The organism is Acinetobacter lwoffii (assembly GCF_019343495.1).
Taxonomy (GTDB): Bacteria; Pseudomonadota; Gammaproteobacteria; order Pseudomonadales; family Moraxellaceae; genus Acinetobacter; species Acinetobacter lwoffii_P.
In genome coordinates this window covers 1,672,471-1,730,141 of sequence record NZ_CP072549.1, presented here as the reverse complement: position 1 = coordinate 1,730,141, position 57,671 = coordinate 1,672,471, and the positions used below count along the sequence as shown (strand labels likewise).

The window sequence follows — 57,671 nt, the reverse complement described above, 5'->3', positions numbered from 1 at the left end:
CAGGCCTGAATTTTTTAAATCTTCACGGATCTGCAATTCCGCATTCAACTCATCCAGAACATCTGCTCTCCAGGCAAAAGAACGTTTTTCATCATCTTTCTTGGTACTGATAGTTTTGCTGGAAGGATTGAAATTAATACTCATAGTGTTGTTATGCACCAATACTTTACTACTGCGACTGAAACTGCTTGAGCCGATCTTGCCATTATTAAAAGTAAAGCGGCTGGTTTCGGTTGCAGAGGCAATCCCTCCAGCTTTTGCAGCAAAGACATAAGTCCAGTTATTGCCAGATTTACTTAGAGTCCGTGTTGCAGAACCCATGTTCTTGCCATTATAGCTAAATTGATAACTGGCCTGAAAAGGAGTCATGGCAAAAGCCTGGCTAGAAATACCAGTGAACAGTATCGCGCTGCTCAGACCCGTGGTCATCACTAAAGTTTTGAATACAGTCTTCGCCATCAGTTATTTTCCTATATTGGTTAAACGGGCAAAAAATATCATTTATTGCACCCTTTATTATTTGGGCAAAATATGGAAGTTGAAGGGATATTTCTGCCAAAAATGTATATTTCATGTAGTTTTATGGAACTTTTTTTCAAAAACTACGTTTGACATGATTTAAGAAGGATCTTTCTGTTTGATAGGGGTGACCCGGTTGTCATCCATCTTGTCTTCATCCCAGTTCTCTTCCTGATCTTGGGAAAGTTTTCTAAACAGGGCGGCCAGATTGACATTACCAATCACCACCAGTTCGGCTTCACGAAGTACTGCGTGATTCACATGAACTTTGCCCAAGGTATCAATGACCGATCGGCTTTTACCTAACCAGCGATTTAAATCTAGATAAAGCAAGTCATCGATGACTTTAATTACGCCCAGTTTTTCCAGAATCATTCCCAAAGGATCTTTATTCAAGATACGTTGATAGAAGAACAAGCCGAAACGCACGCCCAGTTTATACAGCATATTTGGATATTTGGCTTCAATCAGCTGAGTATCACTAATTTGCTCGAACACGATCAACTGGGTGGTTTTATTCAATTCCATCTGTACCAGTTTCAAATCAACCGATAAAGTGACAATCAGGCCTTTATAATCCAGTGTTGCATACAAACGCAGCCAGTCTTCGTGTAAATCTGCATGTAAGTCTTTTAATGCATCGACATTGTCTGTGACAAAGCGCTGAAAGGTTGCATTCAGGAAGACTTGCGATAAGGGAAATTCACGTTCATCTTCAATAAATCCTTCCGCCCTCTGATACACTTGGCGGATTCGGTTGGAAATATTGGAAATTAGCGTTTGCATACTGAAGCGTCCTGGCAACTTTATTTTTGACTCGGGATGTATCTTGTCGAATTGTATGAAAAATACAAGCGTTCATGCTTGAAGTTTAGCAAAATAAATAGCACCATTTTTATAGTTTTAGTTATGTAACGTTGAAGATTTGATGGATTTGGCATTTTAAAAAGATAAATGACGAATCCGTTTATTTTTAATCTTTCAAATACTTTTTTGGGGAGCTGAACTCAGTATTGAGTTTGGGCGAATGTGAAAAAACGATGATACTCATGTCTCTGGTCAGAACTTGGTGGAAAGATCCAGTGTTTAGCAGTGCGGTGGTTGCCGCAGGCATTCTGCATTTGATCGTGCTGACACTGGAATTTGGTATGCCACAAGATCTGGATACCAGCACCAAAGAAATTGCGGTCAGCTTGCGCCAGACTGATGAAAAAATTGAGCATGCCGATTTTCTGGCCCAGACAGACCAGCAGGGTTCCGGTCAGTTTAGAGAGGCGCATCGCATGTCGAGTGATATGCCCTCGCCATTAATGGAACAGCAGGCAGGTGAAGAGCTGGAAAAAAGTCTGGATATGCTGCAACAGCAACAACAGCTCAGTTTTGAAGAAAAGGTCCTGATGACCACTTTGAGCTGGCAAAAGCAGGCGGAGGAAAATCAGCGTAAAAAAATGCAGGAGCAATTACAAAGCCAGTTTCAGGCCAAAGCGGCCATGGTCGCCAGTCTGGAAGCGCAATATTTACAGCGTCAACAAAATTTCAGTCGTCAGCAAAAAATTAAAACTGTAGATGGGATTCAGGCCAAGCAGGATGTTTCGGCCGCCTATCTGGAAAAGTTCCGCGAGAAAGTGGAATTCTATGGGAACCGTTATTATCCGGAAGCCGCCAAACAACAGAATCTGGCAGGGGAAGTGCGGCTGATGGTAATCCTGAACCAGAATGGCGGAATTCGTGCCATTCGGCTGATTGACAGTTCGGGACATGCCATGCTGGACGAAGCAGCCAAAGCTTCCGTGCGTAAGGCAGCCCCATTTGGTGCTTTCGACAGTAAAATGAAAGAAATTTCCGAACTGCGAGTGATTCGTACCTGGCGTTTTGACCCGGCAGAAGCGGAGTTTGAGGTACGTTAAAATTGATATTTACCAAGACCTCTCCCTAACCTACTCCTAATAAGGAGAGGGAACTATATCTATAATGTTTAACAATCATAGGATTCTAATGAATGTTCTCCCTCCCTCTGGGAGGGAGTTAGAGGGAGGGCAACTTTCATTAAAAAAAAGCGAGCCTTGGCCCGCTTTTTTTAATATTCAAATTTTAGTTCTGTTCCAGATAAGGGTTTTCAAAACCCAGCTTGGCTAAAATCTCAATTTCAATGCTTTCCATTTCTTCGGCATCTTCATCCGAGGTTTCATGATCATAGCCCATCAGGTGCAAGGTGCCATGAACCAGCATATGGGTAAAGTGAGTCAAAGGCGCTTTGCCTTGTTCACTCGCTTCACGTAATACCACCGGAATACAAATCACCAGATCACCAATGGGAAATGCATCCAGAAACTGTGCCATTTCATCTGGAAGTTCACTTGGGAAAGACAGTACATTGGTCGGTTTGTCCTTGTCTCGATATTCCAGATTAAGCTTATGACTTTCGTCATTGTCGACACAGGCAATTCCGATTTCGCAATTACTCTGAGTGCCGATATGACGTAAAGTGGTTTCTACAACCTTTTTAATATAGGCACGTTTCGGTACCAGTTCAGGCGACTGAAAGTCCTGTTGTAAGGAAAGACTAAGTTTCAACACAAATCCTTAAGTTTAAAGCTTAATGCTGTGCATCTGCCGCAGCATCATTTTCAGCGATCAAGGCTTCCTGACGTGCTTTTCGTTCGGCACGTGCTTCAGCACTTAAACGCTGCTGTTCACTGTCCCAGCCTTCGTAGGCTTCAACAATTTTCTGTACCAGCTGATGACGTACCACATCACGCGAATGGAAACGGGTGATATGAATTTCAGGAATTTTATCAATCACACGCAAGGCATGTGACAGACCGGATTGCTGACCACGCGGTAAATCTACCTGAGTTACGTCGCCGGTAATCACGGCACGTGAACCAAAACCTAGGCGGGTCAGGAACATCTTCATCTGTTCAGGGGTGGTATTCTGCGCTTCATCCAGAATCACGAAAGAATGATTCAAGGTACGGCCACGCATATAAGCAAGCGGAGCCACTTCAATCACCTGACGTTCGATCAGCTTGGCCACTTTTTCAAAGCCAAGCATTTCATACAGCGCGTCATACAAGGGACGTAAATAAGGATCGATTTTCTGGGTTAAATCTCCCGGCAGGAAACCGAGTTTTTCACCGGCTTCAACCGCAGGACGAACCAGCAGAATGCGCTGGATTTCATTGCGCTCCAGCATATCCACTGCAGCTGCAACGGCGAGATAGGTTTTACCTGTACCGGCAGGGCCAATACCAAAAGAAATATCACTTTGCAGAATGCGCTGTACATAGCGTTTCTGGTTGGCACCACGCGGGTTGATCCGGCCTTTACGGGTTTGCAGCCAGACATTGTCCAGCCCCGTATGTTCCTGATCATCCAGATCTTGCTGAAGTTCACGGTCAGTCTGGCTGCCCTGAATCATCAGATGTAAAATATCTGCACTAATCTGCTGACTATGTTCAGATTCTTCATGAAGACGTTGCAAGAGCATTTCGGCTCTCTCAACGGCATCGATTCCACCATCAATAATAAAACTTTCTCCACGATGGGAGATTTTGACGTCTAAACGTTGTTCAATTTGCTTCAAATGGCCGTTATAGGCACCTAACATGGCTTGTATACGGTCCATCGAAATTCCAGGAAAAGCTACTGTACGTCGAATCGCTGCAGTCAAGAGTGTTCCTTATGAAGTGTGCGTTATATGCTCTACATTACGCCACGTCAGGCTCAAGATTCAAGAGCTCACCGTAAACTAAATTCAAAGTTTTAATTTCGGTAATTTCAATCTCGGCAAAGCGGCCTACCCAGGCAGGGTCACCAATAAAGTTAACATAACGGGTATTGTCCGCCGTACCAACCAGAATATTCGGATCTTTATCAGAAACTTTTTCGATCAGTACACGCTGGATAGTCCCGAGCATGGCATCCGTCTTGTCAATGCTTGAACGCTTAATCCATTGCTGAACTTTGGCCAGACGTTCTTTTTTCACATCTTCAGAAATCGTATCTTCCAGTTCTGCCGCAGGCGTACCCGGACGCTTTGAATAGATGAAACTATAAGAATGGTCGAAGTCTAAATCCTGAATAAACTGATAAGTCTCTTCAAAGTTTTCGTCAGTTTCACCAGGGAAACCAATGATAAAGTCTGAAGATAAATGCATATCTGGGCGAACTGCACGTAACTTTTTAATCTTCTCGATATAGACATCGATGGTGTGGTTACGCTTCATCGCTTGCAACACATCATTGGAACCGCTTTGTACCGGCAGATGCAGATGTGAAACCATTTGTGGCAGGTCACGATAGCACTGGATCAGGTCATCATTAAATTCCAGGGGATGCGAGGTGGTATAGCGAATACGGCCAATACCCGGAATGTCTGCAACCAAACGCAGCAAATCGGCAAAAGTACAGATATTGCCTTCGAAGGTTTCACCCCGGTAGCCATTTACGTTCTGACCCAACAGCGAAATTTCACGCACGCCTTTTTCTGCCAGACCTGCAATTTCAGCCAGGACATCATCTAGTGGACGAGAAACTTCTTCACCACGCGTATACGGCACCACGCAGAAAGAACAGTATTTGGAACAGCCTTCCATGATCGAGACAAAAGCTTTATAGCCTTCAACACGCGGTTCTGGCAGAAAGTCGAATTTCTCGATATCGGGGAAGGAAATATCCACCAGTTTGATTTTTTCTTTTTTCGGCTTTTCGATCTGCTCAAAATGCTGATCCAGCATTTGCGGCAAACGGTGCAGGGTTTGTGGACCAAAAATCATATCGACATAATTGGCACGTTTCTGGATGTTGTCGCCTTCCTGAGATGCCACACAGCCACCGACACCAATAATCAGATCAGGATTTTTATCTTTAAGCTTACGCCAGCGGCCTAGCTCGGAGAATACTTTCTCTTGGGCTTTTTCACGGATCGAGCAGGTATTCATCAGTAGAATATCGGCATCTTTAGGATCGGTGGTCAGCACATAGCCATGAGAATCGCCTAACAGGTCTGCCATACGGTGACTGTCGTACTCATTCATCTGACACCCTTGTGTTTCGATGTACAGTTTCTTGACTGAAGCATCGCTAACAGGGGTGTGCGCTGGCTGGGTAACAGTGTTTTCTGAGGCAGCTGGGGCACCATTCGGAATGAAGGTTTGAACCGTCATGTAGGCTCCTACAAGGTAATACGTTGAAAGAGTGAACGAACAGCCTGATTGATGCATCAAACAGGTGAATAAAAATTCAATTCACGGACTGAAATCTTGGAAAGGCGCATATTTTAGCAGGAAAGTTGCTTAAACTTATAGTTCAAATTAACTGTGGAAAAATATTGATTTATGGGCAAAAATTGTCTGTAGATTAATATTGCTTAATCATAAGGTTACATAACTGAACAATAGAGTTGGTTATAATCTTCAAACTAGCTCTTATGATATGCAACATGGGCAAAGCACAAAACCGATGATAGAAGGCAAAGGGATGTTGAAACACACTAAAACTATGTATAAATACTATAAATTAATTACTTTAAGTGTGGCATGTATCTGTTCAGCGAGTACACAGGCAGCAGAAGAACAATTTAATGATGCCTTGCGTGCAGCCAATGCAGGTAATACTGAACTGTTACAGCAATATCGTCTGTCTATGCAGAATGATGCCTTGGGCTATTATCCGGAATACTGGATTTTAAACCAGAATCTTGCCATGCAGCCTGTTAGTCAGATTATCAGTTTTGCCCAGCGTTACCCTCAATCCGCCATGGCTGAAAAGCTGGCAGCAGACTATGTCGAAGAAAAGGTAAAAATGGCAGACTTTAGTACTGCTCAACCGGTATTGCCTTATGTAACTAATGCTGATCCTGCCGAAGCCTGTGCAGTGGCACAAGTGCGCGCCAAAGCTGGCGATGAACTGGTCTATGCCGAGTTTAAAGAAGTCTGGTTAACCACCAATAGCCAACCCGATTCTTGTACTGGTTTAGGCCGGATGATGCTATCCAGTCCACTCATGACCTCAGAAGACCGTCAGCAGCGACTCTGGGGACAACTTCGTGCCGGACAGTCAGGTCAGGCCATTGCGACAGCGCAAGGCATTGGTCTAAATCTGTCTCTGGCACAACTGAATTCGATTCAGGCCAATCCCACTAATTATTTGTGGTCTGCGCCTAAAAGTACTGCGGCAGAGCATGCCTATCTGATTTATGCGCTGGGACGTCTGGCCGATAGCGATTTGGACTCAGCTTTGTCTATCGTCAAGCGGACCGCGGAAGGTACACCAGTACCGGTACAACGCGCCTTATATCGTGCTGTCGGTTATATCGGTGGTACCACAGTCATGAAAAACAACTTCAACCGGGAAGTGTTAAATGCGCTAGATGCCAGCTATGGTCTGCCATTTAGCCCGGAAGAAGCCGAGATTTATGCGCGTCAGGCGATTCGTTTTAGTGCCTGGGAAAGCCTGATTCGTGCGATTGACAGCATGAGCGTCAACCAGAAGCAGGAAGATCGCTGGCAATATTGGCTGGCTCGTGCTAGTGAACAACGTGCTGACCGTGCTTCCAAGCAGGCAGCAGAAAGTATTTATCGTAAGCTGGCGACCGGAGATGACTATCACAATCTTTTGGCACGCGACAAGCTGGGGCAGGTGACCGCGAGTACACCAACCCCGGCACAGCCATCCAATCAGGCTATGCAGCGCTTGAATCAGGATATTCATTTCCGCCGTGCTTTCACTTTACGTAATATCAGCGCCCCAGAGAACTACATTAACCGTGAATGGAACTGGGCAGTACGTCAGGCTTATCTAAAGAAAGATGATGACCTGTTGCTGGCTGCGGCAAAGCGTGCCATGGACATGGGTTGGCATGATCGGGCCATTTATGCCGCTGACCGTACCGCGAACAAACATAATTATAACTATCGTTATCCAATGCCACATCAGAATTACGTGGTCAGCCATAGTCGCAATGCGGGGATTGATCCGGCCTGGGCCTATGGTTTGATGCGTCAAGAAAGTCGTTTCAATACCGTCGCACGTTCACATGTCGGGGCGGGTGGTCTAATGCAGATTATGCCGGATACGGCCAAGTTGGTGGCGCGTCAAATGGGTGAGGCTTATAATCCGGCAGCACTCACCGATATGAATACCAATATTCGCTACGGAACATTCTATTTATCTACCATTCAGCGTCAGCTCAGCAATAGTCCAGTTCTGGCAACAGCAGGCTATAATGCCGGACCAAACCGTGCCCGCCGCTGGCAGCCAGAATTTCAGGGAATGGCCGCAGATCAATATACTGAAAGTATTCCTTTACTTGAAACCCGAGATTATGTGAAACATGTCATGACCAATGCCACGCATTACGGTATTTTATTAGGACAGGGGGCACAGTCAGTGGGTAAACGCATGCAACTGATACCATTACGAAATACACAATAAAATTAAAATTATTGGGGAATGGTAATTTATTCATGAAAATAATGAAGGATCGTCGAGTCTGGGCTGGATCGGTTGCGCTTGTAGTATTGGCCAGCAGTCAGGCAGCATTTGCTGCACCAACAGACTATGTCATGGATGTACAAATGGTCCCGGCCTTATGTAGCTTGTACCCGGAATATGCCAAGAAGCGAAAATGTCTGGAAGGTTATTCGCTGAATATCTCCGGCTTATATCCTCAGACTACATCACAAAATTGTACGACCAATAGCTCCGCGAAACTGTCACCACTGCAGTCCAAGGTAGTGGCCAGGATCATGCCGGATGACAATACCCGGACAATCTTATGGCGCAATATCGGTGGCTGCGTGCCGATGAATGCCAGTCAGTATTTCCGGACGATTATCAATTATGCAGATCGTCTCAAAGTTCCTGCGGAACTGACGGAACAGGAAAATCTTACGATTTCTGTCGATACGCTGCGGGCCAAATTTCTGAAAATTAATCCGCAATTACCGGGTAATGCCTTGCGATTCAACTGCCAGCAGACCCAGTCAGCCAGCGTGCTTACCTCGATCAAGGTCTGTTATCGTCCCAATGGCAATTACAAATCCTGTCCTGCCAACATTATTAATACATGCCCAAAAACTGTCACAATAAAAGGAACATACTGAGCTTTTTTGCCGATTTAATTTATATTTCCTATCAGACTTTAGGTGAAATCCGTCCTCTTTTATATGCATCTGGCAAAGGATTGGAGTACAATCTTTCGCGTTTACGATTATTAGATTAAATACTAACTATTTAATCGCATTGAATATCCTCAATTGGAGATAATTAGATGAAGCAAGCAGTTCGTGTTGCCGTTACTGGCGCTGCAGGTCAAATTGGTTACAGCCTATTATTCCGTATCGCAAGCGGCGAAATGCTAGGTAAAGATCAACCAGTGATTTTGCAATTGCTCGAAGTTCCTTTTGAGAAAGCTCAACAAGCGCTTAAAGGCGTAATGATGGAGCTTCAAGATTGTGCATTCCCATTACTAGAAGACATGATCGGTACTGATGATCCTAAAGTTGCATTTAAAGATGCTGACTATGCGTTATTAGTTGGTTCACGTCCACGTGGTCCAGGTATGGAACGTGCTGACCTGCTTAAAGTGAACGGTGAAATCTTCATCGGTCAAGGTCAAGCATTGAACGAAGCTGCAAGCCGTGACGTTAAAGTTCTAGTTGTTGGTAACCCTGCAAACACGAATGCTTACATCGCAATGAAATCTGCTCCAGATCTTCCAGCGAAAAACTTCACTGCAATGTTACGTCTTGACCACAACCGTGCTGCATCTCAAATTGCTGCTAAAACTGGTAAAGCGGTTAAAGACATCAAAAATCTTACAGTTTGGGGTAACCACTCTCCAACCATGTATGCCGACTACCGTTTTGCAACAATTAACGGCGAAAGCGTTAAAGACATGATCAACGACCAAGAATGGAATGCAAATACATTCCTTCCGACTGTTGGTAAACGTGGTGCTGCGATTATCGAAGCACGTGGTTTGTCTTCTGCTGCTTCTGCTGCTAACGCTGCAATCGACCATATGCGCGATTGGGCTCTTGGTACAAACGGCGAATGGGTAACGATGGGTATTCCTTCTGACGGTTCTTACGGTATTCCTGAAGGCGTAATGTTCGGTTTCCCTGTAACGACTGAAAACGGTGAATACAAAATCGTTCAAGGTCTAGAAATCGACGAATTCAGCCGTGAACGTATCAACGTTACGTTGAACGAACTTGAAGAAGAGCGCGCAGCAATTGCTGACATGCTTAAATAATTTAATCTGAACAGATTAAGTTGAAAAAGCACTCCATTTGGGGTGCTTTTTTTATGCCACTCACTTTAATCAACAAAAAATAACAAGCTGTGAAGGAGAGACAACTGAGTTTTCGCTATGAGCCATCTAAGGTAGAAACAAGATTATAGATAAAAAGATGGAGGTTCAGATGTTAGAGCAACGCGCCACCTTCGAACTTTTCTTTGAACAATTGGGTTTGGATTCGAGTCCGGAAGCGATTGACGAGTTTATTAGCACGCATCAAATTGGTATGGATGTGCCACTGCATAAAGCTCCTTTTTGGAGCAAATCACAGCATGACTTTCTGATCAGTCACTGGAAGAAAGATGATGACTGGGCCATTTTTGTCGATGTATTGAATGAACAATTACATATTGAGGCAGAGGGTTCAGGTACCTGTGACATACCGAGCCATAAATCAACCTAAGAATTCGAATCTCAACACGCTCATAATTTAACACTACGATGGAGTCTATTTATGCTTACGGAACAACAGTTAACTTTAGAATTATTATTTGAACAATTGGGTTTGCCTTCTGATGAAGCCTCAATTAATCAATTTACCCATACCCATCAATTGCCATCTGAAGTCGCATTGCCAGATGCCGAATTCTGGAGTGAGGGACAAAGTGCCTTCCTTCGTGAACATTGGCACCAAGATGATGAATGGATTGTCATTATTGACAAGTTAAATCAGCTTTTACATGTGGAAAGCGACAAACAAAGCGTTTAAATGCATTCGTACAAAATGAAACAACAAACCTAGTCAAATGACTAGGTTTTCTTTGTCTTATCTTATAAGTTAGATCTATAAATAATTGCAATTTATCTGATATAAGGAGGGCGCGATGCTCGCAAAGAACCAACCATGCTTAGAGCTCTTGTTTTCTCAGCTCGGTCTCGCCAATAGTCCTGCGGCTATTGAATTGTATATACGTACCCATCAACTGCCAGCAGGGTTGTCCTTGCACGATGCGCCGTTTTGGAATAAAGCTCAACGTTCATTGTTGATTAGCCATTTGGTACAAGATGATGATTGGGCAATTTGGATCGATGAACTGAATCAGCAATTGCACATGGACGCCTATAGACGCCAACCTGCTTAATCATTTTTCCTGTGCTTTTCTGATATTTAAAATAAGATGATATAGATTGCATTAAAAAACGCCTCATCTGAGGCGTTTTTGTTCTTTGGCTTAATGCATTTTGCTTTTTAATATTTTGTTAAACCATTCGTGCTGACGATAATCATTAAATGCATGATGCTGCTGTAATAATTCAAGCTCAAATTCGGCAGTCGTAGTGTATTTACCTAACCAGTGACGGGTCAGAGCAGGCTCATTTTTACTGGCGCTGGCATAGGCCAGGAAGAAATAAATATCGCCATGTTCATAACTGGCCATTGGTTTTAGAATTTGCTGGGTAATCAGGGCGAAATGGTGCTCTTTGGTCAATTCAAAGAACATCATATAGGCCTTGGCCAGATGCAAAGATAGGTTGATATACATGCGCAGCGGCATTTCTTCAAATTCTACCCGGCCTTGTTCCAGCAACACTACGGCTTCTTGCAGGAAATGTCGCTGTTCCTGACGCAGTTCACTTAAAGTCACCAGCTGTAAACGAAGATCAGCACGTTCAAGCGTTAATTCCGGCGTATTGCCTTTTAAATACAATTGGTCAGTTTCACCCAGACGTTGAATAATCTGTTTGGTCGTTAATCGCATCAACGCAATCCTCATTTCTCAATAATGGCTATATGAGGTTAAAAATTAAAATTTAAAGCGGCAGGTCGTCTTAGAGTAGTGAGGTATCACTTCTTAGCCAGGCGGTAATGGATAGGCGTTGCTGTTTAGAGATTAAAACTTCATGTAATAAATCGCTCTGGAACAGCGCCATTCGGTTTGGTTTTGGCTGGATAATATGCCACTGGCCATGTTTGTCCTGCAGGCGCAGTTCACCGCCCCAGTCCTTCTGCCATTGTTCATGTAAATAATACACAGTGGAAATCATCCGGCCATTTTTATCTTGAGGATTGTCGCGGTGCAGGGCATAGAACTCACCCGCGTGATAGCAAGCGAAATGTGCTTCGACATCTTTGATGCCTAAATAAAACGCGCGGTTTAAAATTTGAGAAAATTGTTGAAGGGTTTGGATGTGTCGGTGGGAAATTTGAAATTCAGGTTGTAACCAAAGAATATGATCACTACGGATGTTGCTGACGACGCCATTTTGAATGGCTGCATTACGAAATTTGTTTAAGTGGTTCAGGCATTCTTGACTCACCGCATGTTGATATTCGCTAGAGTAAGCATCGTCAATAATACTAAAGCCATGTTGATCTAAATCATCTAAGATTTGATCAACATTCCAATCCCCTGGGATGATAACTGCTTCCATTTTTTCAATTCTCGATAGTGTGGTAAAAAAAGGTCCGCTATTTTAGTTCAATAATCGTTTCTGAACGAAATAGTTTTTCATGTTAAAATAGCAATTGATCTTAGGAATAATTGAAACATGAATTACCGTCACTCTTACCACGCAGGCAACTTTGCCGATGTCATGAAGCACGTTTTATTGCTTCAGTTGTTGACTCGACTGAATGCAAAAGACAAACCTTATCGCTATGTAGATACACATGGTGGTGCAGGTAAATATGATTTGTCGACTGCCGAAGCGCAAAAATCAGGTGAGTTTTTAAACGGTATTCATCGTCTTATTAAGCTGGATGATTCGATCAAGCGTAATGCACCTGAAGGCGTACAACAATACTTGAAAATTGTTGAAAACATGCGTGAAAACTTTGGTAAGGGTGCTTATCCGGGTTCGCCGTGGTTTGCGCTAGAAGGCATGCGTGAAATTGATAAAGCGACCATTTTTGAAATGCAGCGTGATGTATTCCAGCAACTTCGTCATAATATTTTTGACAAGCGTGCCGGTTTGCATGAGCGTGATGCATACGAAGGTCTGTTGGCAGTCATTCCGCCAAAAGAAAAACGTGGTCTGGTGATGATCGATCCGCCATATGAACTGGAACGTAAAGATTTTCCGCAGTTGGTTGAGCTGCTGGTTGCCGCGTATAAGAAATGGCCGACAGGTGTATTTGCCGTTTGGTATCCAATTAAAGACCGTGCCATGATCGAACGCTTCGAGAAGAAAATGTTCAAGACTGGTATCCGCCGTCAACTGGTGTGTGAAGTTTGTGTATGGCCGGATGATACCCCTGTCGGCTTGAACGGTTGTGGTTTGCTGGTGATTAACCCGCCTTGGAAATTCTCTGAAGATGCAGATGAAGCGCTACAGTGGTTATTCCCGCATCTTCGCATGAGTGAAAATGGTGGTCACGCTGCAGTTCGCTGGTTAGTGGGCGAATAATTTTTTTCAAAGATCAGGTCATAGCTAGGATCGTCAAGAATGACAAATATAAGCAAACCGGAACGCGACTCTTCAACTGAAGTGCCTTTTGATGGCATCACCTTTGAGGTAGAAGAAGAGGAGCATACTCAGGAAGGGCAAAAAGTTAAGCGTCGAGGCATCTATCTATGGCCGAACCTGATTACAACAGCAGCGTTGTTGTCAGGTTTCTACTCGATTATTGCCAGTATGAATGGTGATTTTCAACAAGCGATTTATGCGATCTTTATTGCGGCATTGCTGGATGGACTAGATGGCCGTGTGGCACGTGCCATTGGTGCACAAAGTCCGTTTGGTGAACAGTTTGACTCGCTTTCTGACATGCTGGCTTTTGGTGTAGCTCCCGCTATTTTGATGTATAGCTGGGGCTTAAGTGATTTGGGCCGTATTGGTCTGGCAGCCTGTTTTGTCTATACCGCATGTGCTGCTTTCCGTCTGGCACGTTTTAATGTACAGATTGGTGTGGTCGATAAACGTTATTTTATTGGTGTCGCAAGTCCTCTGGCTGCCATCATGATTGTGTCACTGGTCTGGGTCGGTCTGGATTTTCCAGAAATCTTTGATATTCGTGAACCTTCTCTTCAGGTCATTAATGCAGTGGTCATCATTGCGGTAGGCTTGTTGATGATTTCCAATATCAAATACTATTCATTTAAAACTGTAGAACGTAAACGGGTTCCATTTTTTGTCCTACCAATTGCCGTATTCGTCTTTGCAGCGATGACTTATAATATTCCTGTCGGCATTCTGGTCATTTCTATTCTCTATGCCTTGTCTGGTTTTGTAACCACCTTTATGGCAAAAAGATCGAGTACATTATAAAAAGATAAGGAGTCTGAGATGCGGTTTCTTCAAGATTTTTTAGATCGTTCGAAACAGCTGAATCAGACTCCTACTGTTTCGCGCCATCCCGCCTATCATGGCCCCACCTCAAAATATAAAATTATTCATCAGGGTTTGATGATCCCCGGGCTTCCGGCACCCCTCTATTATTTAAACTTTCTGAGTATTATCGGGCAACCCAATGCACCCATGCTGGCAAACCCGAGTGCAATCGAAACCACAGCCTTAGACACCGCCACCGTGATTTGCAGTTCGAGCCCACATATGGTGGGACAATTGCATCACTATTCGGTCAAGCAGGACTGTCATTTTAGATCAGGTCTGTTTCAGTTTCTGGATCGTGAGCAATTGAGCGGAAGTTTTCCAAATTTTCGTTTGCAGCGTTCTGACTCGGAACTCAGTTTTGATTTAAATATTCAAACCACTCAACTGATTTCTCATTTTACCCAAATGCGGTTTTCCTTGGCAGATCACTGGTCTTTGCTATGTCATTGTCAGGGAACGGTGAACTATAAAGCGCAGCAATATACGATCGATGGTCTTGGAAGCTTTGAATACGCGCGGAGTTTTAACTTTCCTTATCTACCTTTGGCCTTCCTGACTTATCAAATTATTAATCTCAGTGAAAACAGGCAACTGTTGTTGGCGCAGATTCGGGATGGTTTTAATCGTATTGTTCAGTCGCGGATATATCTCCGTGATTTAAAAAACATGCGGACCCAAATGTTCGATCGAAAAGTTTATTTTAAAGTTCATCGTGTTTATCCGTGTGTCACGACACCTAATGGGCAGAGTATGTATTTGCCGCGCGAATTTGAATGGTGTTATGAAAATGCAGACGGTACTTGTATCTGGGTACAAGGGCAAAGTCGTGGAGATTTTAAATTTGGCCTGGCAGCGGGCTATGTAGGAAGTTTTAGTTATCAAGTGAAAATAAATGAAGAAACCGAAAGTGGGGAAGGGGGCTATTGTGAATACATAGATTGTCGGCCTTTACGCTTTCAGGAACAGAATAAAACAGAAAAAAGATTAAGTCATTTATCCAATTCAGTCCCTTTACTGCTCAAGAAATGAAGAAAAGTGCGATTTTTGTAGAATAAATAAACAGTCGTGATATTTTTGCTGAATTATTTAAAAATAGGTGTTGCAAGCGTTCTGAAATGCTGTAGAATGCACATCCATCGGCGGTGATGAAGATTAAAACTTCTGATAAAACAGTGACTTAGTTAAGTTTGATTGAGTTGGGTTTTAGAAATAAAGTTTAAAAATAGTTTTCATTACTGGTTGACTTTCTAGAGATAGAGAGTAATATAGCCGACCTAGCTTGCTGGTGACGAATCAGCAAGAAGATCATTAAGAGATTATGAAGAACAACTTGTGTGGATTTTTACTGGTTGATTGATCGAAATTATTTTCATTGATTGATGGTAGAAATTACTCGAAGTTTATTTGAGAAATATTTGTCAGAAAATTGATGAGCCAAGATTGGTGCCCTTTAAGGCACTACATAGTATTAAACTGAAGAGTTTGATCATGGCTCAGATTGAACGCTGGCGGCAGGCTTAACACATGCAAGTCGAGCGGGGAAGAGTAGCTTGCTACTTGACCTAGCGGCGGACGGGTGAGTAATGCTTAGGAATCTGCCTATTAGTGGGGGACAACATCTCGAAAGGGATGCTAATACCGCATACGTCCTACGGGAGAAAGCAGGGGACCTTCGGGCCTTGCGCTAATAGATGAGCCTAAGTCGGATTAGCTAGTTGGTGGGGTAAAGGCCTACCAAGGCGACGATCTGTAGCGGGTCTGAGAGGATGATCCGCCACACTGGGACTGAGACACGGCCCAGACTCCTACGGGAGGCAGCAGTGGGGAATATTGGACAATGGGGGGAACCCTGATCCAGCCATGCCGCGTGTGTGAAGAAGGCCTTTTGGTTGTAAAGCACTTTAAGCGAGGAGGAGGCTACCGAGATTAATACTCTTGGATAGTGGACGTTACTCGCAGAATAAGCACCGGCTAACTCTGTGCCAGCAGCCGCGGTAATACAGAGGGTGCAAGCGTTAATCGGATTTACTGGGCGTAAAGCGCGCGTAGGTGGCCAATTAAGTCAAATGTGAAATCCCCGAGCTTAACTTGGGAATTGCATTCGATACTGGTTGGCTAGAGTATGGGAGAGGATGGTAGAATTCCAGGTGTAGCGGTGAAATGCGTAGAGATCTGGAGGAATACCGATGGCGAAGGCAGCCATCTGGCCTAATACTGACACTGAGGTGCGAAAGCATGGGGAGCAAACAGGATTAGATACCCTGGTAGTCCATGCCGTAAACGATGTCTACTAGCCGTTGGGGTCTTTGAGACTTTAGTGGCGCAGCTAACGCGATAAGTAGACCGCCTGGGGAGTACGGTCGCAAGACTAAAACTCAAATGAATTGACGGGGGCCCGCACAAGCGGTGGAGCATGTGGTTTAATTCGATGCAACGCGAAGAACCTTACCTGGTCTTGACATAGTAAGAACTTTCCAGAGATGGATTGGTGCCTTCGGGAACTTACATACAGGTGCTGCATGGCTGTCGTCAGCTCGTGTCGTGAGATGTTGGGTTAAGTCCCGCAACGAGCGCAACCCTTTTCCTTATTTGCCAGCGGGTTAAGCCGGGAACTTTAAGGATACTGCCAGTGACAAACTGGAGGAAGGCGGGGACGACGTCAAGTCATCATGGCCCTTACGACCAGGGCTACACACGTGCTACAATGGTCGGTACAAAGGGTTGCTACCACGCGAGTGGATGCTAATCTCAAAAAGCCGATCGTAGTCCGGATTGGAGTCTGCAACTCGACTCCATGAAGTCGGAATCGCTAGTAATCGCGGATCAGAATGCCGCGGTGAATACGTTCCCGGGCCTTGTACACACCGCCCGTCACACCATGGGAGTTTGTTGCACCAGAAGTAGGTAGTCTAACCTTAGGGGGGACGCTTACCACGGTGTGGCAGATGACTGGGGTGAAGTCGTAACAAGGTAGCCGTAGGGGAACCTGCGGCTGGATCACCTCCTTAACGAAAGATTGACGATTGGTAAGAATCCACAACAAGTTGTTCTTCATACGATGTATCTGAGGGTCTGTAGCTCAGTTGGTTAGAGCACACGCTTGATAAGCGTGGGGTCACAAGTTCAAGTCTTGTCAGACCCACCACTACTGACGAAGTACGGAAAATCAGAAACATTGACTTATTGATAAGCTGGGGACTTAGCTTAGTTGGTAGAGCGCCTGCTTTGCACGCAGGAGGTCAGGAGTTCGACTCTCCTAGTCTCCACCATACATTCCTACGGAATGTATAAAGACAAAAGCTAATAAATAGACAATCAGTTGATTGTTAGTTTAGTCCTTAAGCGATCAAGTGTTTAGATCCTAGAGATTAGCAAGTACAAGCGTTATGATACGCGCACTTGATAATCTCTGTGATTTATCACAGTTTCCTGACCTGACGAAGGCTGGAAAAATCATTAACAGAATATATTTGAGTTGAAATAATTTGTTCAAACTCGTTTCAAGTAGGCAACTACAAGAAATGAGTTCTAGCGAAATTAACTGAATCAAGCGTTTTGGTATATGAATCTAATTGAAGCTGTACAGTAGTTAAATCTACGAAACGCCAACTGTATGAGAGTGTTGAAAGACACGATCTGTTGCTTATCCTACTTGTAAGGATAAACGACTGTTTGGGGTTGTATAGTCAAGTAATTAAGTGCATGTGGTGGATGCCTTGGCAGTCAGAGGCGAAGAAAGACGTGATAGCCTGCGAAAAGCTCCGGGGAGGCGGCAAATATCCTGTGATCCGGAGATGTCTGAATGGGGAAACCCACTTACCATAAGGTAGGTATTGCAACATGAATACATAGTGTTGCAAGGCGAACGAGGGGAAGTGAAACATCTCAGTACCCTTAGGAAAAGAAATCAATTGAGATTCCCTCAGTAGCGGCGAGCGAAAGGGGAAGAGCCCATTAAGTCATATAAGTTCTAGTGGAACGCTCTGGGAAGTGCGACCGTAGACGGTGATAGTCCTGTACACGAAAGGGCTTATATGATGATGTCGAGTAGGGCGAGGCACGTGAAACCTTGTCTGAATATGGGGGGACCATCCTCCAAGGCTAAATACTCCTGACTGACCGATAGTGAACCAGTACCGTGAGGGAAAGGCGAAAAGAACCCCTGTGAGGGGAGTGAAATAGATCCTGAAACCGCATGCATACAAGCAGTGGGAGCCGGCTTAGTCCGGTGACTGCGTACCTTTTGTATAATGGGTCAGCGACTTATATTCAGTAGCGAGGTTAACCGAATAGGGGAGCCGTAGGGAAACCGAGTCTTAATAGGGCGTTTAGTTGCTGGGTATAGACCCGAAACCAGGTGATCTATCCATGAGCAGGTTGAAGGTTGGGTAACACTAACTGGAGGACCGAACCCACTGTCGTTGAAAAGCCAGGGGATGACTTGTGGATAGGGGTGAAAGGCTAATCAAACTTGGTGATAGCTGGTTCTCCCCGAAAGCTATTTAGGTAGCGCCTCGGACGAATACCATTGGGGGTAGAGCACTGTTTCGGCTAGGGGGTCATCCCGACTTACCAAACCGATGCAAACTCCGAATACCAATGAGTACTATCCGGGAGACAGACTGCGGGTGCTAACGTCCGTAGTCAAGAGGAAAACAATCCAGACCGCCAGCTAAGGCCCCAAAATTATAGTTAAGTGGGAAACGATGTGGGAAGGCATAGACAGCTAGGAGGTTGGCTTAGAAGCAGCCACCCTTTAAAGAAAGCGTAATAGCTCACTAGTCGAGTCGGCCTGCGCGGAAGATGTAACGGGGCTAAAACTATATGCCGAAGCTGCGGATGCATAATTTATTATGCGTGGTAGGGGAGCGTTCTGTAAGCCGATGAAGGTGGATTGAGAAGTCTGCTGGAGGTATCAGAAGTGCGAATGCTGACGTGAGTAACGACAATGCGAGTGAAAAACTCGCACGCTGAAAGACCAAGGGTTCCAGTCCAACGTTAATCGGGGCTGGGTGAGTCGACCCCTAAGGCGAGGCCGAGAGGCGTAGTCGATGGGAAATTGGTTAATATTCCAATACTTCTGTGTAATGCGATGAGAGGACGGAGAAGGTTAAGTCAGCCTGGCGTTGGTTGTCCAGGTGGAAGGTTGTAGGCATGTATCTTAGGCAAATCCGGGGTACTCTATGCTGAGAACTGATAGCAAGCTGTACTTGTACAGTGAAGTGGCTGATACCATGCTTCCAGGAAAAGTCTCTAAGCTTCAGTTACACAGGAATCGTACCCGAAACCGACACAGGTGGTCAGGTCGAGTAGACCAAAGCGCTTGAGAGAACTCTGCTGAAGGAACTAGGCAAAATGGTACCGTAACTTCGGGAGAAGGTACGCTGTTGTCGGTGATAGGACTTGCTCCTTGAGCGGGCGACAGCCTCAGAAACCAGGCCCCTGCAACTGTTTATTAAAAACATAGCACTCTGCAAACACGAAAGTGGACGTATAGGGTGTGATGCCTGCCCGGTGCTGGAAGGTTAATTGATGGGGTTAGCGTAAGCGAAGCTCTTGATCGAAGCCCCAGTAAACGGCGGCCGTAACTATAACGGTCCTAAGGTAGCGAAATTCCTTGTCGGGTAAGTTCCGACCTGCACGAATGGCATAATGATGGGGGCGCTGTCTCCAGCAGAGACTCAGTGAAATCGAATTCGCCGTGAAGATGCGGTGTACCCGCGGCTAGACGGAAAGACCCCGTGAACCTTTACTGCAGCTTGACATTGAACTTTGATCTTACTTGTGTAGGATAGGTGGGAGGCTTTGAAGTCGCGACGCTAGTTGCGATGGAGCCGTCCTTGAAATACCACCCTGGTAATATTGAGGTTCTAACTCTGTCCCGTTATCCGGGACGAGGACCATGTCTGGTGGGTAGTTTGACTGGGGCGGTCTCCTCCTAAAGAGTAACGGAGGAGTACGAAGGTGCGCTCAGCGTGGTCGGAAATCACGCGTAGAGTATAAAGGCAAAAGCGCGCTTAACTGCGAGACCCACAAGTCGAGCAGGTACGAAAGTAGGTCTTAGTGATCCGGTGGTTCTGTATGGAAGGGCCATCGCTCAACGGATAAAAGGTACTCTGGGGATAACAGGCTGATACCGCCCAAGAGTTCATATCGACGGCGGTGTTTGGCACCTCGATGTCGGCTCATCTCATCCTGGGGCTGAAGCAGGTCCCAAGGGTATGGCTGTTCGCCATTTAAAGAGGTACGCGAGCTGGGTTTAGAACGTCGTGAGACAGTTCGGTCCCTATCTACCGTGGGCGTTGGAAATTTGAGAGGATCTGCTCCTAGTACGAGAGGACCAGAGTGGACGAACCTCTGGTGTACCGGTTGTCACGCCAGTGGCATCGCCGGGTAGCTATGTTCGGAAGGGATAACCGCTGAAAGCATCTAAGCGGGAAGCCTACCTCAAGATAAGATTTCCCCGAGACTTTATGTCTCCTAAAGAGCCGTTGAAGACTACGACGTTGATAGGTTGGATGTGGAAGCATAGTGATATGTGAAGCTGACCAATACTAATTGCTCGTGAGGCTTGACTATACAACACCCAAACAGTTGTTGTACGAACTTCGAAAGAAGTGAGGATCAATTGATTCGATATTAAGCAAAACAGCTTGATTTAGTGAACGCTAAAGAACAAAATACCCAACTCAGATATATCTGTTAATGAACGATGTTCAAAACACTGTTTTGAACGAGTGCAAGATTTGGAAAAAGCATTGGCATACACTGAAAAGTGACTAAATAAGACCAAAGCAAGTATCCATAAACAGTTGTGCTGGCGACCATAGCAAGAGTGAACCACCTGATCCCTTCCCGAACTCAGAAGTGAAACCTCTTAGCGCTGATGGTAGTGTGGGGTTACCCATGTGAGAGTAAGTCATCGCCAGCTCATTATTCGAAAATCCCCCTCCGCCAAGGCAGAGGGGGATTTTTTTATGTGGAATAATCATCTTGTATTTGAGATATATAAAGTTAATCTAATACAGGGTTCAATATTAAGATAGAGCGGTAGCTAACTTTACTGAGTAATAGTTTGCAACTCTTTAACTTTTTTATGACAAGCTATCAAACTGACGTCGAGCATGTTTAAATGCAGTTCTGAGTCCTTCTTCCAAAGTCGGATGATAAAAAGGTTTCTTTAAGATCTGATAAATATCCTGGTCAGCATCAATCATCCAGGCCAGTAAATGGGCCAGATGTTCTGCTTGGGAGCAGAAGAGTTCTGCACCAAGTAATTTACCTGATTTCTTAGCAATATAAACTTCTATTCCACCTGAGTTTTCTGCCAGAACCAGTGCACGTCCTTGATTTTCATAAGAGACGAATCCCCGAATAAATTCAATTTGTTGATCTTCTAGGTGTTTAAAGCTTTTTCCGACAATCGCCATTTCAGGATGACAAAATACAATCGCCAATGGGATTAAGGCAGAAATAGGTTTTACCTCGGGATAATTCAAGCAGTTATGAACAACCTGTTTACCAGTATGCGCGGCTTCATGTTGAATGGGTGCATCAGGGGCGGCATCACCGACTATAAATATAGGTAGGTCTGCAAGTTGTTTGGTTTCTTTATCGATAGGAAGGTTCTTGATATCCTTAAATGTGGGATCTAGCTGGTCTAGACCTAAACGATCTATATTGCTTTGCCGACCTGTGGCACCTAAGACATATTCAACATCAATACTCTTAGTCTGATCATTTTCTGTAAAGTTAATCTTTACTTTATCAGCTTGGATCTCAACTTCATCTGGTAAGGTTTTAAATTTGATATTGAGTTCTTTACTTAATTGCTCTTGTGCCAGTTTTTGTAAGATCGGGCTAGTTAAAGCACCTACTTTTTGACTACGCGCAAACATTGTGGTTTGTACACCCAGGCGTTGCATGGCTTGAGCTAATTCAATTGCAATGATGCCACTCCCGATCACTGCTAAAGATTTGGGTAATTGGGAAAATTCAAATATTTCATTAGAAGTGATGTATTTTTCTTTTAATTGTTGCTTTAAAGTTTCATCAATATTAGGGCGTGAACCTACAGCGACAATAAAACTTTTGGCCCGATAGGATTGTCCATTGACTTCGATCGTTTGGGGATCAATAAATTTGGCTTTTCCGGAAATTTTATGTGAGCTGTCCCATTGATCGACACCTTTCAAGGTTGCACGAATAAAACGTTCTCTAAGGACATGCACACGTTGCATAACATCTGAAGTATCAATGACAGCGTTATGCTTTAAAGCAAGTTCTTCAGCAGTTTGAATATCATGCATGCGATTTGCAGAAGAGATTAGCAGTTTGCTTGGCATACAACCTACACGTGCACAGGTCGTATCCCACGATCCATCATTGATAATTAAAATATTTTGGGTGTATTTGATGGCTTCGTTATAAGCACTGATCCCTGCAGTGCCTGCACCGATAATGATGAGGTCGTACATTAATTGCTCTTATTGAAATCAATTTATGAATATAAGCTAGCATACAAAACATTTAGCTTACCTTTATTTACATAAATGCTTAACTATGATTACATATCGCATAATGAATAAAGATTGATAACAAACTCTATAATAGAGGGTCTTGGGGATTTAAATGATTAGTAAACAATTAGGTATTAAATTATCTACTCTTACTTTAGCACTAATGTTAGCAGGCTGCGGGGGCGGTGGAAGTGATGGTTACTATAATAATGATGGCTCTAGTTCTGGAAATATTACTACGAACCCTAGCACAGGTGAAGAAGTAAAATCTGTTAATATTAGTACTATACAATTGATTGATCGAAATGGTAACTTTACTCAGGCAATCGCTGCAGAAGGTGTGAGCGCTCAAGTCAAAGTAACTGATCAGTCGGGTAAAGGAATTAGTGGTGCATTAGTTACATTTACAGTGACTGGTGGTGTTGTTTTAGGTAGTTCCAATGGTGCTGTTTTAACAAATACAAATGGTGAAGCGAGTATCTCAGTTAAACCTGAAAACTTAAATACCAATGGTGCCTATCAAATTTCTGCAGTTGCAGATTTTGATGGTACCGAAGCATCAACACCAGCACTTAATTTCTCACTTCAAGCAACCAATATTATTTTAGTCGATTTAACGGCAGCTAGTACTCAATTAGAATCTGGTGGTTCAACAAATATCACGTTAAAAACGCAAGATGCAAATACAAAAGTCAATCAGAATAATGTCAATGTCGAATTCACTGCACCATGTGGTAAATTTGAACCTGCTACAGTTGTTTCATCAAATCAAGGAAATGTTACGACAACTTATAAAGCGATTGGTACAGATGGAAAGCTTTGTACAGGAACACAAAAAATTTCGGCAACAGGTTTAAATATCCCAGAAGTTGGAATTGATGTCAGAATTAAGGCACTTGAAGCTAATTCACTAGTATATACATCTAATAAAGTTAATTTGGGGATTAGAAAAAGTGGCTCAGCATCATCTGGTCAAATTGAATTTACTTTGTATGCAAATGGTGTACCTATAGCAGATCAAGATGTTTTGATTGAGAAAGTACAAGCACCAGAAGATTTATCGTTCGTATCATTTGGAAATCAAAATAACAAAACTATAAAAAGTGATTCAAATGGTAAAGTGATTGTGAATCTTTATCCAGGAGATAAACCTGGGCCTGTAGAGATAAGAGCAACTTTAGTTTCAGACAAAAATGTTTCGGCTGTATCTAAAAATGTATCTGTATCCATTGGTCGAGTAACTCAAGATGGATTAAGTTTATCAGTATCTAAAAATTCATTACAGAATGTAATTGATGGTGACACTGCAACTATTACAGCGAGAATGGTTGATCGTACACGGAACCCTGTTCCAGATGGTACAGTAATTAGCTTTGTTTCTGAGGGAGGGAAGGTTGAACCTAATTGTTCAACAGTCCAAGGAGTATGTTCTGTAACTCTAACAACACAAGAACCTCGTCCTTTAGATAATCGTGTGACTGTATTGGCTTATGTTGAGGGTGATAAAAGCTTTACAGATTTAGATGGCGATAATCTTTATACTAAAGGCGTAGATCGACTTCTTAGTAATATTGGTAGCTTTTTCCGTGACGATAACGAGGATAATCAATATAACAAAGATTATGGTATTGGTGAATTTCTTTATAATCGTGCGGTATTAGGAAACAAAGCGACCTGTGCTCCATCTACAATTAGACAGCCGAATATCGCAGACACATGTGACGATAATTTAGATACGGTCATCCGTCAGCAATTATTATTTGCATTTGCTGAAAATACACCAACCTTTACTAATGTAAAGGCAAGTGGAAGTTTATTGTCTTTTAATATGTATGGAAATAGCGCTCAAAGTGTGCCTATGCCAACAGGTACCACAATAAGTGTTACGCCTGAGGATAATACAAAAGCTAATAATTTATCTTGTACTGCAGAGTTAGCAACAGGAAGTTCACCTGTCGCAAATGTCTTTGATCTTTTGACACCAAGCACTTTCAAAAATAGTAATCAAAGTTATTATGGCTATCGTCTAAAAGAATGTGCGGTAGGAGATACGTTGAAAGTTTCTGTTTCTTCGCCAGATAGTAAAGTATCAACAATTTATGTAGATTATCAATAGAAATTATATTTGTATAAAAAACAGCGCCGAAGCGCTGTTTTTTTTTATGGGAACTAAAATTTAAAAAACTAAATTGATGTTCCCACACTCACACCCACAGTCGGCTTTAGATTCATCGAGCTACAGCCTGTAAAAGCCAAACTACAACATAAAATAATCAATAACTTACTCATGAATCAATCCTTGAGATTTAGCCTGATTAAACAAGGCCGCTGAACGAGCACCACTACGACAGACCATCAAAATTGGTTTTGGCAGCTCATTATAATAGCGTGCAAATTCCTCAATATTGGCTTGAGAGATCTGACCACTATTCACAGGCTGATAAATCACACTCACTTGAGACTTTTCAGCAATTGAACGCAGCTGTCCAACCTTGACCTGATTCCCTTGTTCTTGGTCGGGTCGATTCACGATTACAGACTTAAAGCCTTGTTGAATCAATTGCTGGAACTTGTTGGTGGTCATTTGCCCTGAAACACTGACTGTAGAGGTCAGTGCATGGCTTAGATTATTTGCAGCAACAACCAGTGAGGCACAGCTTAAACAGCTGGCCAGTACCACACCTTTCCAGAACAAATTAGTCATCCAGCAGATCCATCTGTTTTGCCAGTTGATATAAGTTATTGGAGCGGTTTCCAGTACGACAGAACATCAAGATCGGTTTTGGTAACTCATTATAATGATTGGCAAAAGTGCGTACATCAAGCTCAGTAATCTGACCGGCTACTACTGGCTGGAATACATAATCCAGACCGGCATTGCGTGCAGCTTCCTCGATTTGTGCACTGGTCGGCTGCTCGGAACCCCCTTCCATGTCCGGACGGTTGTTGATAATCGATTTAAAACCTTTCTCAACCACTTGAGTTACGTGTTCCGGACCAATTTGACCAGCAAAACCTACATTTTCGCTCATGACGCCACTCCATCATTTCATTTATATCGATATGCTTTATGATAGCATTAAGCTGAAAACATGCTGAACCTGTTCTGAAATTTTTATAAATGATGATAACCATAAGATAACGCAATGGAGCGCGTATGCAGGCTTATACAGTTGAACCACTGTATGTCAAAAGCGGTCAGGAAGTGATTGCTGCAGATTTTTATCGGCCTAAAAATATAGAAAAACCGGCCGTAATCCTGATGGCTCATGGTCTGGCTGCCTTACGTCAATTTAAACTGGTGCAATATGCCCAGCGTTTTGCCAGTGCCGGCTATGCGGTGGTTTTATTTGACTATCGCTATTGGGGCGGCAGCACTGGGCGTCCACGTGAACTGGTGTCGATCAATGCCCAGCTCGATGACTGGCGAACCATGATCAGACATATTCAGGAACGCAAATCGATTGACAGTAAACGGATCGTGCTCTGGGGTACGGCCTTAAGTGGTGGGCATGTATTGACACTTGCAGCAGAGCTGAAAAATATTCAGGCGGCGATGGTACAGGTGCCTTTTGTCGATGGGGCTGAAAGTGCCCAACTATATCCTTTACAGCAACTCCCCAAGGCGCTTAAAGTTTCCAGTCAGGATTATATGGGGGCCAAGGTTGGTATGGCACCAAAAACCTTACCTGTAGTTGATCCGCATGAGCTATGTTTTATGCCGACACAGGACAGTTATGAAGGTTATCTGTCGATTGTCAATCCGGATTATTACTGGAGTGGTCATATTCCTGCACGGGCATTCTTTAAACTGATGCGCTATCGACCGATTCAGGAAGTCAGAAAGATTAACATTCCAGTCCTGTTTATTGCGGCAAAACTGGATAGTCTGATTCCAATTGAATCCAGTCGGGAAACTGCGACCAATATTGCACCATTTGTGCAATATCATGAGTGGAATATCCGGCATTTTGATATTTATCATGGGAAATGGTTTGAAAAAGCAGTTTCGACCCAATTAGAATTCTTACATCAACATATTGGAGTGCGCTAGATGATTATTGTATGTCCGGAATGTCTGGCCAAAAACCGTGTCCCTGAAGATAAACTCACTGCCAACCCTGCTTGTGGTCAATGTCATCAAGCCCTGATTCCACTGGTACCAATTGAGCTGAATGAGCAGAATTTCAGTCAGTTTGTCACGCATAGTGACTTGCCAATCCTGATTGATCTCTGGGCAGACTGGTGTGGTCCCTGTAAAATGATGGCACCGCATTTTGCAACGGTCGCGAAGCAATATCCAAATGTGGTTTTTGCCAAAATTGATACCGAAGCGAATCCGCGCTTAAGTTCGGCATTTAATGTTCGCAGTATTCCGACGCTGGTGTTGATGAATAAAAGCAACGAAATGGCTAGAATAAGCGGTGCATTACGGTCAAGCGAGCTGCAAAAATGGCTTGATCAGCAGTTAAATACCCAACCCTAATTCAAATGCCTGGAGTGAAAGTGTCAGATTTTCAAGTAAGACCAGAGGGGATTCTTTCCCTACAGACGATCGCAATGCCTGCAGATACCAACTGGAGTGGTGATGTCTTTGGTGGCTGGATCGTTTCACAAATGGACTTGGCAGGCGCGATTCACGCAGAACGATTTTCAAAGGGACGTTGTGCCACGATTTCGATTAACCAGATGACCTTCCTGGTTCCGGTAAAAGTCGGTGATGTGATTAGCTGCTATACCAAAATTTTAAAAGTCGGCAATACCTCCATCCAGATGGAAATTGAAGTATGGGATAGCCATGACGACTCACGTCCGCCTGTACGCGTGACTGAAGGGGTATTTACCTTTGTGGCAGTGGATGTGAAAGGCAATAAACGTCCGATTCCAGAAGAAGCAAAACAGAAGTTTCTAGAATCTCAGCAGAAGTCATAATTCGTCTCATAAAAAATCCCAGATTAATGATCTGGGATTTTTTTTGTCTGTATTGATATCAAGTCTGCTTCAATTGCTTTTTGGCAATCCAGGCCCAGAGCATCTCGCATTGAATCGGTGCTTCACCCGATTCGTCACGTACCACAACTTGAACTAGAGTTTCACCCTTGTCTGAACTTTGCATAAGCTGTTGCTGTTCAGCAGTCAAGGTAGCAACTGCCGTCAGGGCACCTTTGGTCGGACGTTTAAAGTCTACTTTTAGACTCTTAATCAAAACCACTGCGCTATCCGGTACATTCATTGCGGTTACAAACCCGGTTGCTGTTTCTGCCAGCAGGGCCATTGCACATGCATGGATTTGTCCGATATGGTTCTGCATGGCTTTATGATTGGCCATACTTACTACCACTTTGGACGCACTCATTTCCTCATAACGAATCTTGGCAGAGCCGACCATCGGGACCACCCGGCCAAAAGTTTTACTTAACAAAGCAGTACGAATGCCTTGCGGTAATCGTGCAGTGGCTTTGACTAATCTGGCTAATCGGTTGTTCTTTGCCATAATTCCTTCTACAGACGTTGCTGTCTTAATCTTTAAAGTTATTGAACTGTAAAGGCAAACCAAATTGCTGTTCTTTCAAGAATGCCATTACTTGCTGCAATGTATCGCGTTTTTTATCAGTCACACGAATCTTGTCGCCCTGAATAGAAGATTGCGCCTTAATCCCACTTTCTTTAATGGCTTTATTAATTTTTTTTGCGGTATCTGAGTCAAGACCATCTTTAAGCTTGATGACCTGAATCACATTTTTGCCAGAAGCTGTCATTTTTTGTGGGTCAAGCGCCTGAATATCGACTTTGCGTTTAAAGAAATGACTTTCCAGCATGCTATAGACTTGTTCACACTGGAAATCACTTTCAGTCGAGATTTTGATTTCCTTGTTTTTTTCATTCAGTTCAATAGAAACGTCCTGACCACGGAAATCAAAGCGGGTCGCGATTTCTTTTTGGGTGTTTTGAACTGCATGATTTACTTCAAAAATTTCTAATTCAGAAACAATATCGAAAGAAGGCATAGTTTAGACCTTTACAAAGGGAAAGAATATCTGAGATGCTAGGGATGTTTTCTTCATTTGCCAAGTGTTGTTTACATCAAAGGAGTGCGCAATGATCCGTAAACAAGAAATTACAACATTTGAGTTCCCAGAAAATGCAATTATCTGGGATGTACGCGATTCAAGTGCTTTTGCTGAAGCACACGTGAAAGGGGCGGTGAATCAGCCCATTAACGATCTTTCAGCAGAAAGCCTAACTCAGGTGTCAGCGGATCAACCCATTTACATCTTGTGTGGTGGGGGCAGTAAAGCTCCACGTGCTGCGGAAAAACTAGAGGGTTTTGACAGCTCACGTGAATATGTCATTCTGATGGGTGGTACTCGTGCTGCCCGTGATGCAGGCTTACCGCTTGAACAGGGTGTATAAGCATTCTGTCAAAAAAAGCGCCGCAAGGCGCTTTTTTAATGGGTGAGATTTAATGCCTCCCAACCTCCATTTTCTAAAGGGAGGAGCTACATCTATTCTATTTATTCATAAAAGTAGAGAAAAGTCCCCCCTTTTTTAAAGGGGGATTTAGGGGGATTCATTCAAAATAGTAATTAAATTTGTAGTTTAAAATACGGTTTCTTCATTTTCACTTTCTTTTGAAAACGAGTCACACTGAGTTTTTTTACTAAACTGGATGGCACCGGACAGGCTTCACCGAGAATCTGGGCTGCCAGAATTTCACTGCAGAGCGGCGCAAACAGAAAGCCTTTAGAACCGAGACCGGCAAAGCTGTAAATTTCCTCATCCGCTTTCATTTTACCGAGCAAAGGGAAATAATCCTGACTTTGCGCGCGTACCGATGCACGGCCTTGCCAGGTATCGGTAGAAGCTAATGACTGTGCATATTCTGGGAATACACTGTGGATCAATTCGTAGTTGTGTACATGGTCTTCTGCTAACACCTCGATATCATCTCGACCTGGATAGAAAGAAGCGCCCAAGATCAGATGTTCAGCATCCAGTTGCATACAATAACCGCCGTAACTATAGGCAATATTTTGACTTAAAGGCTGGGCTTGATTATTCATCCAGCTGACCTGTCCGCGAATCGGTTTCAGAGCTGGATAATCTGCAAAGAATTGTGCTGTTTCTCGCGCAGTACAGACAATGACATGATCAAATTCACCTAGATCCTGTTCATCTGAAAATAGCTGAGGTTTTGTAGCCGCTTCAATATGGCTAATTTTGGCCTGTTTATATCGGATATTTACATTCTGTAGAATTTCATCACGCAATTGATGAGGAGAAACCGCGCCAGCTTCTAGTAATTTTAAACTTGGAAATGCAGTTTGAAGCTCTTGCGACTCTGTATCTTGTACAGCAAGAATTTCTTCAGGATATTCATCTGCCAATCCTAAAAGCTGTTCAGGATTTTTTAAGGCAAGCTGATTGACCTGAATCGGGCGGAAAGCTTTAAATTTTTGGTAATGATTTAAGGCATGTTGCCAGGCCAATGTCATCAGATGTTCAGCACTTTGCTCAACCGGACAGAGTTTGGGATTGAGCAAAGCCAGTGGATTGCCAGAACCTCCTGAGAGTGGCGCTGACTGGTCGTAAATCGTGACTTGATGACCACGTTGAGCGAATGCCCAGGCTGTACTTAAACCGGCGATTCCAGCGCCAATCACAGCGATTTGGCTAGGTCTGATATTGGTCTCTGTATCTCGCTCAGTTTTTTTTTGAGTGATTTCTTGTATTAATGAACTTTCAGTCTCTTCAGCCGGATTCCAGATCGCTTTCAGCATTTCACGCTTATGCTTAAAACCACGTGGACGGGAAATTGAAATCCCATGATTTTTTAAGCCACGTTTTAAAACGCCAGCAACACTGAAAGAGGCGAAAGTTGTCCCAATCTCGGATAAACGTACAATATTATTTAAAACATTTTCTTCCCACATGTCTGGATTGCAGGAAGGCGCAAAACCATCCAGGAACCAAGCGTTCACCGGCGCAGTTTTTTCAATTACCGGGAAAACATCATGTGCATCACCCAGCCATAGATCCAGACTGAATCGCTCTTCAGGAAAACTGAGACGATGACAGCCGGCAATTGGCATCGGATATTGAGAGATGAGTTGATGAGCTAAAGGCTTGAGTTCTGGCCAGGCATTTAAGGCTCGAATCAGATCGGTTTTAGAAAGAGGGAATTTTTCAACTGAAATCGCATGCAGATGACTGTGATTGTCCGGACGCACCTGTTGCCAGAGCTGCCACAGGGCCAGAATATTTAAACCAGTACCAAAACCCGTTTCACCGACACAGAAATATTCAAAAGGTTTTAAATCTGCCAAACGCGTACTGAGATCATTGCCATTTAAAAAGACATGCCGGGTTTCCAGCAAGCCATTGTCTTTGGAAAAATACACATCACCAAATTGCTTGGACACAGGCACATCAATGCCATCCACCAATTGCCAATCCAGATCGGCAGTTTGAATTGCATGCGACAAAACGGGTACAACCTTAAAGATATCGGGAAGGGCTATAGCTTACCATTGACGACGACGTTTGGTATAAACATAGCTCGCGATCAGAAAGCCCAGCAGCACACCTACTGCCAATGTTGCAGCGCCGTAGAGGAACATCTGCGCACTGCGTTCACTTTGCAGCACCTGTACCTGCACCCCAAGATTATCATTCTTGAGCTGTAATTCTTGATTTTGCGATAGTGCTTCCAGATTGGCTTTTTCCAGTTGCTGCAAACGGGTGGCCTGATCTTTGACCAAGGCTTTGACCTTGGCCTCTTGCTGGGCTTTGAGCTTGGCGATTTCTTCTGCGGTTAACGGTTTATTTTCAGCAGGTGTCACCGATTGGGCAGAAGACGCTACGGCAGGAATAATGGCAGGTTTCGGCGTAGACTGGGTTTGGACAGTCACCGCTGTCCCTTGAGGTTGTGCTGTCTGATTTCCCTGAGTCACAGGAGCAGGCGCAACTTCGACTGCCCATACTGGAGAAATCATAAAACATAGGCCAATGATACTGGCAGTAACAACACGCATGAACCTTATCCTTGAGGGAATGCTTTATTGAATGGTTTGACATCGATGTGTTCGTATACACCTTCTTTTAAGAAAGGTTCATCCTGTAGCCATGTGTCCAGCGCTTCACGACTGTCAAAATTGACAATAATGGTACTGCCATAAAAACCGGCCTGTGGATTGGCCGGATCTTTAGGCATGGCACCTGCAACAATCAGGCGGCCTTCAGCATTTAACTGTTCCAGACGTGCAAGATGTTGTGGACGAATCGCGAGGCGTTTTTCAACTGTACCTTCCCGATCGGTACAGCTAACGACGAATAATGGCATGATGACTCTCAATCGTTTGTAGTTGGACTTATTCAGCGGTCTTAAAGTATTTGCGCAATACAATAAACTGAATAATGATAAAGGAAAACATCACGATCATGTCACCGAATGCGGTAAATTCGCCCCAATATTTTCCATCCATCCACAAATAGGCGAAAAAGGTATGCAGAAATGACATCAGTACGAACATGGCAACCCAAGCATAGTTCAGCTTGAACCAGCCTTTTTCACTTAGATTGAATACTGGACCAAATAACCGCTGGATCAGAGGCTTTTTATCCTTGCTAAACCAAGGGGACAGGAAGAATACACCTGCAAAGACCAGATTCAATAACACGGCTTTCAGACGAATATAGAAATCATCGCTGAGGATCAGAGTGATGCCACCAAAAATCACCGTCATAAACAAGACAATCCATTGCTGCTTGTCCAGACGGAATTTTTGTATGACAAATAACGCACCATAGACGACCAACATGGAAATAATCAGACCTGTGGTTGCAACAAGAATATTATTATTGTCGACACCCCCCGCAGAACCGATCAATTGCAGCAATTGATGGTCAGTGTCTTTTGGATCTACAGTTTTATATAAATAAAAGAAAATAATGAGTGGCACAAAGTCTAAAAGTGCTTTCATGTTAGAGTATCTAAATCTGATCAAATAAATGTCATAGTATAGAGATGCACGGCGTAGATTTACATACACATAGTAATATTTCTGATGGAACTTTCAGTCCTCAGCAATTGGTCGAAGCGGCTGTGGAAAAACTTGTCCATACTTTGGCCCTGACGGATCATGACACCATGGACGGTTTGGTATTGGCGGAAGAAGCTGCCAAAAATCATGAGATTAAGATCATTTCCGGGGTGGAAATATCCAGCCAATGGTCACGTCCTGCCACCAAGAAAAACTATGGCGTGCATATCGTCGCGCTAAATATGCAAAATCCTGAGCCTTTACAAAAAGCCCTCAATCAGCAAAAGAAAATCCGGGCTGAACGTTCTAAACAGATTTGTGATCTGCTGGTTCCTTTAATTGGTGAAGATATTTATGCTGATGTACTGGTCAAAGTCGACCATATCCCTGATCGGGTGACACGGACCCATATTGCCAAAACGCTGGTAGAAAAGGGGATTGTGACGCGTCCGCAACAGGCTTTTGATAAATACATCAAGGAAGGTAAGAAAGCCTATGTCAAATTTGATGGCTTGAGTCTGGAAGATACCATTCAGGTAATTCATGAAAGTGGCGGCTTCGCCGTGCTGGCACATCCGACCAAATATGATTTATCTGCGACCAATATCCGCTACCTGATCGAAATCTTTGCCAAGTTTGGTGGAGATGCCGTCGAGCTGCCACCGGCGATTGAACCAAGTTCCACCCGGCAGATGGTGGATCGAATGATTACTGAATATGATCTTAAAGTTTCGATTGGCAGTGATTTTCATGGCGATCACATGCCCTGGATTAAACTGGGCAATGTCCCGAGTCTTAAACCGGGGCAGGTCGGGATTTGGGAGAGTTTTGTTTAGTCATTCCTTTACCTCGATCTTTTTCATTTGAGAGAAGATTTTCCCTTCGCTACTAATAACAAAGGGCGAGGAGAGAATTATAAATTAAAGCAAATTATGATCTTGAGCCTGAATCGGTGGTGGCGTCGGTTTACCTAAAGTCCCTAACAGTTCAATTTCAATCGTACGTACCATCGAGTCCAGCGGCAAGTCATTACTCTGAGTACCAAAAGGCTCTTCAATTTCCGAACTTAGAGCATCTAATCCTAAAAAGGTATAAGCCAAAATTCCAACCAGTAAAGGCGTAAACAGACCAAGCGTTGAACCTAAACTAAAAGGTAAAATAAAACAGAAAAAATAGACGGTACGATTGAGCAAGACCGAATAGGCAAAAGGCAAAGGCGTCGTCGCAATCCGGTCACAACCAGTCTGGACAATACTTAGTTCCGCCACATGATTATTCATCTGCATATAGATGATATCGGAGATTTCACCTTCTTTAAGCGCCTGCATTAACTCCCATTGAATCAGGCTTAAGGTATATTGCGGCGCATTGGCCTGCTGATAGAGTTGGGTCACCGCCTGCTGGCTCATGCCGCTGGTTTCAACCAGTTCAGTCGGATTGGCTGTTTGATGGCGTAGGCGATCGCGGAGTACATTGGCAAAGACAATCACATGCTGAATCACACGCTCACGGCGACCTTGGGACAGCATCCTGCAATCACGGTCAAAATGACGTGAATTGGCAATTAGAATTCCCCAAAGTTTGCGCGCTTCCCACCAGCGGTCATAACAGGCCGAGTTCTTAAATCCGAGAAAGATCGACAGTACCACTCCAATCAGGGTAAAGCCGACCAGGGGTAATTCTGGAAAATGAAAATAACCAATATGTGACAAGCCACCGATGATGGCTGACATCAGCATCACTACGCCTAAAGGTGGCAAAACTTTAGGTAAAATCGTCCCCCGCCAGGAAAACAGCAGTTTAAAAACAGTCGGCTGGTCACGTACGATCATTTATTGGAATCATCACAATTTTTTTCATGATCTTGTGGAGTTGTGCCTGCTTTGTCAAGTGCTATTCAATACTGCATTTCCGGTTTGATGAGTTGCTGCTCAGCAAAGGAAAAGCTGCCTTCCAAGGCGATGATGCAATGGTCAATCAGATGGATATCTACCAGCTGGCAGGCTTGTTGAATCTGACGGGTCAATGCCAGGTCAGCCTTGGATGGAGAGGGCCGGCCCAGTGGATGATTATGTGCAATCACAATGGAAGTAGCCTGTTGGCTAATGGCATAACGCAACAATTGATTAATGGAAATATCACATGCATTGATGGAGCCATAAAACAGTTTTTTAAAGGCAATTTTTCTTAGACTGGCATCCAGACACAGCACGGCAAACACTTCTTGAGTTTCACCGAGCAGTTCAAAACGTAAGTAATCTCTCAGCCGTTTGGAATTGGTGAGTTCCAGTGCATCCTGTTTCAGGTGCTCGGCAATGTAACGCCGTCCGAGTTCCTTGACGGCCATCAGTTGGGTATATTTACTGATGCCCATGCCATGAAACTGGCTGACTTCCTGTAAAGGTGCATCGAGCAACGTAGTCAAATGACCAAAATGTTGAATCAGCAAGCGCGCCAGATCAACTGCCGAATGCTGCTGTGAACCGGAGCGTAGAAAAATGGCCAGTAGCTCGGCATCGGATAAACTTTCTGCGCCATATTGAATCAGGCGTTCTCGCGGCCGTTCTTGTTCCGGCCAGTTTTTAATAGAAAATTGCATAGTTATTAGACTTATTTATTATGAATTATCAGTTTTCCCGCAAGCCGATCTCTTGGGAATGCGATTATTTAATGCTATTGTGAGCCCCACTGCAACAGCGAGGTAATCTGTTCGTGAGCTTTGATCTAAGTGTAATTCCTCATAAAAATATCATTTTGGCCGTCACTGGCGGTATTGCTGCCTATAAAAGTGCAATTCTGGTCCGCCGTCTAAAAGATGCCGGATTTGATGTGCGGGTCGTCATGACTCACGGTGCACAGGCTTTTATTACACCTTTAACTTTTCAAGCCTTATCGGGTAATCCCGTACATACCGAATTGCTAGATACTGAAGCAGAAGCCGGCATGGGTCATATTGAGCTGGCACGCTGGGCGGATCTGGTGCTGGTAGCACCGGCCAGCTGTGACACCTTGGCAAAGTTTGCCGCAGGTTTGGCTGATGATCTCTTAAGTACTCTCTATCTGGCAACAAAAGCGCCGGTCTGGGTGGCACCCGCCATGAACCAGCAAATGTGGGCGGCGAAAGCAACGCAGCGTAATCTTGCGACACTGATCGAAGATGGTGTGCATGTGATCATGCCGGACGCAGGATCACAGGCTTGTGGTGATGTAGGTTTGGGCCGGATGCCTGAGCCGGAAGATTTAGCGCATCAGGTAACCGAATATTTCCATAAAGCCCAACGTGCGATTGCGGAAAAATTTGGCCTGCTTGCTGGTAAACAAGTCACGATTACCGCAGGCCCGACCCGCGAAGCGATTGATCCAGTGCGTTATATTTCCAATCACAGTACCGGAAAAATGGGCTTTGCATTGGCTGCCGCCTGTTATGCAGCAGGGGCAAATGTCACCTTGATTGCAGGGCCGGTCAGTCTGGATACCCCAAATGGCGTAAAACGTAAGAATGTTTCTTCTGCCGTACAAATGCTGAATGAAAGCATGCAGATGCTGGAAAATGGTTGCGATATCTTTATTGCGACAGCTGCAGTAGCCGATTACCGTGTGGCAGAAGTAGCCGAGCATAAAATCAAGAAAGCTGGTGATGAACTGAATGTAGCCTTGGTGAAAAATCCGGATATTGTTGCCACCATTGCCCAGCAGGAAAAACGTCCATTTATGGTCGGCTTTGCTGCAGAAACCCGCAATATTGAAGAATATGCTGCTGGAAAGCTGGTCGCGAAAAAGCTGGATATGATTGCCTGCAATGACGTTTCACGTACGGATATCGGATTTGCTTCGGATGAAAATGCCATGACAGTATTCTTTGCCGAGCATTATCAGCTGGACAAACGTGATCTGGAAAAAGCCTCCAAGCAGGAAATTGCCCAGCAGTTGATCGAAGCCATTCATGATGCCTTACATCGTGATCCATCCAGTGATGATGATTTTTAAAACGATCTGTATCGAAAAAACCCTGAATCCATCAGGGTTTTTTTATGGCTGATTTTTTATCATTAATTCAAAAAAACTATAGAAACCATAAATATTTAGTCTTAATCGAAGCGCCGTTTGTTTATTGTTTTTGCAAAAAAGCATAAAATGGATCACAGAATAAGCAAAGATAAAAATACTGCGTATATCAGCTATAAGCAGGAAGTGGAAAGAAAAAAAGAGGGGCGCTATGAAAAAAATCATGATGTTATGGATGGTCGCCTGTCTGACTGGATGCAGTTATTTTGTCTCGATGGATGAGCTGGCCAAAAATATTCAAACGCAGATGCAACGTGAATTTAATTCCAATCGAGATTATCAACACTATCGTTTTACCGTGAAAAAGGTCAAAATTGTCCAGCGTCAGGGGAATGAGTTTCAGGCCATTTCTCATCTGAATTATCAGGGCGAGGAATATCCCATTCATGTAAAAGTCTTTAAGGTAGATGGCGGGTATAGTTGGTCGATTGAAGATGATGCCTTTGCTTTTATTGATGAAATTGAAATTGAAAAATATCGTCAGCAACTGGATCGAGAATTACAGCAACTGGCCTCAGCCTTGGATGATCTAGAACCTGTAGATGAACCAAACCAGAATGTCTCCGGCTCTCTAATCACACCAGTGGCTGAACCTGCATTACAAGATGTTTCTTATCAGGAAGAGCCGATTCCGGTCGGTAATATCACGGCGTATACGCAATAACTCATGCGCAATCGCTATAAAAAAGCACCGATGATCGGTGCTTTTTGTGTTTAGGATTCAACTTGTTGATGTTCACGTACATAATCTTCGGTACGCTGCATCGCTTCCTGAATATTAAAAAGTGCAGTCTCTACATCTTTCAAGGTTTTGGCATTACCACCGCTTAAAGCCTGACGCCATTTACGTGCACCCGGCAAATTCTGGAACAGTCCTAAAATATGACGGGTAATAATGGATAAAGGTGCACCTTCGGCCATGCGCTGGGCAATATAAGGCAGCATCTGTTGCATAATGTCAAAACGGTCTGGTGCATCCAGATTCCATAACTGGCCCAGTTCAGCCAGTAAGTAAGGATTATGATAGGCTTCGCGGCCAATCATCACCCCATCCACATGTTTGAGATGTTCCAGCGTTTCGGCATAGGTTTTAATTCCGCCGTTGATCTCGATGAGCAGATCAGGACGATCCTGTTTTAAACGGTAGACATCTTCATAACGTAGGGGTGGCACGTCGCGGTTTTCTTTAGGTGATAGACCTTTTAATAAGGCAATCCGCGCATGCACGATAAAATTATTGCAGCCGGTTTTGGCCACGGTATCGACAAAATGCAGCATCTCTTCATAAGATTGCATATCATCAATTCCGATCCGGTGTTTTGCGGTCACTGGAATATCCACCGCATGACGCATTTCAGCAATACATTCTGCGACTAGATCAGGCTCCGCCATCAGACAGGCACCAATTTTATTATTTTGTACCCGGTCACTTGGGCAACCTACATTTAAATTGACTTCGTTATAGCCCCAGTCCTGCGCCATCTTGGTACAGATTGCCAGATCTTTTGGATTCGAGCCGCCGAGTTGCAAAACGATTGGCTGCTCTTCTGCATTAAAGTCCAAATGACGTTTGGCATCACCATAAATGATCGCACCTGTGGTGACCATTTCAGTGTACATAATCACATTCGGGTTAAACAGACGTGCAAAGAAACGATAATCTTTGGTGGTCCAATCCATCATTGGCGCAATACTGATTCGTGGTTGAAGTTTATTTTCAATGGTGGTCAGATCAGTCATTCAAAATCACGCCTTAACGAAATGGAAGAAAGAAGAAGCAATTCATGCGATCACTCAGCTATTGGTTTTTGGCTTAAACTGGATCGGCTGACGTCGCAAAAAGAGGGCGTAATACTAGCATAAAATCAGAAAAACCACCCGGCGAACTTGAGCTAGCTCGGTAAATCCAGGGAATGAAACAAGAAATAAAATTGGAATTCCCAGTCAGGTTGGAATGGTATATTTTGATAGGAGAAAGATGAAGATAAAAACGCTAGAAATAAGGAGAATAATCATGTTGTTATTGGAGGAAATTTATAAAAGCCATAAAGCACAAAATTCGGCACATTTTAATTTAAGAATTCATCGGGGCTTAGGCTGGTTTAAAAAATCGCTAGACCTGGATCAGGATCTGGATTTTAAGTTTATCAGCCTGTGGATCAGCTTTCAGGCGATTTATGCAGATGAGAGTGATCTAGTTCAAGATCAAAGCAAGCTACAGCAGTTTCTGGAAATGCTCTGCCAAAAGGATCTGGATCAGAAAATTAATCATATTCTCTGGGACAAATACCACCAGCCGATTCGCTCACTCTTGGCCAATCCCTATGTGGAACAAAGCTTTTGGGATTATCGCCATCAGAAAATTAGCCTGGAAAGCTGTCAAGCCGATCTGGAAACACAGAAACAGAATATAGAGAATGCTTTAAAAGAACGAAATTCTGTTGAAATTCTAGCTGGAATATTTCAGCGTTTATCTACCTTGCACCATCAGATAATGCAGGGTGGCGCCATGTATCACAGCTCGCTGAATTATAAATCATTAGAGGAGAGCTGCCGGATTCTGGCAGCTTTATTACCGGTTTTTATCTGTATTTTATTGGAAAACTCACAAACTCTTGATCTGAATAAGCCTTATTATCCGGCGGCGCAAGTCAGCTAAATAGAGTTAAAAATACTTATGCAGTTGTTCTGGCCTGATACCATTGATCCAGCAGGGCGAATAAGGTAGCGCACAAAGCTAGCCCAAGTCCTGCCAGACAGGTCATGCTCCAGCCACCGTGATGCCAGGCATAAACCCCTAAGGCTGAACCACATGCACCACCAATAAAATACAAGGTCATATAGAGTGAATTGACCCGTGATTTGGCATCCGGGCGCAGGCGGAAAATTACGTTCTGGTTACAGCTGTGCGTAATCGCGAGTCCAAGATTTATCAGCCCATAACCCAAAATATAACTCAGCAAAGACACTGCACCAAAATATAAAAACAGCCAGCTCCCCATCAGGATAGAGCAGCCGATCCAGCTCAGTGTTTTGATATGGCCACGATCGGCCCATTTGCCAATGAACTGCGTGGAAAGTGCGCCAAATACACCGACCAGCGTGACCAGTCCGACCATGACATCAGAAAGCTGAAAAGGTTCTTGCGTCAACAGCAGAGCGATGGTGGAGAACAACATACTCATGGCAGCAAAAGCACACGCACCTGTAAGTGAACGCAAAACCAGTCGTGGTTCCTGCTTGAGTAATATCCCCATAGATTTAAAAATCGCTGTATAGCTGATTCTCAGACGTGGCAGGCTCGTTAGTTTTCCTCTCAAATAAAAACTTAAGGCCAGCATACTTATGCCACTGACGATATAAATCATTTTCCAGTGAAACAGGTCGGAAAGTAATCCGGCAATACTGGTCGAGAGCAGAATACCGACCAGTAATCCGCTCATCAGGAAGCCCACCACTTCTCCGGTTTTTTCCGGTTTGACCGCCATGGTGGCTAAGGGAATCAGAATCTGTGCAGCCACGGAAAACAGTCCGGTAATGATAGTGCCGACCCAGAGCATTGGCAGATTTACCGCACTGGCACAAATAAATAAACCTGCTGCTGCACCCAGCATGAGAAAGGGGATCAGTTTGGTTTTATTCAGCATGTCACCTAAAGGCACAATAAACAGCAGGCCCAAGGCATAAGAGATTTGAGCAAAAGTGACCGTGAGCGCCACTTGTGATTCAGGTACCTGATAATACTGCTGAATCGATGAAATCAGTGGCTGGCAATAATAGTTCGCGCCAGCACATAAACCGCATGCAATCGCCATCAGCCATAATAAGCGCTTATTTTGACTAATATCGAGAGGCGTGTGCATAGGGCTAACCTTGTATTCAGACCGGAAGAATTGAAATGAGGAATAAGAATAATGTTCAAATTGAGGGCACTATAGGCCAGAAGTTCTCGCTTTAAAAGTAGAAAAATATTGCCAGCATTGAAAATTGTCAGAACTCAGGCAGCTTAACGAAAGAAGTGCAATTTCAAATAGAAAGTATGAGTGAATATTTACAGAATTTTTTATCTTTTAATGAGGGGGGTTGCTTCATTAAAGCGCAGCTTGAGGTAAAAACAATAAAAAAGAGCACTGAGGCCAAAAAAGTGGAATATTTACTCTATTTTATTGCGCAAATTTGGTGCAAAAATGAGATTTTCCATTTTGAATCAAGTTCAGTACATTAATATAATAAATAGTCATCCAGCTTTTTTTCTACCCTTTATCTGACTGTTTGAGAACTGAGTCTTATAAAATTTTGGCGATTATTTTTTGTCAGATCTATCAATTCTGTCTGATGAAGATCTGCTCAAAACGAATTCTATCATTTCATAAAATACGATTTTAACATCTAAAAACAATGCTCTTGCTTGAGTGCTAAATCTGTCAAAAAAGTCAAAACTAAAAAAACGGCGCAGCTAAAGTGCCGCTATCTATAGGGACTAGAGAAATTGAAAGTCTGCTTCTGAATCAAGAAATACAGCAATCATTGTCAGAATCATCAATGTAACAAAATAAATCAGAAATCTGCGCTTATTTACACCAGCGAAATCTGGATATTTCATTCAGTGGAATGAATATCGTTTATAAAATCATCGAATATGAATATCTAGAGAATTAAATAAATGTGCTATCACAGCATCATTTTTATGAATCATCAGTTCAAAATATAGGTATTTATTAAATAAATAGTAGGTGGTAATTTCAAACAGTTTGATTAGAATCCAAAAATTCAACAAGAACACATCCTGAGGGGAAGCATCGTTTACACGATGTTTACTTAAGAAAAATTAGCTTGAGGAACGCTCATGCAGATCGGAATTCCAGCCGAAACTGTTGTCGGTGAAAATCGCGTCGCTGCGACGCCAGAGACAGTAAAGAAATTGATCAGCGCAGGACATAGCGTGATTATCGAACGTGGTGCAGGTGTTAAAGCTGCCTATATCGATAGTGCCTATGAACAAGTTGGTGCCAAAATTACGGATGATGCCTACACCGGCAGTCAGTTGATTTTAAAAGTTCGTGCACCGAAAGGTGAGGAAATTCAAAAACTCAACCCGAACACCACTATCGTGGCAATGTTTGATCCTTACCGTAATACTGAGCTTGACCAATTCGCGGCACAAAACGTGTCTGCATTTGCATTGGAACTTTTGCCACGAACCTTGTCTCGTGCGCAGAATATGGATGTCTTGTCTTCTCAAGCCAACCTTGCAGGTTACAAGTCGGTGCTTTTGGCTGCGGCTGAATACCAGCGCATGTTCCCGATGCTGATGACTGCTGCGGGTACGGTTAAACCGGCTCGTGTGGTGATCATGGGGGTCGGTGTAGCGGGTCTGCAAGCGATTGCAACAGCAAAACGTTTAGGTGCCATCGTTGAAGCCACGGACTTGCGTCCAACTGCCAAAGATCAGGTTGAATCTTTAGGTGGTAAATGGCTAGACGTACCGATGTCTGCTGAAGAGCAGCAAAAAGCGGCTGATGCTGCCAAAAATGGTTATGGCTGGATGCCGGGTGAAGAATACATCCGCGATCAGGCTGCAATTGTTGATAAAGCGGTATCAAATGCTGACATCGTGATTACCACAGCGCTTTTACCGGGTCGTGATGCACCGCGTTTAATCCGTGCTGAAACAGTTGCGAAAATGAAACCGGGTTCAGTGATTCTGGACATGGCAGTAGAATCTGGCGGTAACGTCGAAGGTTCGAAATGCGGTGAAACAGTCCATACCGACAATGGCGTCAAAATTCTCGGCATTCCAAATATTCCGTCGACTGTATCAACTGAAGCCTCTGCTTTATACGCTCGTAACGTATTTAACTTCGTTGAAACACTATTTGATGCGGATAAGAATTTTGTTCTGAATCCAGAAGAAGAAATTCAAAAAGCCCTACTTGTCACTCATGGCGGCCAAGTGCTGCTGAAACGTGGTTAAGGAGAAGACTCATGGTTGAAACAATTACGATTTTTGTCCTTGCCATTTTCGTAGGTTACTACGTGGTGTGGGGTGTAACACCAGCATTGCATACGCCGTTGATGGCGGTCACCAATGCCTTGTCATCGATCATTATTGTCGGTGCAATGATTCAGACTGTTGGCCTGCCGGTGATTGGCGTTGAAGGTAGCGTGGATTTCCAGACCATTAACGTGGTGAGCGTACTTGGCGCGATTGCAGTATTCCTGGCGAGCATTAATATTTTCGGTGGCTTTGCCGTGACTGCTCGTATGCTGGAAATGTTTAAACCTAAGCAAAAGAAAAAAGAGGGTTAATCCATGGAAATGATTCGAGAATATGCGGATTGGTTCTACCTGATTGGTGCCGTTCTTTTTATCCTGACGCTACGTGGTTTATCAGGTCCTAAAACTGCGATTGCCGGTAACCGTTACGGAATGATCGCGATGGCCATTGCGGTCGTGACTACCTTCTTTGTGGCTGAGAATCCGGTTGTCTGGATGATTATTGGTGCAATGGTGCTGGGTGCAATTGTGGGTATCGCCCGTGCACGTACAGTTCCAATGACGCAGATGCCTGAAACTGTGGCGCTAATGCACTCATTGGTGGGTCTGGCTGCGGTCCTGATTGCTGTCGCTGCCATTATTCACAACAACAAACTGATTGAACTAGGTCCAGACCTGTTGGCTGCCAATGGTGTCAATTTCCATGAAATGAGCCGTGTTCATTTATTTGAACTGTTTGTGGGCTGTTTCGTGGGTGCGATTACCTTTACAGCATCAGTCTTTGCTTACGGTAAACTGGCTGCAAAGAAATGGGCAAAAACCATTTCAGGTGCATGGGTGAAACCGGTTCAGGCGATCATCTTTATTGCTATGTTAGGTTTTGGTGTTCACTTCTTCCTGACTGGCAATATGACCTCGTTCTGGGCGATGACAGGCCTTGCGCTGGCATTCGGCTGGGTATGGATTGCACCAGTCGGTGGTGGTGATATGCCAGTGGTGGTATCGCTACTCAACTCATTCTCGGGTTGGGCAGCAGCTGGTATTGGTTTTACCCTAGAAAACAACATGCTGATTGTTGCAGGTTCACTGGTGGGTTCTTCAGGTGCGATTCTTTCTTACATCATGTGTAAAGCGATGAACCGTTCCATCATCAACGTTTTGTTTGGTGGTGCGATGGGCGGTGCAGCTGCGCCGATAGCAGGAGCAGGTGAACAGGTTCAACGTAATCACCGTTCAGGTTCGGCAGATGACGCAGGCTTCCTGATGTCAAATGCGGACAGCGTGGTGATTGTACCGGGTTATGGAATGGCGCAAGGTCGTGCACAGAATGCGGTCAAAGAACTTGCGAACATCTTAAAAGAGCAGGGCGTAACCGTACGTTTTGCAATTCATCCGGTGGCAGGTCGTATGCCAGGTCATATGAACGTATTGCTGGCTGAAGCTGATGTGCCGTATGAAGATATTTTAGAGATGGATGAGATCAACTCTGACTTCCCGGCAACGGATGTGGTGCTGGTGATTGGTGCGAACGACGTTGTGAACCCTGCGGCGAAAGATGATCCAACATCGCCAATTTATGGTATGCCAATTCTGGAAGCCCATAAGGCACGTACGATTATGGTGATCAAGCGTTCTATGGCAACCGGTTATGCGGGTCTCGACAATGACTTGTTCTATAATGACAAGACCATGATGATCTTTGGTGATGCCAAGAAAGTGGTGGAAGATATGACTAAAGCCATTAATGGTACGGGTCACTAATCATCTAAATCATTAGAATCCTCCTAAGTCCCCCTTTTAATAAAGGGGGATTTTTTATTTTATATCTTGGGAAAAGGATGATTGAGTGATCATCGAACGTCTATGTTGATGATGAATTGATCCTAAAATACCAATCAAATCGGTGCATAAGACAAGAGGGAAATTAAAAAATAGCGAACAGATTGAGTTGTATTAATACTTATAAAGTTAGATGAACAGGCAATAAAAAAGCGACCTACACAGGTCGCTTTTTTGAATATTCGGTTTTTACGCTACAGAGTCAGTATCTGTAGGATTGCGCCATAAGCTTTCTAGGTCATAGAATTTACGCGCTGTTGGAAGCATACAATGAACCACCACATAACCAAGGTCGATGAGGATCCATTCAGCATCACGTTCGCCTTCAATACCAAGAGGGCGGAAGCCAGCTTTACGTGCTTCTTCAGCAACGTTATTGGCCAATGATTTGATGTGACGTGTCGATGTACCGCTTGCAATGACCATAGCATCAGCCACATTACTGATACCGCTGACATCAAGCTCAACAATTTCTTTTGCTTTTACATCTTCAAGTGCAGCATGTACGACTTTTAAGCAGTCCTGTACAGCTTGAGAATTTGAATTCATAGTAAGATCGTGAGAATTAGAAGCGCTGGGCGATGGTTCTAAATTCATGGGGAGTGTAATTTCCTAACAATTATGCATGGTCTAATATAGCGGTTTTAGTCCTGAATTTCAAATGAAGCCGCAGTCCACTCAGTCATGCTCCGGAAAGAACTCAGCTTTCCAGTCAAAGGAATCGTTGGAATGTCCGCTGGGTTTATACTCGGCAGCGACATAACCTTGATATTGACTATGTTTTAACCACTGAAATATATCATGATATCGAATTGAGCCCGTATTGGGTTGATGTCGTCCCGGACAATCCGCAAACTGGATATGACCAATCGAGGCAATATTTTCTTGCAAAGTTTCCAGGACATCTTCGCCCATCATTGCCATGTGGTAACAGTCATACTGCATTTTTAAGGCCGGATGATGTACCGCTTCCAGCATTTCCTGGGCTTGGGCAACATTTTGAATCAAAAAACGTGGCATATCGGTGCCATTGATCATTTCGAAGACCGGTTCAATTTGATGCTCAAGCAGCATTGAACAGGCCATTTTTAGGTTACTCGCCAGCGTATTCAGGCAGGGTAAAAGATCACAATCTCTAGGCTGTTTTCCTGCCAGAATGTTCACCCGAGGTACATTCAATGCGGTAGCATACTGGATGGCCTGCTCAACCGCATGACGAAACTCGATTTCCTGTCCTGGAATGCCAGCCAGACCATGACCGCCCTGCATTAAATTACCTGCCGGCACATTAATCAGGCACAAGTTTAGCTGATGGGTGCTGAGCTGGTTTTGAATCTGGCCAATCGTAAGTTCATAAGGAAACTGGATTTCCGCATGATTAAAGCCCTGTGCACGAGCCAGCGCGAAACGTTCGATCAGCGGCACTTCGGTAAAAATCATCGACAGGTTGACGGCAAGTTTAATCATGTCTTTCTCTTCAATATTCAAGGCCGCATCAATCAAGCGTTATGAATGTTTTAGTTGCTGGATTACAGTAGCCAGATCTGCTTCGGCAAAGCCTTGGGCTTGATGAGCATGTAACTGCGTTAAAGCTTGAGTCGCCACCGGAACATCCAGGTCAAAGCTTTGTGCCAGTTGCACGGCATTATTCAGATCCTTGGATAAGGTCTGTACTTTCCATTGCACCGGTTCAAAAGTTTGCGTGGCCATACGCGGTGCCAGAATCTGAAAAGGCTTGGAGTCGGCAAAACCACCCGCCAGCGCAGGCGCCAGTAAACGTGTATCCACCCCGGCAAGTCCAGCAAGGGCGACCGCTTCTGCGATCAAGGTGCTATTGGCAGCCACAATCAGCTGATTACAGATTTTAGTCGCCTGACCGGTACCCGTATCACCCATGCGGGTCACGCGTTGTGAAAGTACTGCATAGATCGGATTAAGATTTTCAATAGTCGCGGCATTACCACCGGCAAAAATCACCAGACTGCCTTGTTCAGCTCCGGCGGTACCGCCTGAAACTGGAGAGTCAATCCAGATTACTTTCTTGGCCTGTGCTTGCGCGGCAAGTGCTTGAGTTTGCTGTACCGAAAGACTAGAAAAATCCACAATCACTTGCTCCGCAACCAAATACGGTTCGATCTGAGCAAAAACAGATTGCACTGCCTGATCATCTGCCAAGCAGCTGAGAATGACCGGATAATTGGCAATCTGGTCTAAAGACAGCGCAGTCGCGCCTAAGTCTAACAGCGGATAACAGGCCGCAGGTGTGCGGTTCCAGACTGCCACCTGAAAACCTGCTTGAAGCAGACGTGTGGCCATGCGAGTGCCCATCAGCCCCATACCTAAAAAGGCAATTTTAGTATCGCGATTCAACTGCATGCTTTGGTTTATTCCTTTCCTAGATTCAGACTGGGTTTATTTGTATTGGCGCGGTACAAACTGAACCTCTGGGTTTTTGTCCTTTTTACGGGCCAATTGACTGTTTTTACCCAGTAATAATTTCAGCTGCCAGATTTTTTCCATACGCAGGGATTTATTCGGACGATGCTGCATGGCATCCAGTACAAATTTAGAAGCCATCAGGGCATCTGGAGAACGTTGCAGCATTTCTTCAGCCAAGGCTTGTGCTCTCGCCAATGGCTGTTCATCGACATGGGTGATCAGACCGATTTCTTTGGCATATTCGCCCTCAAAAATCCGGGCAGTCAAAGTCAGCTCTTTGGCCAGATCAATACCAATCAGGCCTTTCAGTGAGCGGCTGAGTCCCATGTCTGGTACCAGTCCCCAACGGGTTTCCATAATTGACATTTTGGTCTCAGGATGGGCAATGCGGATATCTGCGGCCAGAGCAAGCTGCATGCCGGCACCAAAACAGAAGCCTTCCATCGCTGCAATCACCGGGACTGGCAATTCCTGCCAGACCAGAAATGCTTTTTGAAACAGGCTTTGACCCGGACGAATAAGTTCCCATGCGGCATAAGCACGATTTTTAGGATTATTTAAATCGGCCAGATCAATACCGGCACTAAAGACCTGGGCTTCTCCCGTTAAAATCACACATCGGATGCTTTTATCTTTTTTGATTTTTTGTGCAGTCGCGACCAGTTCGCGCAGCAGGGCAAAGCTCATGGCATTGCGTTTATCCGGACGATTCAGTGTAACAGTGGCAATGCCGTTATTTTTTTCCAAGCGCACGAGTGACATGGCATTCTTCCTTATTTTTCCTGGCTTGAGCATAGCATGCAGCCTTTGGGCTTGCATGACAGCTCAGTCACACTTCTTAAGTCATGGACTGAGCCACTTCAGAGGTTTAATTCAAATGTTGCTTCAAAATTTGCTGGGCAGCCTGTTCAACCTGTTCAACCACGGCTTTGAGTTCATCAAAATATTTCAACACGTCTTGAACAAAGCTTTCATCGGCCTTACGACGTTCTTTACGCAAGGTCGAAACGAACTGTTCAAAGCCACCCGTAACTTTCTGTAAAGTGGGGGCACCGACATAGCGGGTTGCACCGTAAAGACGATGCAGCACATGTTCAAGTTGTGGAAAATCTTCCAGTTCAATCAGTTGCTGCATTTCATCGAGTTCATCTGCAAAGCTGTCCACCAGCATGCGTAACAGGTCTACCGCTAGATCTTCCTTATTGGCTGCCAGTTGAAGGCTTTGCTGCCAGTCCAGAATATTTGGATCCAGGGCATCAATCACATTGGCACGTTCCAGTACCGGAATCCGTTTAAAATGCTCGGTGGTCCAGTGCGTCAAAATTTGGATAATCTGCTCGATCTGGATCGGCTTGGTGACATAATCATCCATGCCGTTTTGCAGCAGTTTATGTTTTTCATCAGAAAGTGCATGCGCCGTCAGGGCGATAATTGGCAGGCGACTATGATTTTCAAAGGTCGATTCCAGCGAGCGAATGGCACGGGTGGTATCGATCCCCGACATCACCGGCATCTGAATGTCCATAAACACCAGATCAAACGCCGGTTGTTCCTGTTCATAACGGCGCTGAATAATATCGATCGCTTCCTGTCCGCTGAGGGCTTTGGTCGTGGTGACATTGAGTTCGCCCAGCAAGGCTTCCAGAACAATCAGGTTGGGCAAATGATCATCCACGGCCAGAATATGCAGGCCTTGACCATTGAATTCTTCATGCTGTTCCTGATCGAAGACCGGCTGATTGCCGAGTAATTGAATCAGCGCGCTGCGGCTGAGTGGCTGATGCAGGGCACGGGCACGATGGTCATTGAGCATGCTTGGATCCAGTTGCATCTGATAACCATAGACAGCCAGATGACCCTGATAACGTGAACGGATTTCGCGTAACAAGACTTCACTGTCACCACTATGATCGACGATCAGCCAGGTATTTTCGCTATTCTGTAAATGATTCAGACGGCTAAACAGATCCAGAATTGATGCACATTCAATATGTTTAACCTGATAATTTTCCAGATAATGCCGCAGCACATTCGCAGTTGCCGGATGTGCAAGATAAGACACCACGGTCAATTCGCTAAAATCTGGATGCTCAATCACGGTATCTTCATCGACCAGGAACTGGGCAGTAAACCAGAAGGTCGAGCCTTTTTCGGTTGGGGCACGTTCCTGATTGTCTTCAAAGCCAATCTGGCCATGCATCAGGCTGACCAGCTGTTTGGAAATTGCCAGACCAAGACCGGTACCGCCAAACTGACGGGTTACCGAGGTATCACCCTGCGAGAAGGACTCAAACAGCTTTTTACGGTCGGTACCACTCAGGCCAATGCCGCTATCCTGTACACTAAAATGCAGCACACACTGATCCATTCCATCATGTTCCATGCGTGCCCGGACAATGATTTCTCCATCCGGAGTGAATTTGATCGCATTGGAAATCAGGTTGGTCAGAATCTGTTTAAATCGTAGCGCATCACCAATAATGTGTTTTGGCACACCATCTGCATAATAGAAGGCCATATCAATATGTTTTTGTGCTGCCAGAGGTGACAACATGTCCATCACATCAAAAATCGCTTCTTCCAGATCAAAAGGTGCCGTTTCCAGTTCCAGTTTGCCGGCATCAATTTTGGAAAAATCCAGAACATCATTGATCAGTGCCAGCAAATGCGCCGAAGACTTACGAATGGTCTGCAAATACAGGCTCTGCTCGTTGCTGAGATTGCCCTGACGTAACAACAGATGAATAAAACCATCAATACTGTTCAGCGGGGTGCGCAATTCATGGGAAATATTGGCCAGAAACACCGACTTGGCCTGGTTGGCCGAGATCGCCTGGTCGCGTGCCTGACGATAGGTAATATTCTGGACTTCTAAAGTGTCGAGGGTGCGGCGTAAATCGTCTTCGGTCTGTTCGGTATGTTCACGCAGTTCCAGAAAGCTGAAATGCAAACGCTTCACCACATTGGCGATATCACGTTGCAATAAACGCAGCTCGCCGGTGCTGTTAATCACCATATGCTGGCCGAGGGTATCGGCATTCAGGCGTTGCAATTGCATGCGAATCTCATACATTGGGGCGATCCAGCGCCGTGAGTAGAAATTCAAGCAAAGTAATAACAATAATAAGGTCAGTAATCCGGTCGCAATCAGTACGATCAGTACTCGGTAACGGGCAATTGCTAGCGGCTGGTTATCCAGTTCGATCGCCAGCCAGCCGGTAGAAAAAGTGTTTTCATTCACTTTAATGGCATAGATATGATTATCTTGATGCAGAATCGGGCCAATAAAATTGCCGCTTTTCTCAAATTCTGGCCAAGGTGCCTGTTCCTGAAAACCGATGCCCAAACGGTTCTTGCCATTTTCGTCCAGAACCGCTGCCCGAACCAGATGCTTTTCATTCAGCATGTTCTGCATGGCATTGTGGGCCTGGTCATATTGCCATGGATACAGGTTCAAGATATCCAGTGCATATTCTGAAGTACCTTGAAAGCGGGTCAGAATCGCAATGGCCATCTGCTTCTGCTGGGCACGTGCGGCATTCGAGGTTTCAGTCAACACCAGCATGGCACCGACACAGGCCAAAATGGTAATCGGCACAAAAATCAGCGCAATCAGCTGTCCATAGGCATGATTTAAGTGTAGGCGTTTAAACAGCTTTTTGTTGATCGTTGACATGATTTAAGCAGTATTTTCTTTATGCCTGGCATATTAGCATGCTTTAAATCGACAGTTAAAATTTAAGCATAATTTTTATAAAGCTTCGGATTAGCAGTTAAAAATACAAGAGATTTCAGTTAATTTTGCTCAGGTACAGCAAGACTAAGACGCACGAAATTTCAATCTGTAAAAGTGCCAGACTGAAATAGTATTTTCATCTTCATTAGCGAGCTGCTTCATCTGGCTAAATTATCGGGAAATGTAGTTTATGGCTTGATAGTGTGTGAGTTTTAGTGAGTTTTCTGAAAAAGCCTTGCTAAATGGGTGCAGGGAAAAGCATTTTTTCATACAATAGCCGCACCTCGATATAGGTGCAAATAATGAGTAATACCATCCCTGATTTTCAAGCAGATGAATTTTTGTTAGACCATTATGTAGGCAAAACGCCGCTGGTGCGTTTACAGCGTCTGGCAAGTCACACTCAAGCTACAGTACTCGCGAAACTCGAAGGCAATAACCCAGCAGGTTCGGTCAAAGACCGTCCGGCCTATAATATGATCATGCAGGCCGAGAAGCGTGGGCAGATCAAACCGGGTGACACCCTGATTGAGGCAACGAGCGGAAATACGGGGATTGCATTGGCGATGGTCGCAGCAATGCGTGGCTATAAAATGAAGCTGATCATGCCGAACAATATGAGTCAGGAACGTAAGGACGCGATGCTTGCGTATGGTGCCGAGCTAATTGAAGTAACCAAAGAGCAGGGCATGGAAGGTGCACGTGATCTTGCTGCTCAAATGCAGAATGATGGTGTGGGTCTGGTGCTGAATCAGTTCGGAAATCCGGACAATGTCGAAGCGCATTACCTGACCACGGGTCCAGAAATCTGGCAGCAAACCGGTGGCAAAATTACCCATTTTGTCAGTTCTATGGGTACCACCGGCACCATCATGGGTGTGTCGAAATACCTGAAAGAAATGAATCCTGATATTCAGATCGTCGGTTTACAGCCATCTGATGGTTCAAGCATTGCCGGAATCCGTCGCTGGCCAGAAGAATATCTGCCAACCATTTTCGACCGCAGCCGAGTCGATCGCATTATTGATATTCCACAAATCGAAGCTGAAAAAACCATGCGCAAGCTGGCACAGAAAGAAGGCATCAGTGCCGGAACCTCTTCTGGTGGGGCAGTGTGGGCCTCGATTAAACTGGCGGAAGAACATCCGGATGCAGTGATTGTGTGTATTATCTGTGACCGTGGTGACCGTTACTTGTCTACAGGGTTATTCTCTGTACAAGATCCTGAATAATTATTTGAGCACTGTTTTATGCGCCTGCCTGTTTTAACTTTCGATATTGAAACCCAAACCGATCTCAAATCAGGCGCGCATCTGTTTGGTCTGGACCTGCCCGAAGCAGATCTGGATCAGGCCCTGACCAAATTACGCCGTCAGGATTCAGGCTCTGATTTTCAGCGTTTACCGCTGCATGAAATTGTCTGTATTTCCGGTTTATGGATGGATGAACAGGGTATGAAGCTGTTTTCCTTTAGTCGAGAACAGCATTCTGAAGCAGAAATTTTGAAAAAATTCTTGTCCATTTTTGACAAGCGACATCCGACTCTAGTGAGTTGGAATGGCTCACAGTTTGATTTACCAGTAATTTTATACCGCGCCATGTATCATGGACTCTCTGCACCGAGTCTGTTCGATCAGGGCGAAATTGATACGCAAAAGCGTTATAATAACTACCAGAATCGTTACCATCATCGTCATGTTGACCTGATGGATGTGATGGCCATGTTTCATGCCCGTCATTTCCAGAAGCTGGATGATGTTGCACATTTGCTGGGTTATCCAGGCAAGCGCGGTGACGGAGCCTATCGGGTTCCGGAATATGTCCGCAATCAGCAATGGACCGAACTGACGTCTTATTGTGAAGGTGATGTCCTGAATACCTGGCTGGTGTATATCCGCTGGTTGCTGTTAAAAGGCCAGCTGTTACTGCCGGATTATCAGCATCTGCTGCAAAGCACGATTCAATATTTGCAGACTCAACCGCAGCATGCGGACTTTTTATCAGTTTGGCGTGAGACTTCGCAACGAACTGAATTTACCCAATTTGATTTTCCCATCTCCATACCCTAGGTTTTCATGAAACATCGAGCACAAGCACGTCCTATCCAGCAACCCGAGTACATTTTTCAGGTTGAGTCACTATCGCATGAGGGACGTGGTATCGCTCATTATGGTTCACATCCGGATCATCCGCAGCATAAACATGGCAAGAAAGTCTTTATCCGTTATGCCTTGCCGGGTGAAACCGTGCGTGCCCGCATTACCCGTGAAGTTAAAAAACTCGAAGAAGCCGACAGTCTTGAATTGTTGAGCGACGCTTCCGAGATTCGCGTGAAGCCGGTGTGTCCGCATTTTGGGATCTGTGGTGGCTGTAATATGCAGCATATCGCTGCGGATGCGCAGATTGAACTGAAACAGAATGTGCTGAAATCGCATCTACAGCATTTTGCTGGAATCCAGCCTGATCAATGGCTATCGCCTTTACGTTCACAACGTGAAGATTATCGCCGTAAAGCCCGGATTGGGGTGCGTTATCTACCTTCCAAGGATCAGCTGGTGGTGGGTTTTCGTGAGAATCAGTCCAACAAACTGACACCGATTGATCGCTGTATGATCTTGGATCGCGAGTTTGGCTCGGTTACACGTCTTAAACAATTGCTGCAAGGTCTGAATGGTAAGGCCGACATCGGTCATATAGAATTGGCCATGGGGGATCAGGACATTGCGCTGCTGGTGCGTGAAACTGCAAAATTATCTGCCGATGATGTCAACCAATTGCGCGAATTTACGTTACAGAAAGGCTGGCAACTGTATCTGCAGCCTGCCGGCAAAGAAACGCTTTCGCGAATAGATGATACAGAAGCATCTGCACGCTTACACTATGGTCTTGATGACTTTGATGTGAAATTCGGCTTTAATCCTCTGGACTTTACTCAGGTAAATTCAAGCATCAATCCGCAAATGGTACGATTGGCATGTGATTTGCTACAACTGCAACAGGGTGAACGGGTTCTGGATCTCTTTTGTGGATTAGGAAACTTTTCCTTACCTCTTGCGCGCTGTGTTGGTGCGTCGGGTCAGGTGATTGCGGTCGAGGGAAGTGATGAAATGGTTCGACGTGGTGCGGAAAATGCCAAAAACAATGGTATTGCACAAATATCGTTCTATTCACAAGATTTAACCAAAGATTTCTCGCACCACACTTGGGCAAATCAAGGTTTTGATGCATTATTAATCGACCCGCCACGTGCTGGGGCAGAAGAAGTGATGCATTATATCCCTCAGTTTGGAGCTAAAAGAATCGTTTATGTGTCATGTAATCCTGCGACACTCGCCAGAGATGCAGGACTCTTGGTACAACAGGGCTATCGTCTCACCCAAGCGGGCGTGATGGATATGTTTACACATACTGGACATGTTGAATCAATCGCATTGTTCGAAAAAGAAAATCAAATAAACGATTAAAGAAATGATGTTTTTAAAAGTAGGAGACGGGTATGGTCACAGTACGTGAGCAACTCCCTGGACGACTCAATGAGTTGTCACAGGAGACGACTGTAGAACATGCCGAACAAGCACACCAGGATCTGACTGAATGGTTGGATCGGGTTCGTGGCATATTAGATGGCGCACCTTTAACGCAGCTCGAAGAAGTCGCCCACTTAACATTAGAAAGAGAGCTGCAAAGTACGGTTCAGCACCGCTCCAATACCTTTTATACTGGTATTGAGATGGCGGATATTCTGGCGCATCTGCATGTCGATGAAGATACTTTGTCCGCAGCCATGCTGTATCGTGCTGTTCGTGAAGGCGTCATGCCACTCAGTGAAGTATTGGAACAGTTCGGCGAACAGGTGCATAGCCTGGTCAAAGGTACGCTTGCCATGGGTAAGCTGTCTGAGCTGATCGAAAAAAATAAACGCCTGGAAGATCATTTCAATAATAACCAGCGTGAACATCTGTCTGGCATTTACAAAATGCTGATCTCGGTCACCGAAGATGTACGTGTCGTTCTGGTCAAGCTGGCCGAACGTACCTATGCCTTGCGTGAACTGGCCAATTCCTCGCGTGAGCGTCAGGAACGGGTGGCCCGAGAAATTCTGACCATTTACTCGCCACTGGCACACCGCTTGGGCATTGCTCAGTTGAAGTGGGAGCTGGAAGATCTGGCTTTCCGTTATCTTGCGCCGGAACGTTATAAAGAAATTGCTTCCTTACTGAATGAAAAGCGTCTGGAGCGTGAACAGTATATTCAGTTTGTGATTGATAAATTACGCAATGAATTGGCTGAGCATGGCATCGAAGCTGAAATTAATGGCCGGGTGAAACACATTTATTCGATTTATCGAAAAATGAAAAGCAAGAACCTGAGCTTTGACCAGCTCTATGATATTCGTGCGCTACGGGTACTGGTGAAAAGTGTACCGGAGTGTTACCACACTTTAGGTATTGTGCATCAGATCTGGCGCCACATTCCGCATCAGTTTGATGACTATATTACCAATCCGAAAGCCAATGGTTATCGTTCTTTACATACTGCGGTGATTGCCGAGAATAAGTCACTTGAAGTGCAGATTCGTACTCATGCAATGCATGACGAAGCTGAACTTGGGGTGTGTTCACACTTTAATTATAAAGAAGGCGCGAAAACCACAGATCGCTCCTTTAACCATCGTCTGCATTCCTTACGTGCGGTACTTGAGCATTATCAAGAACGTAATGAAAGCAGTGCACATAAAGAATCTGAAGATGAAATAGAGAATTTTGAGCATATTCAAGATTTTGAAGGCTTCGAAAAGATCTATGTGTTTAGCCGTGATGGCGATATCAAAGAGCTACCACGTGATTCGACCGTACTCGACTTTGCTTATCATGTGCATACCGAGGTCGGGAACAAGTGCTATGCCGCACGGGTAAATCAGCGCTATGTGCCGCTGACCTATACTCTGAAAACCGGTGAACAGGTTGAAATTCTGACCAAAAAAGACCGGGAACCGAACCGGGACTGGCTGGTTAATTCGCTGGGTTATATCAAAACTGCCCGTGCGCGGGACAAGCTGCGCCACTGGTTCCGCCAGCAAGATCGCAGCAAGAATCTGGAAGTTGGCCGTGAAGTACTGAACAAGGAACTATCACGTCTGGCAATTCACCCGAAATCGATTGATCTGAGTGATTATTGCAACCACTTCAATGTCAAAACCGGTGATGACATTCTGGTGAATCTGGTCAATGGTGATATCAGCCTGCATGCCCTGATTAATCAGGTGAACCGTCACATGCATCTGGATCAGGACGAGCCTGAGCTGGTGCTGAAACCTGCCTTGAACCCGCGTGCCAGTCATACACTGTCAGCGCACGGGATTCTGATCGACGGTTTAGATAACGTGGAACTGCATGTCGCGCAATGTTGCCAACCGGTGCATGGTGAATCGATCGCTGGCTATATCACTCTGAATCGTGGAGTGAGCATTCATAAGGTGGCCTGTCCGGACTATGTGCGCATGATCACCCAAGAGCCTGAGCGTGCGGTAGAAGCCGATTGGGAAATGCAGCCGACTCGTGGTCAGAGCGTACAGATTGTGGTGGAAGCTTATGATCGACGCGGTTTGCTCAAAGATCTCACGCAAGTGATTTTCTCGGATCAGATCAATATCCGTCAGGTGAATACCATTTCGGAAGCGGATGGTATTGCCAATATGAAGCTGCTGATTGAAGTCAAAGGTCTGGCACAACTTTCCAAGCTGCTGGCCCGTCTTGAGCAGCAACCGGGAATTATCAGCGCGCGTCGTCTGGTACAGGGTACTTAATTCCTGTTACCTAAGTTTAAAAAGCCTGCAATTCAATTGCGGGCTTTTTTATTGTAAGGTATTTGAATCACATGCATAAAAAATAGACCAGCAAACCAAAATGAGCGCGACCGAAATATTTGAACGTAGACGAAATAATCTGGCCAAGGTGATTGATTTGCTGATCGAGACGCAGCAATTTAAAACCGGCAAAGAGATCTGTGAACATTTCAGCTTGTCAGCCTCATATATTGCGCAATTGCTGAATAGCAAACGCCAGATCGGCGAGAAAGCAGCAAGGGAGTTGGAACAACAACTGGGTCTAGATGTGCTCATTCTAGATCAGTCGGCTGAACCAAAAGTTGAATTAGCTCCGGTTCCAGCGCAAGGTACTCTGTTTCAAATGCAGGTAATAGAACAGCAGGCATTTGCACTTATCTCCCTGGATTCAGCGCTCTCATTCAATCAGGATATTTTTCATCTGCAAGCACAGCATTATGCGATTCAGGTAGCAGGGCCGTATTATTTTCCCAGCTTAAAATCAGGTTGGTGGCTGATTTGTGACAAACAGGCCGGGTTGCCAATTTCATGCATGCTCTGTATATATCTGGTCAATGGCCTGCAGCTAATTTTGCAGTTGGTGAGCGAAGCTCAGGATCATTATGAATTCCAAAGCCTGGATGAACACCGACAGGTGATTTTTCAAAAAACCGATATTGAGAAAATCCATCCAGTCATTTCGATTATTCCCACTGCCACATATTCAAACAGCAGAAATAATTCAGCCCATCATAAGACGGGCTGAACGATGAACATGAAACAGAACAGATTATGGAATCTGGTTCTCGTCTTCAAATTCTGGCTTCACCTGAACAATAAAGTCCTGACGGTTTAGACCACGCCACAAGGCAAAGGCTGTACCAATATAGATCGACGAATAGGTCCCGACAAAGACACCAACAAACATCGCGATCGAGAACCATTTCAGACCATCACCACCCATCAGCATCATGGCAAGCACCACGAGCAATAAGGTCATAGAGGTATGAATGGTACGACGCAGGGTTTCAGTCAGGGCAATGTTAATGATTTCGACCGGTTCTGCACCACGAATCTTACGGAAGTTCTCACGGATACGGTCAGAGAC

General features: G+C 44.5%; 53 protein-coding genes, 2 tRNA genes and 3 rRNA genes (2 of these 58 only partly in view). 32 read left to right on the top strand and 26 right to left on the bottom strand.

Annotated elements, in window-relative coordinates; translation table 11 throughout:
* Positions 1-459, bottom strand: partial view of a DUF3108 domain-containing protein gene (locus tag J7649_RS08145; RefSeq protein ID WP_071850839.1) — the 5' portion only. The gene continues 255 nt to the left of window position 1, outside the view; the window shows 459 of its 714 coding nt (coding positions 1-459); its start codon is at positions 457-459; its stop codon lies off the left edge, out of view.
* Between the two features lie 159 nt (positions 460-618).
* On the bottom strand, positions 619-1,305 hold the full coding sequence (locus J7649_RS08140; protein ID WP_219307339.1) for a hypothetical protein: 687 nt from the start codon (positions 1,303-1,305) through the stop codon (positions 619-621).
* A gap of 263 nt (positions 1,306-1,568) precedes the next feature.
* Between J7649_RS08140 and J7649_RS08135 the strand changes: the two genes are divergently transcribed.
* Positions 1,569-2,426, top strand: coding sequence for an energy transducer TonB (locus tag J7649_RS08135; RefSeq protein WP_219307337.1), 858 nt, complete (start codon positions 1,569-1,571; stop codon positions 2,424-2,426).
* Positions 2,427-2,610: 184 nt separating this feature from the next.
* Here the strand turns inward: J7649_RS08135 and ybeY are convergent, their stop codons facing one another.
* Genes ybeY through miaB form a run of 3 tightly spaced genes read right to left on the bottom strand, consistent with a single transcriptional unit; the run spans position 2,611 to position 5,687 of the window.
* Complete coding sequence (gene ybeY, locus J7649_RS08130; RefSeq protein WP_219307335.1) at positions 2,611-3,093, bottom strand: rRNA maturation RNase YbeY; 483 nt, start codon at positions 3,091-3,093, stop codon at positions 2,611-2,613.
* Between the two features lie 22 nt (positions 3,094-3,115).
* Positions 3,116-4,192, bottom strand: coding sequence for a PhoH family protein (locus J7649_RS08125; RefSeq protein ID WP_219307325.1), 1,077 nt, complete (start codon positions 4,190-4,192; stop codon positions 3,116-3,118).
* A 37-nt stretch (positions 4,193-4,229) separates the two neighbouring features.
* Positions 4,230-5,687, bottom strand: a complete 1,458-nt coding sequence (gene miaB, locus J7649_RS08120; RefSeq protein ID WP_071850832.1) for a tRNA (N6-isopentenyl adenosine(37)-C2)-methylthiotransferase MiaB — start codon at positions 5,685-5,687, stop codon at positions 4,230-4,232.
* A gap of 334 nt (positions 5,688-6,021) precedes the next feature.
* Here miaB and J7649_RS08115 point away from each other — a divergent pair, with 334 nt between their 5' ends.
* From J7649_RS08115 to J7649_RS08090, 6 genes are all read left to right on the top strand, one after another.
* Complete coding sequence (locus J7649_RS08115) at positions 6,022-7,956, top strand: lytic transglycosylase domain-containing protein (protein ID WP_219310080.1); 1,935 nt, start codon at positions 6,022-6,024, stop codon at positions 7,954-7,956.
* Positions 7,957-7,988: 32 nt separating this feature from the next.
* On the top strand, positions 7,989-8,627 hold the full coding sequence (locus tag J7649_RS08110) for a ribonuclease T2 family protein (protein ID WP_005108634.1): 639 nt from the start codon (positions 7,989-7,991) through the stop codon (positions 8,625-8,627).
* Positions 8,628-8,794: 167 nt separating this feature from the next.
* Positions 8,795-9,781 carry a malate dehydrogenase gene (locus tag J7649_RS08105; RefSeq protein ID WP_219307323.1) on the top strand — a complete coding sequence of 329 codons (987 nt, stop codon included), beginning with the start codon at positions 8,795-8,797 and terminating at the stop codon, positions 9,779-9,781.
* 169 nt (positions 9,782-9,950) lie between these two features.
* The gene (locus tag J7649_RS08100) at positions 9,951-10,229 is read left to right on the top strand and encodes a DUF2789 family protein (protein ID WP_213686840.1); all 279 of its coding nucleotides are present in this window, start codon (positions 9,951-9,953) and stop codon (positions 10,227-10,229) included.
* A gap of 51 nt (positions 10,230-10,280) precedes the next feature.
* A complete protein-coding gene (locus J7649_RS08095) occupies positions 10,281-10,535 on the top strand; it encodes a DUF2789 family protein (RefSeq protein WP_004645105.1) in 255 nt (84 codons plus the stop codon).
* A gap of 115 nt (positions 10,536-10,650) precedes the next feature.
* Complete coding sequence (locus J7649_RS08090) at positions 10,651-10,908, top strand: DUF2789 family protein (protein ID WP_004281426.1); 258 nt, start codon at positions 10,651-10,653, stop codon at positions 10,906-10,908.
* 90 nt (positions 10,909-10,998) lie between these two features.
* Here J7649_RS08090 and J7649_RS08085 read toward each other — a convergent pair whose 3' ends face one another.
* Both J7649_RS08085 and J7649_RS08080 read right to left on the bottom strand, forming a co-directional pair.
* Positions 10,999-11,526, bottom strand: a complete 528-nt coding sequence (locus J7649_RS08085; protein ID WP_004281425.1) for a hypothetical protein — start codon at positions 11,524-11,526, stop codon at positions 10,999-11,001.
* Positions 11,527-11,596: 70 nt separating this feature from the next.
* Complete coding sequence (locus J7649_RS08080) at positions 11,597-12,199, bottom strand: 2OG-Fe(II) oxygenase (RefSeq protein WP_219307321.1); 603 nt, start codon at positions 12,197-12,199, stop codon at positions 11,597-11,599.
* A gap of 117 nt (positions 12,200-12,316) precedes the next feature.
* Between J7649_RS08080 and J7649_RS08075 the strand changes: the two genes are divergently transcribed.
* The 8 genes from J7649_RS08075 (at position 12,317) to rrf (ending at position 21,032) form a co-directional block, all read left to right on the top strand.
* Positions 12,317-13,174, top strand: a complete 858-nt coding sequence (locus tag J7649_RS08075) for a 23S rRNA (adenine(2030)-N(6))-methyltransferase RlmJ (RefSeq protein ID WP_004281423.1) — start codon at positions 12,317-12,319, stop codon at positions 13,172-13,174.
* 39 nt (positions 13,175-13,213) lie between these two features.
* Positions 13,214-14,035 carry a CDP-diacylglycerol--serine O-phosphatidyltransferase gene (gene pssA / locus J7649_RS08070; protein ID WP_005108642.1) on the top strand — a complete coding sequence of 274 codons (822 nt, stop codon included), beginning with the start codon at positions 13,214-13,216 and terminating at the stop codon, positions 14,033-14,035.
* A gap of 18 nt (positions 14,036-14,053) precedes the next feature.
* Positions 14,054-15,130 carry a DUF6670 family protein gene (locus J7649_RS08065; RefSeq protein ID WP_159138922.1) on the top strand — a complete coding sequence of 359 codons (1,077 nt, stop codon included), beginning with the start codon at positions 14,054-14,056 and terminating at the stop codon, positions 15,128-15,130.
* A gap of 441 nt (positions 15,131-15,571) precedes the next feature.
* A 16S ribosomal RNA gene (locus tag J7649_RS08060) occupies positions 15,572-17,109 on the top strand.
* Positions 17,110-17,169: 60 nt separating this feature from the next.
* Positions 17,170-17,246: transfer RNA gene (locus J7649_RS08055), tRNA-Ile, on the top strand.
* Between the two features lie 48 nt (positions 17,247-17,294).
* Positions 17,295-17,370, top strand: a tRNA-Ala gene (locus tag J7649_RS08050).
* Positions 17,371-17,785: 415 nt separating this feature from the next.
* Positions 17,786-20,680, top strand: a 23S ribosomal RNA gene (locus J7649_RS08045).
* 237 nt (positions 20,681-20,917) lie between these two features.
* Positions 20,918-21,032: ribosomal RNA gene (gene rrf, locus J7649_RS08040) — 5S ribosomal RNA — on the top strand.
* Together the 16S, 23S and 5S rRNA genes with 2 tRNA genes alongside form the textbook arrangement of a ribosomal RNA operon.
* A gap of 163 nt (positions 21,033-21,195) precedes the next feature.
* Here the strand turns inward: rrf and J7649_RS08035 are convergent.
* Positions 21,196-22,578 (bottom strand): dihydrolipoyl dehydrogenase, encoded by a 1,383-nt coding sequence (locus J7649_RS08035; protein WP_219307311.1) that lies wholly within the window; start codon positions 22,576-22,578, stop codon positions 21,196-21,198.
* Between the two features lie 154 nt (positions 22,579-22,732).
* Here J7649_RS08035 and J7649_RS08030 point away from each other — a divergent pair, with 154 nt between their 5' ends.
* Positions 22,733-24,736, top strand: coding sequence for an Ig-like domain-containing protein (locus J7649_RS08030; RefSeq protein ID WP_219307309.1), 2,004 nt, complete (start codon positions 22,733-22,735; stop codon positions 24,734-24,736).
* 165 nt (positions 24,737-24,901) lie between these two features.
* Here J7649_RS08030 and J7649_RS08025 read toward each other — a convergent pair whose 3' ends face one another.
* Both J7649_RS08025 and J7649_RS08020 read right to left on the bottom strand, forming a co-directional pair.
* Positions 24,902-25,324 (bottom strand): protein tyrosine phosphatase family protein, encoded by a 423-nt coding sequence (locus tag J7649_RS08025; RefSeq protein WP_100535426.1) that lies wholly within the window; start codon positions 25,322-25,324, stop codon positions 24,902-24,904.
* On the bottom strand, positions 25,317-25,652 hold the full coding sequence (locus J7649_RS08020; RefSeq protein WP_004281596.1) for a protein tyrosine phosphatase family protein: 336 nt from the start codon (positions 25,650-25,652) through the stop codon (positions 25,317-25,319). Before J7649_RS08020 ends, J7649_RS08025 begins: the two co-directional genes overlap by 8 nt.
* A 125-nt stretch (positions 25,653-25,777) precedes the next feature.
* On the opposite strand from J7649_RS08020, the gene J7649_RS08015 reads away from it, so the two are divergent.
* The 3 genes from J7649_RS08015 (at position 25,778) to J7649_RS08005 (ending at position 27,552) form a co-directional block, all read left to right on the top strand.
* Positions 25,778-26,674, top strand: coding sequence for an alpha/beta hydrolase (locus tag J7649_RS08015; protein ID WP_219307307.1), 897 nt, complete (start codon positions 25,778-25,780; stop codon positions 26,672-26,674).
* Complete coding sequence (gene trxC / locus J7649_RS08010) at positions 26,675-27,106, top strand: thioredoxin TrxC (RefSeq protein ID WP_219307305.1); 432 nt, start codon at positions 26,675-26,677, stop codon at positions 27,104-27,106.
* A 74-nt stretch (positions 27,107-27,180) separates the two neighbouring features.
* A complete protein-coding gene (locus J7649_RS08005; protein ID WP_218955192.1) occupies positions 27,181-27,552 on the top strand; it encodes an acyl-CoA thioesterase in 372 nt (123 codons plus the stop codon).
* A gap of 58 nt (positions 27,553-27,610) precedes the next feature.
* Here the strand turns inward: J7649_RS08005 and J7649_RS08000 are convergent, their stop codons facing one another.
* Both J7649_RS08000 and J7649_RS07995 read right to left on the bottom strand, forming a co-directional pair.
* Complete coding sequence (locus J7649_RS08000) at positions 27,611-28,114, bottom strand: DUF4442 domain-containing protein (protein WP_180181188.1); 504 nt, start codon at positions 28,112-28,114, stop codon at positions 27,611-27,613.
* A 25-nt stretch (positions 28,115-28,139) separates the two neighbouring features.
* Positions 28,140-28,628: a YajQ family cyclic di-GMP-binding protein gene (locus tag J7649_RS07995; protein ID WP_004281601.1), complete on the bottom strand. Its 489-nt coding sequence runs from the start codon at positions 28,626-28,628 to the stop codon at positions 28,140-28,142.
* Positions 28,629-28,719: 91 nt separating this feature from the next.
* Between J7649_RS07995 and J7649_RS07990 the strand changes: the two genes are divergently transcribed.
* Entirely contained in the window at positions 28,720-29,034 is a 315-nt protein-coding gene (locus tag J7649_RS07990) for a rhodanese-like domain-containing protein (RefSeq protein WP_005101788.1), read from the top strand.
* 173 nt (positions 29,035-29,207) lie between these two features.
* Here J7649_RS07990 and mnmC read toward each other — a convergent pair whose 3' ends face one another.
* Genes mnmC through J7649_RS07970 form a run of 4 tightly spaced genes read right to left on the bottom strand, consistent with a single transcriptional unit; the run spans position 29,208 to position 32,603 of the window.
* Complete coding sequence (gene mnmC / locus J7649_RS07985; protein ID WP_219307293.1) at positions 29,208-31,106, bottom strand: bifunctional tRNA (5-methylaminomethyl-2-thiouridine)(34)-methyltransferase MnmC2/FAD-dependent 5-carboxymethylaminomethyl-2-thiouridine(34) oxidoreductase MnmC1; 1,899 nt, start codon at positions 31,104-31,106, stop codon at positions 29,208-29,210.
* Positions 31,107-31,145: 39 nt separating this feature from the next.
* On the bottom strand, positions 31,146-31,655 hold the full coding sequence (locus J7649_RS07980; RefSeq protein ID WP_219307291.1) for an SH3 domain-containing protein: 510 nt from the start codon (positions 31,653-31,655) through the stop codon (positions 31,146-31,148).
* A 5-nt stretch (positions 31,656-31,660) separates the two neighbouring features.
* Complete coding sequence (locus tag J7649_RS07975; RefSeq protein ID WP_219307289.1) at positions 31,661-31,963, bottom strand: YciI family protein; 303 nt, start codon at positions 31,961-31,963, stop codon at positions 31,661-31,663.
* 28 nt (positions 31,964-31,991) lie between these two features.
* Complete coding sequence (locus tag J7649_RS07970; protein ID WP_004281606.1) at positions 31,992-32,603, bottom strand: septation protein IspZ; 612 nt, start codon at positions 32,601-32,603, stop codon at positions 31,992-31,994.
* Between the two features lie 44 nt (positions 32,604-32,647).
* On the opposite strand from J7649_RS07970, the gene J7649_RS07965 reads away from it, so the two are divergent.
* Complete coding sequence (locus J7649_RS07965; protein ID WP_005252914.1) at positions 32,648-33,499, top strand: PHP domain-containing protein; 852 nt, start codon at positions 32,648-32,650, stop codon at positions 33,497-33,499.
* A gap of 84 nt (positions 33,500-33,583) precedes the next feature.
* Here J7649_RS07965 and J7649_RS07960 read toward each other — a convergent pair whose 3' ends face one another.
* Both J7649_RS07960 and radC read right to left on the bottom strand, forming a co-directional pair.
* Positions 33,584-34,495 (bottom strand): bestrophin family protein, encoded by a 912-nt coding sequence (locus J7649_RS07960; protein WP_114541813.1) that lies wholly within the window; start codon positions 34,493-34,495, stop codon positions 33,584-33,586.
* 65 nt (positions 34,496-34,560) lie between these two features.
* Positions 34,561-35,262: a RadC family protein gene (gene radC, locus J7649_RS07955; RefSeq protein ID WP_219307287.1), complete on the bottom strand. Its 702-nt coding sequence runs from the start codon at positions 35,260-35,262 to the stop codon at positions 34,561-34,563.
* Positions 35,263-35,375: 113 nt separating this feature from the next.
* On the opposite strand from radC, the gene coaBC reads away from it, so the two are divergent.
* Positions 35,376-36,650 (top strand): bifunctional phosphopantothenoylcysteine decarboxylase/phosphopantothenate--cysteine ligase CoaBC, encoded by a 1,275-nt coding sequence (gene coaBC / locus J7649_RS07950; RefSeq protein ID WP_219307285.1) that lies wholly within the window; start codon positions 35,376-35,378, stop codon positions 36,648-36,650.
* Between the two features lie 229 nt (positions 36,651-36,879).
* The gene (locus tag J7649_RS07945) at positions 36,880-37,392 is read left to right on the top strand and encodes a hypothetical protein (protein ID WP_026056560.1); all 513 of its coding nucleotides are present in this window, start codon (positions 36,880-36,882) and stop codon (positions 37,390-37,392) included.
* A gap of 50 nt (positions 37,393-37,442) precedes the next feature.
* Here the strand turns inward: J7649_RS07945 and dusA are convergent, their stop codons facing one another.
* Positions 37,443-38,468: a tRNA dihydrouridine(20/20a) synthase DusA gene (dusA, locus tag J7649_RS07940; RefSeq protein WP_420868608.1), complete on the bottom strand. Its 1,026-nt coding sequence runs from the start codon at positions 38,466-38,468 to the stop codon at positions 37,443-37,445.
* Between the two features lie 274 nt (positions 38,469-38,742).
* Between dusA and J7649_RS07935 the strand changes: the two genes are divergently transcribed.
* Positions 38,743-39,387 (top strand): hypothetical protein, encoded by a 645-nt coding sequence (locus J7649_RS07935; protein WP_219307284.1) that lies wholly within the window; start codon positions 38,743-38,745, stop codon positions 39,385-39,387.
* 16 nt (positions 39,388-39,403) lie between these two features.
* On the opposite strand, the gene J7649_RS07930 is transcribed toward J7649_RS07935, so the two are convergent.
* The gene (locus tag J7649_RS07930) at positions 39,404-40,591 is read right to left on the bottom strand and encodes an MFS transporter (protein WP_219307282.1); all 1,188 of its coding nucleotides are present in this window, start codon (positions 40,589-40,591) and stop codon (positions 39,404-39,406) included.
* Between the two features lie 983 nt (positions 40,592-41,574).
* Between J7649_RS07930 and J7649_RS07925 the strand changes: the two genes are divergently transcribed.
* The 3 genes from J7649_RS07925 to J7649_RS07915 are packed head-to-tail and all read left to right on the top strand — an operon-like array spanning position 41,575 to position 44,486.
* On the top strand, positions 41,575-42,702 hold the full coding sequence (locus J7649_RS07925; RefSeq protein WP_005106077.1) for a Re/Si-specific NAD(P)(+) transhydrogenase subunit alpha: 1,128 nt from the start codon (positions 41,575-41,577) through the stop codon (positions 42,700-42,702).
* An 11-nt stretch (positions 42,703-42,713) separates the two neighbouring features.
* On the top strand, positions 42,714-43,037 hold the full coding sequence (locus tag J7649_RS07920) for a proton-translocating transhydrogenase family protein (protein ID WP_004281642.1): 324 nt from the start codon (positions 42,714-42,716) through the stop codon (positions 43,035-43,037).
* A 3-nt stretch (positions 43,038-43,040) separates the two neighbouring features.
* Positions 43,041-44,486, top strand: coding sequence for an NAD(P)(+) transhydrogenase (Re/Si-specific) subunit beta (locus J7649_RS07915; RefSeq protein ID WP_219307280.1), 1,446 nt, complete (start codon positions 43,041-43,043; stop codon positions 44,484-44,486).
* A gap of 267 nt (positions 44,487-44,753) precedes the next feature.
* On the opposite strand, the gene rsfS is transcribed toward J7649_RS07915, so the two are convergent.
* The 5 genes from rsfS to J7649_RS07890 all read right to left on the bottom strand — a co-directional run bounded on the left by rsfS (position 44,754) and on the right by J7649_RS07890 (position 50,679).
* Positions 44,754-45,161, bottom strand: coding sequence for a ribosome silencing factor (gene rsfS / locus J7649_RS07910; RefSeq protein ID WP_004645144.1), 408 nt, complete (start codon positions 45,159-45,161; stop codon positions 44,754-44,756).
* Positions 45,162-45,242: 81 nt separating this feature from the next.
* Positions 45,243-46,031, bottom strand: a complete 789-nt coding sequence (locus J7649_RS07905; RefSeq protein ID WP_219307278.1) for a hydroxypyruvate isomerase family protein — start codon at positions 46,029-46,031, stop codon at positions 45,243-45,245.
* A gap of 39 nt (positions 46,032-46,070) precedes the next feature.
* Positions 46,071-46,940, bottom strand: coding sequence for an NAD(P)-dependent oxidoreductase (locus J7649_RS07900; protein ID WP_219307276.1), 870 nt, complete (start codon positions 46,938-46,940; stop codon positions 46,071-46,073).
* A gap of 36 nt (positions 46,941-46,976) precedes the next feature.
* Positions 46,977-47,765, bottom strand: coding sequence for a crotonase/enoyl-CoA hydratase family protein (locus J7649_RS07895; RefSeq protein WP_004645147.1), 789 nt, complete (start codon positions 47,763-47,765; stop codon positions 46,977-46,979).
* Positions 47,766-47,871: 106 nt separating this feature from the next.
* Entirely contained in the window at positions 47,872-50,679 is a 2,808-nt protein-coding gene (locus J7649_RS07890; protein WP_219307274.1) for a GacS-like sensor histidine kinase, read from the bottom strand.
* A gap of 362 nt (positions 50,680-51,041) precedes the next feature.
* Here J7649_RS07890 and cysM point away from each other — a divergent pair, with 362 nt between their 5' ends.
* From cysM to J7649_RS07865, 5 genes are all read left to right on the top strand, one after another.
* The gene (cysM, locus tag J7649_RS07885) at positions 51,042-51,971 is read left to right on the top strand and encodes a cysteine synthase CysM (protein WP_005248067.1); all 930 of its coding nucleotides are present in this window, start codon (positions 51,042-51,044) and stop codon (positions 51,969-51,971) included.
* 18 nt (positions 51,972-51,989) lie between these two features.
* Complete coding sequence (locus J7649_RS07880; RefSeq protein WP_005248065.1) at positions 51,990-52,808, top strand: 3'-5' exonuclease; 819 nt, start codon at positions 51,990-51,992, stop codon at positions 52,806-52,808.
* Positions 52,809-52,814: 6 nt separating this feature from the next.
* Positions 52,815-54,203, top strand: coding sequence for a 23S rRNA (uracil(1939)-C(5))-methyltransferase RlmD (gene rlmD, locus J7649_RS07875; RefSeq protein ID WP_219307273.1), 1,389 nt, complete (start codon positions 52,815-52,817; stop codon positions 54,201-54,203).
* Between the two features lie 32 nt (positions 54,204-54,235).
* Positions 54,236-56,545, top strand: coding sequence for a RelA/SpoT family protein (locus tag J7649_RS07870; RefSeq protein WP_044110572.1), 2,310 nt, complete (start codon positions 54,236-54,238; stop codon positions 56,543-56,545).
* 100 nt (positions 56,546-56,645) lie between these two features.
* On the top strand, positions 56,646-57,329 hold the full coding sequence (locus J7649_RS07865) for a hypothetical protein (RefSeq protein ID WP_219307262.1): 684 nt from the start codon (positions 56,646-56,648) through the stop codon (positions 57,327-57,329).
* 24 nt (positions 57,330-57,353) lie between these two features.
* On the opposite strand, the gene secF is transcribed toward J7649_RS07865, so the two are convergent.
* A protein-coding gene (secF, locus tag J7649_RS07860; RefSeq protein ID WP_171066787.1) for a protein translocase subunit SecF crosses the window boundary here: on the bottom strand, positions 57,354-57,671 show its final stretch. It continues 657 nt past the right edge of the window; only the last 318 of its 975 coding nucleotides appear in the window; its start codon lies off the right edge, out of view — the gene reads right to left on this strand; it ends in the stop codon at positions 57,354-57,356.

Bases quoted from the DNA above. Each gene is read 5' to 3' on its own strand.
- J7649_RS08140 (WP_219307339.1), bottom strand. From the start codon at position 1,305: ATGCAAACGCTAATTTCCAATATTTCCAACCGAATCCGCCAAGTGTAT.
- J7649_RS08135 (WP_219307337.1), top strand. From the start codon at position 1,569: ATGTCTCTGGTCAGAACTTGGTGGAAAGATCCAGTGTTTAGCAGTGCG.
- miaB (WP_071850832.1), bottom strand. From the start codon at position 5,687: ATGACGGTTCAAACCTTCATTCCGAATGGTGCCCCAGCTGCCTCAGAA.
- J7649_RS08115 (WP_219310080.1), top strand. From the start codon at position 6,022: ATGTATAAATACTATAAATTAATTACTTTAAGTGTGGCATGTATCTGT.
- J7649_RS08110 (WP_005108634.1), top strand. From the start codon at position 7,989: ATGAAAATAATGAAGGATCGTCGAGTCTGGGCTGGATCGGTTGCGCTT.
- J7649_RS08105 (WP_219307323.1), top strand. From the start codon at position 8,795: ATGAAGCAAGCAGTTCGTGTTGCCGTTACTGGCGCTGCAGGTCAAATT.
- J7649_RS08100 (WP_213686840.1), top strand. From the start codon at position 9,951: ATGTTAGAGCAACGCGCCACCTTCGAACTTTTCTTTGAACAATTGGGT.
- J7649_RS08095 (WP_004645105.1), top strand. From the start codon at position 10,281: ATGCTTACGGAACAACAGTTAACTTTAGAATTATTATTTGAACAATTG.
- J7649_RS08090 (WP_004281426.1), top strand. From the start codon at position 10,651: ATGCTCGCAAAGAACCAACCATGCTTAGAGCTCTTGTTTTCTCAGCTC.
- J7649_RS08085 (WP_004281425.1), bottom strand. From the start codon at position 11,526: ATGCGATTAACGACCAAACAGATTATTCAACGTCTGGGTGAAACTGAC.
- J7649_RS08080 (WP_219307321.1), bottom strand. From the start codon at position 12,199: ATGGAAGCAGTTATCATCCCAGGGGATTGGAATGTTGATCAAATCTTA.
- J7649_RS08075 (WP_004281423.1), top strand. From the start codon at position 12,317: ATGAATTACCGTCACTCTTACCACGCAGGCAACTTTGCCGATGTCATG.
- pssA (WP_005108642.1), top strand. From the start codon at position 13,214: ATGACAAATATAAGCAAACCGGAACGCGACTCTTCAACTGAAGTGCCT.
- J7649_RS08065 (WP_159138922.1), top strand. From the start codon at position 14,054: ATGCGGTTTCTTCAAGATTTTTTAGATCGTTCGAAACAGCTGAATCAG.
- J7649_RS08035 (WP_219307311.1), bottom strand. From the start codon at position 22,578: ATGTACGACCTCATCATTATCGGTGCAGGCACTGCAGGGATCAGTGCT.
- J7649_RS08030 (WP_219307309.1), top strand. From the start codon at position 22,733: ATGATTAGTAAACAATTAGGTATTAAATTATCTACTCTTACTTTAGCA.
- J7649_RS08025 (WP_100535426.1), bottom strand. From the start codon at position 25,324: ATGACTAATTTGTTCTGGAAAGGTGTGGTACTGGCCAGCTGTTTAAGC.
- J7649_RS08020 (WP_004281596.1), bottom strand. From the start codon at position 25,652: ATGAGCGAAAATGTAGGTTTTGCTGGTCAAATTGGTCCGGAACACGTA.
- J7649_RS08015 (WP_219307307.1), top strand. From the start codon at position 25,778: ATGCAGGCTTATACAGTTGAACCACTGTATGTCAAAAGCGGTCAGGAA.
- trxC (WP_219307305.1), top strand. From the start codon at position 26,675: ATGATTATTGTATGTCCGGAATGTCTGGCCAAAAACCGTGTCCCTGAA.
- J7649_RS08005 (WP_218955192.1), top strand. From the start codon at position 27,181: ATGCCTGCAGATACCAACTGGAGTGGTGATGTCTTTGGTGGCTGGATC.
- J7649_RS08000 (WP_180181188.1), bottom strand. From the start codon at position 28,114: ATGGCAAAGAACAACCGATTAGCCAGATTAGTCAAAGCCACTGCACGA.
- J7649_RS07995 (WP_004281601.1), bottom strand. From the start codon at position 28,628: ATGCCTTCTTTCGATATTGTTTCTGAATTAGAAATTTTTGAAGTAAAT.
- J7649_RS07990 (WP_005101788.1), top strand. From the start codon at position 28,720: ATGATCCGTAAACAAGAAATTACAACATTTGAGTTCCCAGAAAATGCA.
- J7649_RS07980 (WP_219307291.1), bottom strand. From the start codon at position 31,655: ATGCGTGTTGTTACTGCCAGTATCATTGGCCTATGTTTTATGATTTCT.
- J7649_RS07975 (WP_219307289.1), bottom strand. From the start codon at position 31,963: ATGCCATTATTCGTCGTTAGCTGTACCGATCGGGAAGGTACAGTTGAA.
- J7649_RS07970 (WP_004281606.1), bottom strand. From the start codon at position 32,603: ATGAAAGCACTTTTAGACTTTGTGCCACTCATTATTTTCTTTTATTTA.
- J7649_RS07965 (WP_005252914.1), top strand. From the start codon at position 32,648: ATGCACGGCGTAGATTTACATACACATAGTAATATTTCTGATGGAACT.
- J7649_RS07960 (WP_114541813.1), bottom strand. From the start codon at position 34,495: ATGATCGTACGTGACCAGCCGACTGTTTTTAAACTGCTGTTTTCCTGG.
- radC (WP_219307287.1), bottom strand. From the start codon at position 35,262: ATGCAATTTTCTATTAAAAACTGGCCGGAACAAGAACGGCCGCGAGAA.
- J7649_RS07945 (WP_026056560.1), top strand. From the start codon at position 36,880: ATGAAAAAAATCATGATGTTATGGATGGTCGCCTGTCTGACTGGATGC.
- dusA (WP_420868608.1), bottom strand. From the start codon at position 38,468: ATGACTGATCTGACCACCATTGAAAATAAACTTCAACCACGAATCAGT.
- J7649_RS07935 (WP_219307284.1), top strand. From the start codon at position 38,743: ATGTTGTTATTGGAGGAAATTTATAAAAGCCATAAAGCACAAAATTCG.
- J7649_RS07930 (WP_219307282.1), bottom strand. From the start codon at position 40,591: ATGCACACGCCTCTCGATATTAGTCAAAATAAGCGCTTATTATGGCTG.
- J7649_RS07925 (WP_005106077.1), top strand. From the start codon at position 41,575: ATGCAGATCGGAATTCCAGCCGAAACTGTTGTCGGTGAAAATCGCGTC.
- J7649_RS07920 (WP_004281642.1), top strand. From the start codon at position 42,714: ATGGTTGAAACAATTACGATTTTTGTCCTTGCCATTTTCGTAGGTTAC.
- J7649_RS07915 (WP_219307280.1), top strand. From the start codon at position 43,041: ATGGAAATGATTCGAGAATATGCGGATTGGTTCTACCTGATTGGTGCC.
- rsfS (WP_004645144.1), bottom strand. From the start codon at position 45,161: ATGAATTTAGAACCATCGCCCAGCGCTTCTAATTCTCACGATCTTACT.
- J7649_RS07905 (WP_219307278.1), bottom strand. From the start codon at position 46,031: ATGATTAAACTTGCCGTCAACCTGTCGATGATTTTTACCGAAGTGCCG.
- J7649_RS07900 (WP_219307276.1), bottom strand. From the start codon at position 46,940: ATGCAGTTGAATCGCGATACTAAAATTGCCTTTTTAGGTATGGGGCTG.
- J7649_RS07895 (WP_004645147.1), bottom strand. From the start codon at position 47,765: ATGTCACTCGTGCGCTTGGAAAAAAATAACGGCATTGCCACTGTTACA.
- J7649_RS07890 (WP_219307274.1), bottom strand. From the start codon at position 50,679: ATGTCAACGATCAACAAAAAGCTGTTTAAACGCCTACACTTAAATCAT.
- cysM (WP_005248067.1), top strand. From the start codon at position 51,042: ATGAGTAATACCATCCCTGATTTTCAAGCAGATGAATTTTTGTTAGAC.
- J7649_RS07880 (WP_005248065.1), top strand. From the start codon at position 51,990: ATGCGCCTGCCTGTTTTAACTTTCGATATTGAAACCCAAACCGATCTC.
- rlmD (WP_219307273.1), top strand. From the start codon at position 52,815: ATGAAACATCGAGCACAAGCACGTCCTATCCAGCAACCCGAGTACATT.
- J7649_RS07870 (WP_044110572.1), top strand. From the start codon at position 54,236: ATGGTCACAGTACGTGAGCAACTCCCTGGACGACTCAATGAGTTGTCA.
- J7649_RS07865 (WP_219307262.1), top strand. From the start codon at position 56,646: ATGAGCGCGACCGAAATATTTGAACGTAGACGAAATAATCTGGCCAAG.